A 57,671-nucleotide genomic window follows, 5' to 3' on the forward strand; every position below is an offset into this window, starting at 1 on the left:
GACAGCTACTGGATGCGGTGGGCTCGCTGCGCGTGGGCACCCCCGATGATCTCGAATCCCAAATGGGGCCGGTGATTACGCCACCAACCGGCAAATTGCTGCGCGGTTTGACCACCCTCGGCGAGGGGGAGCGATGGCTGATCGAACCCGCACCGGTGGCCGACGCCGGGCCGCTCTCGCGCAATGAGGACGGCGAAACGAAACTGTGGCGACCGGGTGTGCGTGAGGGCGTGCGTCGCGGTTCGGAATACCACCTCACCGAATATTTCGGTCCCATCCTCGGCATCATGACCGCCGACACGCTCGAAGAAGCGATCGAAATTGTCAACGACATCGACTACGGCCTCACTTCTGGGCTGCATTCGCTCGATGCCGATGAGCTCGCCACCTGGCTCGAGGGCGTGGAAGCCGGCAACCTGTACGTCAACCGCGGTATCACCGGCGCGATCGTGCGGCGGCAGTCGTTCGGTGGCTGGAAAAAATCGGCCATCGGCCCCGGCACTAAGGCGGGCGGGCCGAACTATCTGCACGCTTTCGGCAGCTGGTCGGATGCACCCGTGCGTGACACTGCCGAGGTTACCGAACCCGTGGCGCAGCTGCTGCGTGCCGCCGCCGACGCCGACCTGGATGCGGATGAGCTGCGCTGGTTGCAGGACGCGGCCGGATCGGATGCGCGCGCCTGGGCCGAAGAATTCGGGATCGCCCGGGATGCATCGGGGCTCGGTATCGAACGCAACCTGCTGCGCTACCGGCCGGTGCCGGTGGTGGTGCGTGCCGGTGCGGATGCGGCACTCGCACAGACGCTGCGCGTGATCGCGGGTGCGCTCGCGGCAAAATCGCAGCTCACGATTTCGCTCGCCAACCCACTTCCTGCCGAGATTGCTGAACAGCTGCGGGCCTCGAAGCACACCGTGGTCGTCGAAGACGAAACACTGTGGGCGAATCGCGTGCGCGCACTGGCGGTCGTCGAGGGGCCGCAGGCCGGCGCGCGCATCCGACTGATTGCTGGCGCATCCCGTAAACAGCAGCTGCAGGCAGTTATTGAAGCAAGTGCCGGCAAACCGGATATCGCTGTTTATGACGGTGAAGTGGTTGCGGCCGGACGTGTTGAATTGCTACCGTTCCTGCGCGAACAGGCTGTCTCAATTACCGCCCACCGATTCGGAACTCCGAATGCGCTTTCAGAGGGGCTGGTTTAATAGGTAGCTGTTGCTTGTGCGGTCAGCGTTGCTGGCCGCCCCGGTCCCGCCGTGAATTTGGCCCGGCGCGGGACCGGAACTGATCCACTATTCGGGCCCGCACACCGTCCAGCATCCGCCAACAGCAGAGAAGGAAAACAAAGGTGTCCAATCAAGCGTTTTATTTCATCGCGCTCGGCATTTATTTTGCCGGGATGCTCGCCATCGGCGTTATCGCATTCTTGCGCACTAAAGACCACGAAGATTATGTGCTCGGCGGCAGAAAACTCCCGCCATTTGTTGCGGCGCTGAGCGCGGGCGCATCCGATATGTCGGGCTGGCTCATTATGGGTCTGCCGGGCGCCATTTATGCGACGGGTTTGCTTGAGGGATGGATCGCGATCGGGCTGTTTATTGGCGCCTATCTCAACTGGCTCATTGTCGCGCCGCGGCTGCGTGCCTACAGTGAGGTGTCAAAAAACTCGATCACGGTGCCGAGCTTCTTTGAGAACCGCACGCGTGACCGTTCGCGGCTGCTGCGCATCGTTTCGAGTGTGATCATTCTCGTGTTTTTCACGCTCTATGTATCGAGCGGCATGGTCGCCGGCGGTAAGTTCTTTGTTTCGTCGTTCGGTGGCGAATATCTGCTGGGTATGTCGCTGATTGCCCTGGTGACGCTCGCCTACACGCTGTTCGGCGGCTTCCTGGGTGTTTCGCTGACGGATGCGGTGCAGGGCATCATGATGTTCGTCGCGCTGATTGCGATTCCGGTCGTGGCGCTGTTCACCATCGGTAGCTTCGACGAGACCGCCACCCGGATCAACGAGATCAACCCGGCGGCGCTCTCGCTGGTGGGTGACGGCTCGCTCAGCACCTTCGCCGTGAGCATGTTCATCATCTCGGGTCTGGCATGGGGGCTCGGCTACTTCGGTCAGCCGCACATTATCGTGCGATTCATGGCGCTGCGCAGCGCCCAGGAGGCGAAGACCGCTCGCCGTATTGGCGCTGGCTGGCAGCTGCTGTCGCTGGCAGGTGCCGTGATGGCCGGTCTGATCGGTGTCGCCTACTTCTCGAAATTCGGTGGTGCTCCCGACGACCCCGAAACCGTTGTGCTGCTGATGTCGCAGGTGCTTTTCCACCCGCTGGTTGCCGGTCTCGTGCTTGCGGCGGTGGTTGCGGCGATTATGAGTACGCTGTCGAGCCAGCTGCTGGTGACCTCGTCGGCACTGGTTGAAGACATCTACCGCGTGGTGCGCAAAGACCCGCCCTCGCAGGTGTCGCTGATGTGGCTTGGCCGCGGTGCGGTGCTCCTTGTCGCAGTCATTGCCGGGCTGCTGGCTGTGAACCCGAACGACACCGTGCTTGGCCTGGTGGGCTTCGCGTGGGCTGGTTTTGGTGCTGCATTCGGCCCGATTGTGCTGCTGAGCCTCTACTGGCGCAAGCTGAGCAACTGGGGCGCGCTGGCGGGCATGATCACCGGTGCGGTGACCGTGTTTGTGTACAAGGAAATCGACAAGATGTTCGAGATCGGTCTGTACGAGCTGGTGCCGGCGTTCTTGCTGGCGCTGCTGGCGGCGGTTGTGGTGAGCCTGCTCACCCCGAGCATCGACCCCGAAATTGAGGACGAGTTCGACCAGACCGGTGCTATTGTGCTCGGTGAAACCACCGCCGGCGCGGCGGCTGCAGACACTGATGGCAAGTCTGCCGGTGGTGCGGCAACGGCCTAGCTGTCGGTAAGTGTAAGAGGGCGGCGTCAATTGCGACGCTGCCCTCTTTTTGCGTGGTGGCGCGGGTACTGCGCCGGCTGGTGAGTCGGGGGTTAGCGCTGGGGTTGCTCGGGCGGCAGAGTGCCGCCGGTTGCGAGCTTCATGAGGTCGGATTCAAAATCGACTGCGAACTCGTTGCCGCCATCGCTGCCGAACTGGTGCTGGTAGCTGTGCCAGGTGTCTTCGCGCACGCTGCGGGCAAAACCGCTGCGCATGAGCAGCCACAGTTCGTAGGCGGCTCGTTCAATGCGGTCGGCGAGTTCGGGCGAGCTCCAGTCTTCGGTGGTCGCAAAAACACCCGTGGGGGCAACCAGCGCGCGCAGATAGGCGAAGGATGCCCGCATCCCGTTATCGACCACCAGTGAGTGGCGTGGCGTGCCGGCCGTGGCTGCCAGTAGCACCGGCTTACCGATGAGGAGGTCTTGGTCGAGCACTTGGAATAGCGCGGTGAACGAGGCTGATGGTGCCGCCTTGTAAACGGGTGAGACCGCCACTAAGCCGTCGGCTTCGCGCAGCACTTCAACCGCGTGCTCGAGTTTGGGGCCGAGAAATTGGCTGGTCATCGCGTCGGCAAGTTCGGAGTTGAGTTCGCGTGTTTCGATCACGTCGACGCGCAGCGTTATGCCGGTGGCCTGAGCAAGTTTGTTGGTTGCCGCAACCAGGCGGTCGGCCAGCATCCGGGTGGTGGAGGGGTCGCTCGTGCCAGCGCTCACCACTGCGAGTCTCAGTTCGTTCGACATTAAATAACCTCTTTCATTCCTGACCACGTTAGTGCCCTCCCCTGGACTCGTCAGTTTTGCTCCTCGACGAGGTCGATGTAGGGCGAGCCGCCGGTGACGTTATCGCCGCGGTTTGCGGCCGGGCGAGGCTGGCGAGGTTCACCGTCACCGTATTTGGCGCGCACGAGGTCGGCGTGAGTTGGTGGGTCTGCGGGCACTTCGGGGTCGCGGCGGGATGCAAATTCGCGGCGCAGCACCGGAAGCACTTCGGCGCCGAACAGTTCGAGCTGGTCGAGCACGGTGCCCAGTGGGATACCGGCGTGGTCGACGAGGAACAGTTGCCGTTGATAGTCGCCGATGTAGTCGTGGTAGCCGAGGATTTTGTCGATGACCTCTTGTACGCTGCCCACCGCGAGCGGGGTTGATTCCGAGAACTGTTCGAGTGAGGGGCCGCCGCCGTATACCGGGGCCGCATCGAAATAGGGGCGGAACGCATCCTTTGCGCTCTGGCTGGTGCGGTCGACGAAGAACTGCCCACCGAGGCCGACGATCGCGGTTTTGGCGGGGCCGTGACCGTGGTGTTCGTAGCGCTCGCGGTAGAAGTTGACCATGCGTTTGGTGTGTGAGGGTGGCCAGAAGATGTGGTTGGCGAAGAATCCGTTGCCGTAGTAGGCGGCCTGTTCGGCAATTTCGGGGGTGCGGATTGAGCCGTGCCACACGAATGGGGGTACGTCGTCGAGCGGCCTCGGGGTGGAGGTGAAGCCGTGCAGTGCGGTGCGGAATCGGCCCTCCCAGTCGACGACGTCTTCGCGCCAGAGTCGGTGGAGGAGGTTGTAGTTTTCGAGCGCGAGGTGCAGGCCGGTGCGGATTTCGTGGCCGAACCAGGGGTAGACGGGGGCGGTGTTGCCGCGGCCGAGCATGAGGTCGGTGCGGCCGTTTGCGAGGTGTTGCAGCATCGCGTATTCCTCGGCGATGCGCACGGGGTCGTTGGTGGTGATGAGCGTGGTTGAGGTGGTGAGAATGATGCGCTCGGTTTGCGAGGCGATGGCTGCGAGCAGGGTGGTGGGGCTGGATGAGAAGAACGGCGGGTTGTGGTGTTCTCCCACTGCGACGACGTCGAGGCCGACCTGTTCGGCTTTTTTAGCGATGGTGACGAAGTCGCGGATGCGTTCTGCTTCGCTGGGGGTTCGGCCGGTGGTGGGGTCGCGGGTGACGTCGCTTACCGACATGATTCCGAACTGCATTGGGTGGCTCCTCGGCTGGTGGCTCAACTACTGCACTCAATTCTATGCGTCTGCATGGAAGTGCTGTTGGGGTTAACGCCTGCGGTTGCCAGTTATTCCAGGCTGCCGGATGGAGTTTGCGGTTCGGGATGCGGTTAGGGGTTTGGAGTAAGGACGGTGCTGAATCGGTAGATGGCGATGGGCGCGGTGGTTGCGGTTTGTTGGATGGTGCCGCTGACGTTGATGCTGGTGCCGTTGACGTGAACGACGGCGCGGTAATGGATGGTGGCGTGGATGGTGTAGGTGCCGCCGGTGGTGTAGGCGTGGCTGGTTTCGGTGGCGGTGTGGGGCTGTTGGTTGAGGCTCGACCAGGATGCGCCGAGTGTTTCGGTGGTCGTGTTGGTGCCGTCGCCATAGTTCCAGTGCACCCGGGTGGGGATGAATTCGACGGTGACCGGGGTGTTGAAAAGCGTGGTCTGTACCCGGGGTGCGCCAGTTTCGATCCAGAAGTTTGTGGGCGAGTTGAGCAGCGCCCAGCCGTCTGGCTCCATGTGGATGCTGGCCGAGTTTGGTTGGGCGCGCGTGAGATCGGTGACGGTGACGGTTGTGGGGAATGACGGGGTGTCGGATGCGGTGCCGGTTGCGAGACCGACGCTCAGGTTGCTGCCGAGGGGATTGCCGGAGGACGCGTCGGCTGAGTCGGTGTCGTCGGTCGGGGCGGAGGGACCGCCGTAGTCTGGGTCGCCGTAGCCGGAGTCGCCGCTGTCGAAAGATCCGCCGTAGTCGGGTTCGGGGGAGTCGGTGGGGACTTCCTCTTGCCAGTTCCCCGAGATGTTGACGGAATCTAAATCTGCACCTGTACAGACGAACTTGCCGCCCACCATCTGACCAGGACAGTCCTGGGCAATGGGAAAAGAGTTGGGCGGGAGAGCTGGTAGCAGTGTTAGAGCAGCTAGGGCTAAGAATCGCACGGGTTAACCTCGCCGAGTTGCTCTTGGCGCTCCACTTTGAGCGCATCGATCGGGCCCTTCACGATAACGACGATCGGCCAACGGTCACCCTCAGAGCGATCTCGAATGTGTTCGTGCTCGGCATTTGAAATGGTGACCTCGCCGTCGATCTGGCAAGCAATGAACTGCAACCGCACCGAGTCGGGGCTGATTGCTGAGTTTGTCAGCTCAATGTTCTCGAGCTTGTACTCACCTTCAACCTTCCAGGGCCCTTCTTCGGCTGCTGTCTTGGCGAACCACTCGACGGCATCGTCCATTGAGGGTTGCACGTAGTCGTGCAGGGCGCTTGCATCAAGCTCGTGAGCGAGCACCTGCAGCGCCGCCTCCTGGTAGTTCTGATACGCCTCGACCGCCAGGTCGAGGTACTGGTCCTCGTATTCTGGCGGCACGGTGCCCTCGGGAAACGAGGGCAGGGGCGGCTCTACAGCCGCGGTTTCGGTCGCCGTCATCAGCGTGGGGCGAGCGGTTTCACTCGCGCCAGAAGCCGCGCATCCCGCCAACATCACGACCATGAGGGCCGTCACCACCAGCCCGCTGAACTGCCTGCGCATCCCGTCTCCTCGCAATTAGAGCCGTCAATCAGGCGCTCAGCCTAAACAAAACCGGTAATCCCCGCTCGAGTTATCCACAGCACTCAGCAGCTCAGCGAATCAACCGCGGCCGATCATCCCGGCTGCCCGACGGCATCACATCCGGATACCCCGACTCGCGCAGCGCCCGCAACATGAACCCGCTCGGATTTGGCGACGGCCGCCGCACCGCATCCGTCAAAATGTCAAAATCGCGCGCCGAAATTTCCACCCAACCCGGCCGCAACCGCTCACCCCAAAACCGATCATCGCGCGTCAACTCGAGCATGTCGCGCAGCGGGCGAATCGAACTCACCCTCGCATCCGGCAACCAATCAACATCATGACGCCAAGGCGACCGCGCCGCGTTACCCCACTGGCGCGGCGCCTCGCTCACAACCCGACCCGACGCCACCGCCGCCCGCAGCGGCTCACCATCGGGGTTCGTGACCCTGGGGCTATACAGAATCACACCGTCCGAGACGCGCATCTGATCGAGCGGCGACCGCGCACCCCACGGCACCTGCACGCATCCCGCCGCCACCAGCTCACGGGCACGATCAAGTGGCTGCACCACGAGCCAATAGCGAATGGCCAATGACTATCGACGCCCCTGCGGCACGCGCCGATACACCTCACCAGCCACCGCCAAGTCTTGCCACGACATGCCAACCGACTTGTACACGATCGGCTTATCGCGGTGAACCAGCCGCGGATCACGCACAAAATCATGCAGCTCAATCAGTTCGTCATCGCTGATCGCACCCTCGGCCGCAGCCATTGCAACATCGCCCGCCTCGCGCATCGCCGTGGCGCGGTCTTCGACAATCACATACGAGCGGCCCAACAGCTCAGCCTCGAGCTCGCGGCGATCATTGTTGTGCGACCCGATCGCCATCACCAGCGTGCCCGGCTTCACGAGCGACGAATCAAAAAGCGGCTCACCGGCCCCGGTGACGGTGATAATCACATCGGCCTGCGGGATTGTCGACTCGGGCGAACGCGCCGCACCAATACGTGCATCCCAACCATGCTCGGCCGCATTCGCCGCAAACATCTCGGCCTTCACCTGGTTGCGGCCGGTAATAACCACCTCACTTAGCGACGGCCGCACCTCTTGCAGCGCGAGCAGATGCGCGCGAGCCTGAGCCCCATAACCGAACAGCATCACCGTGCGCGCATCCTGCGGCAGCAGCGCATCGGCAACCACCATCGACATCGCCGCCGTGCGCAGCTCGGTGAGCTCGCTGCCGTCAATAATCGCGCGCGGTGTGGTGGTGTCAGAATCCATCAGCAGGTACACGCCCTGCACGCGGTCGATGCTGCGGCGGTAGTTCAGCGGGTTCACCGAAATAAGCTTCGTTCCCACCCAGTCGCGCGATTGCGACGGCATGAACAGCAACTGCTTCCGGTCGGCCAGCTCGAGAATCTGGCGCGGAAAATCGGTAGCCGGATCAACATCCTCAAGCAGTGCATTACGCAGCGCAGTCATCGCGTGGCGGTACGTAACGTGTTTGCGGATATCGCTGTCGGTGATGTGCGGGATGTGAATGGTCATGCGTGCCCCTCGCAGACAGATTCGGTGAGCCGCGGCTCAGCGGCTGGTTACTCCATTGGTGTGCGTCACACTGCGCTTACTCTCACAATACCGCCGGTCATGTGGTAAATCGCGGCGGATGCAAGTGTCGAGCTGGTTGCGGTCGGATGCGTTTCGTGAACGCTAGCATCCGCCCCCGACAATCTCAGCAATATCCGCGACAAAGTCATCCACTGCCGCGTCGGTGGTGTCCCACGCCGTCATCAGCCGCACCGTTCCGGGTGCGTCCTCGGCCGGCCAATCATAGAATCGCCAGCCGCGCTCGCGCACCGCATCCGCAACCCCGGCAGGGAGCGTCGCGAACACCGCATTCGCTTCGGTTGTGGCATACAGGCTCACCCCGGGTACCTCGCGCAGCGCCGCGGCAAGCCGCGCCGCCTGGGCGTTGGCGTTCCCCGCCAGTTCGCGCCACAGTTCACCGCCATACAGGGCCAGCAGCTGCGCCGACAAAAACCGCTGCTTCGACGCCAATTGCAAATCAATCTTCCGCAGTCGGTCAATACCGCGCACCGCGTCGGGATTACGCACCACAATCATTTCCGCCCCGAGCGCCCCGAGCTTCGTAGCACCGAGCGAAATCACATCCACGCCCGCGGTGATCGTGGCCAGATCGGTGCCGAGTGCCACCGCCGCGTTTGCCAGTCGCGAACCATCACAGTGCACGAACAGCCCGTGCCGGTGCGCAGTGCTCGTGATCTCGGCCACCTGCTCGAGCGAGTGCACGGTGCCAAACTCGGTCGAGTTGGAAAACGACACCGCGAGCGGCTCGGCCGAGTGCGGCACCATCACATCCGCCAGCGCCGGTGCAATCTGTGCGGGGTCAAACCGGCCATCGCCCGAACGCTGCGGCAGCAGCTTGATGCCCGCAACCCGCTCGGGCGCCGCGTTCTCATCGGTATTTACGTGCGCGGATGCGGTGATCAGCGCCGCACCCCAGCGCGGCAGCATCGCCTGCAGCGACACCACATTGGCGCCAGTGCCATTAAACACCGGATAAATCTCGGTTTCGGGTCCGAATATTTCCCGCATCCGCGCCTCAAGTTCGGCAGTGATCGGGTCGTCGCCATAGCCGGGAACATGGCCAGAATTGGCGCGCACGATCGCATCAATTACCGCTGGATGCGCGCCAGCATAGTTATCGGAACCAAAATGGATGGACTTCGTTGGCATGGCATCAACGATAGGGCTGCCCGACCGCGAAACGATCAGGATGCGGGCCGGTCGGCCGCCCGCTCAGCTTCGGTGCGCTCACGCCAGCGGACAAGATTGCGGCGATCAAAACGGCGCGAACACTTCCCGCACGACACCGGTTTGGATGGTCGACGGAACCGCACAATTTCGTGCCCGGCGGGGCAGACGCCCACCCACCGCGCATACTCGCGAGCCACCTCGCCGTCGTGGGTGCGGCCGCCGGTGTAGCCGAGCTGGCGGGCGATGCGCAGCCACGCATCCCCGTGTCCGGCTGCGGGGCCGGCCAGCGCGTGCGCGATTTCGTGCAACAGAGTTTGCTCGTTTTCGGCATCCGAGTGACGCGCGGCCAGATAGCGCGATAGCGAGATTTCGCGACGCGTGTAATCACACTTACCGGCCCGCAATTTGGCAGTGTCGTAGCCGAACGACCAGCTGGGGTCGAGATGCTGCGCGAGCAGCCGTTCGGCCCGTTCGCGTAGCTCGTGAAGATCGCTCAATTGGCGGCTACGAGTCGACCGAGTGAACCGGCAGTGTCTCATCGGGGGCCGAGTCGCCCTCGATCTTGGCGCGGGTCACACGGATCGCGAACTTGGTCGAATTGAGTTGATCGGCCGGGGCGCTGTGTGCCTCGCGGTATTTGAGCGCCGACTCAAAATCGGCCAGCGCTTCGTCGTAGCGTTCGAGATCGAACAGCACCTTGCCTCGATGCTGCAGCGCGAACCCGGCCAGCGCTGCCCACTCGTGCGCGATTGCTTCTTCGGCACAGTTGGTCAGCTCGTGCAGTGCCGGGTCGAGATTGCCGCGGAACTGTTCGACCTGCGCGCGGCGGATGCGTGCGGCAAGCGAGTCTTCACGTGAGCCGGTGAAACGAGACAACCGGCAGGCGGTCTGTGCTTTCTCGAAGGCCTCGTCGTAGCGGCCCAACATGCGCAGCAACGCAATCTGCTCGTTGACTGCCGAGAGCGAGCGGAATTGCTCGATCTCTTCGAGGCGCGCGGCCACCGCATCCGGGTCGATGCGTTCGCGGAGCGTCTCGGGGTCGTAACCAAGAATCATTGGAGCTGGAGCGTCAGACACGCCATGAGAGTACCGACACTTCCTGAGGCCGGTGGGTTGCGGCGTCGGCGTGCCCGGGATGCGCACCAAGATTGGGCGCTTTTGGCTGCGGCAGATCTTGCCACGGCGGTCGAGCGCGGCGCGCTCAGCGGATAAAAACCGAGGCGTCTGGCGAGGGCGAGCCAACCGCATCCGAATCGCTGAACGGTGTGGCCGCGCGCATCCAGGCCACCGCTTCGGTGTCGGTGACCACCGCGCCCGGCGGGAAACCATTGCCCACTCGCCGCGCCAGGCCATCCCACTCGCGGGCCTCGCGGCCTGCCGCCACAACGATATTGCCGAAGCGGCGCCCCTTGAGCACCGTGGGTTCGGCAATCAGGGTGACCGGTCCCACTGCTTCGCGAATCGTGGCCACCTCGCGGCGAGCGAACTTGAGCCCGGCCCCGTCGGCGACATTGGCGAGCACAATTCCTGCGGGCGAGAGGCGGCTTGCGGCCTCGTCAAAAAATTCGGTGCTCGTGAGGTGCGGGGGAGTGTGATCGCCGGCGAAGACGTCGACGATGAGCGCGTCGACGGTGCCGCGCAGCCCCCCGGGGAGCCGGACGAGCTGTTCGCGGGCATCGCCGTAGCGGATGCGGATGGATGCGTGCGCGGGCAGCGGCACGACGCGGCGCACAAAATCGATGAGTTCGCGGTCGATTTCGATGACCTGCTGGCGCGAGCCGGGGCGGGTTGCCTCGACATAGCGGGGGAGGGTCATGGCTCCGGCGCCGAGATGCACCGCGGTGATGGCGCGCTTGGCGGCGAATGCGAGGTCGAGGGCGTGTCCCATGTGGCGGATGTACCCGAACTCGAGCCGGGTGGGGTCGAACAGGTCGATCTCGGATTGCGGGGTGCCGTCGATGTGCAGCTGCCAGCGATCACCCTCGCGTTCGAACCAGGCTCGCCGGCCCGAGGCGAGCGTTGTGGTGAGGTCGGAGCTGGGGTGGGTTTTTCGGCGAGACACTCGTGCATTCTCGCAGTTTGGCGTCGGAGGCGTGAGGTTCTGGCCGATTTTCGCGGGTTCGAGGCGCTGTGAAGCATCCTGGAGGCGAAATGTTCCGCTGAACTCACGGGGTGAGCTGCGAAGCTGGGCATCACCTGGGCGGTCTTTTGAATGGTTCAAAATAGCGCGGTAAAATGGAGCGATGCAGCAAACAGCAATGCACGTCCCTTATCCCGACCGCCTCCGCGCGGCCGGGCTGCGCGTGACGTCGCGGCGCGTGGCGATGCTGCACGACCTCGACGCGCACTCGCACAGCTCGGCTGAAGAGCTGTACCAGCGGGTGGCGGCGCAGGTGCCCCACCTCACTCGGCAGGCGGTTTACGTCAGTCTCAACGATTTTGTGTCGCACGGTCTGGTTCGCAGTATTGAGCTACCCGGTTCGCCGGCGCGCTACGAGACCCGCACCGGCGATAACCACCACCACCTCGTGTGCAAACACTGCGGTGCCATCGTTGATGTCGACTGTGCGGCGGGAGAAGCCCCCTGTCTCACACCGAGCGACAATGCCGGCTTTGAGGTTCACACCGCTGATGTCACCTACTTTGGGATCTGCCCGCAGTGTCGCGGTACTACCTCCGACGCTACGGACGCGCCCGAATCTCCGAAAGACCGAACGTAGCGGTTCACCGGTGGCCCGGCATCTCCATCCGCCCAAATTTCCAATCCAGTATTCGTCCGCAAGTACAAAGGAGCACAATCGTGACGCTTGACAGCAACATCGACCCCACGCTGCCCTCGACCCGCCAGAACGGCGCCCCGGCCGAGAGCGACCGCAACTCGCTGACCGTGGGCCCCAACGGCCCCATCACCCTGCACGATGTGCAGCTGGTTGAAACCCTCGCCGCGTTCAACCGCGAGCGTGTGCCCGAGCGTAACCCGCACGCCAAGGGCTCGGGTGCCTTCGGTACCTGGGAGGTGCTCGAGGACGTTTCGCAGTACACCCGCGCAAAGGTGTTCCAGCCCGGCGCCAAGGCTCGTATGCTGGCCCGCTTCTCGACCGTTGCCGGTGAGCAGGGTTCGCCCGACACCTGGCGTGACGTGCGCGGTTTCTCGCTGCGGTTCTACACCGAAGAGGGCAACCTCGACATCGTCGGTAACAACACCCCGGTGTTCTTCCTGCGCGACCCGATGAAGTTCCCGCACTTCATCCGCTCGCAGAAGCGTCTGCCCGACTCGGGTCTGCGTGACAACACCATGCAGTTCGACTTCTGGACGCAGAACCCCGAAACCGCACACCAGGTGACCTACCTGATGGGTGACCGCGGCCTGCCCCGCACCTGGCGCCACATGCACGGCTTTTCGTCGCACACCTACTCGTGGATCAACGCCGAGGGTGAGCGCTTCTGGGTGAAGTACCACTTCCGCACCGATCAGGGCGAACAGAACATGACCAACGAGGAAGCCGAGAAGCTGGCAGGTTCGGATGCCGACTTCCACCGCCGCGACCTCTTCGACGCGATCGAGCGCGGCGAGTTCCCCTCGTGGACGCTCTACATGCAGGTGATGCCCTACGACGAAGCGAAAAACTACCGCTTCAACCCGTTCGACCTCACCAAGACCTGGTCGCACAAGGACTACCCGCTCATCAAGGTCGGCCGCTTCACGCTCAACGAAAACCCGGCCAACTTCTTCGCCGAGATCGAGCAGGCAGCCTTCTCTCCCGGTAACTACGTGCCCGGCACCGGCATCTCGCCCGACAAGATGCTGATGGGTCGCATGTTCGCCTACCCCGACGCACACCGTGCCCGCATCGGCACCAACTTCAACCAGCTGCCGGTGAACCGCCCCATGGTGAAGACCAATAGCTACACCTTCGACGGCAATATGCGCTTCGACCACTCGGGTAACGCCCCGGTTTACGCGCCCAACTCGTTCGGTCGCCCGCACTCTGACGAGACCGGCCCGGTTGAAAACTCGTGGGAGGCCGACGGCGAGCTCGTGCGCAGCGCCTATGAACTGCACGCCGAAGACGACGACTTCGGTCAGGCCGGCGACCTGGTGCGTCGCGTGTTTGACGACGCGCAGCGCGAACGCTTCGTTGACACCGTGGCCGGTGCGCTGATGAGCGTGCAGGAACCGGTGCTGTCGAACGCCTTCCAATACTGGAAGAACGTCGACGCCGAAACCGGTGCCAAGATCGAGGCCAAGGTGCGCGAGGAGCGCGGCCTCTAAATCAGTCAGTTATTCGCCCGCGGGGCTCGGCAACTTCGTGCCGGGCCCCGTTCGGCGTTTTGGGGATGCATCCGGTCGCGCTCTTCAGTCGCAAGGAATACGATGAGGTCCCGTTTTATTCATCTTGAAAGGACCGCTGGTGAACCAAACCGCGTCAGCACCCACTCGAATCCGCGTCGCAATTGCAGGTTATGGCAATCTCGGCAAAAGCGCCGAGCAGCTGGTGAAGCGCCAGACCGACATGGACCTGGTCGGGATCTTTTCGCGACGCGACAAATTGGACACCGACACTCGTGTGCTGCCGGCCGCCGACGCGGCTCGCTACGCCGGTGAGGTTGACGTGCTGTTGCTGTGCCTCGGCAGCGCAACCGATATTCCCGAGCAGGCTGCCGAATTTGCCGCGCACTTCAACACCGTCGACACCTACGACAATCACGCGCTCATCCCCGAACACCGCGCCAAAATGGATGCGGCCGCACGCGAGACAGCGCACCTCTCGCTGATCTCCACCGGCTGGGATCCGGGCCTGTTTTCGCTCAACCGAGTGATTGGCGCATCCCTTTTCCCCGAACCGCAGCAGGCCACCTTCTGGGGACCGGGTGTTTCGCAGGGGCACTCGGATGCGATTCGCCGCATCCCCGGCGTGATTCGCGGCGTGCAATACACCGTGCCGAACGAAGACGCGGTTGCCGCCGCAAAGACTGCCGGCGCCGAAGTGGCCACGGGTAAGCAGGCGCACGCTCGCCACTGTGTTGTGGTGGCGGATGAAGCCGACCACGACCGCATCCGCGAAACGATCGTGACCATGCCCGACTATTTTGTGGGTTACGAGACCACGGTCGAATTTGTCAGCGAAGAAGAATTCGAGCGCGAGCACACCGGGATGCCGCACGGCGGCCGCGTGATCACCAGCGGCGACCTGGCCGGCTCGCACTCGTCGGTTGAATTTGGGCTCGAGCTCGGACGCAACCCCGATTTCACCGCCGCAATGCTCGTGGCGTCGGCCCGTGCGGCGGCGCGGATGCATGCCGCCGGTCGCGTGGGTGCGGTGACGGTGTTCGAGGTGCCGCCATACCTCTATTCACCGCAGCCGCTTGACCAGCTGGTTGCAGGCTCGCTCTAGTTGCCGGTTGGTTGTGTTTCGCGCTGCTGCAGTAGCTTTTCGGCGCCCAGCAGCGCGAGCACAATCACGGCTCCGAGTACAGCCAGCAGCACCGGCCAGAGAATCGGCTCGGTCGGAGCGAGCAATGCGCCGGCGCCATCACCATCGGCCGCGCCGATGGTCTGCCACGGCCAAAGCGCGCGCAGCGAGCCGAGCATGAGCCCGGCCATCGCCAGCAGCGTGGTGCGCCGGTGCTCGTTTAGCAGGTAGTGCAGCAGCTTCACAAACGCGGCTAACCCAACGATGGCACCGAGCATAAACACGCCGAGATAGGCGAAGTTGCGGTCATCCACCGCCTGCAGGGTGGGGGCGTAGAGCCCCACCGCGAGCAGGAAAAACGACCCCGAAACGCCGGGAATTACGAGCGCACAGATCGCAACCGCGGCAGCGATGAACACGATCGGCAGCGCCGGGTTTTCAACCACTTGGCCACCGGCAAAACTGGTCAGCGCAAAAGCCACCACGGCGGCCACCACAACGATGGCCCAATCCCACACCGGTGCACGGCCCTTCGCTCGCGCCGGCGCCATCTGCAGCGGCACGATCAGGCTCGCGGCCACCATCCCAAAAAACAGCCCGCGCGCGTGCTCGGGAGAATTGGCGACGAAATCGTGCATCACACCGGCGACGGTGAACACCACCGTGACCATGCCGATCAGCACCGGCACCACCAACCACCAGTTCACGCTGCGCAGTTCGGCGCCAAACCGCTTGCCGCGTTCGGGCCCGGTGACCAGCGCCCGCACGCCTTGCACCACGTGGTTGGCCGACTTGATGAGTTCGTCATAGATGCCGGTAACCAGCGCCACGGTGCCGCCTGAGACACCGGGCACCAGCTCGGCCATTCCCATGAGCGCGCCGCGAACGAAATCAACGGGGATGAGATAGCGGGGGCGCTGGGAAGATTCTGTTTGGGTCATTGAGCTCTTTCTGCTGCACGAAAATGGTGCGGACGTATTAGCAGGCTAGTGGCAAGTGCCCGGTTGTCGAGCAGATGGGCACCCGGTGGCGGCCACATTCACAGCTTGCGGCCGCCGTTGCCCCGCGAAATTCTGGTGCATCGCCAGGAAGTGCCAACTAGGTTGGGTGACATGACGCATCCATTCATCCCCAAACTGGACGCTTTCGGCGGCATCGAAATTCACTACGCCGAGCTCAACGACTATGAAAACAATTGCTATGTCGTTGTTGATACGGCGTCGGGCAAAACACTGGTGGTGGATGCGGCGGATGCGGCGCCATACGTGCTCGGGCTGGTGGATGCGGCGCGCGAGTCGGCAGCGCAAGCCGGCCGCCCCGAGATCGCGCCGGTTGGTGTGCTCACCACGCACTCGCATCCCGATCACTGGCAGGCGCTCGCAGAGGTGAAGGATGCGCTCGCGGTGCCCTCGCTTGCGGGAGAGGCGGATGCTGGCGAAATTCCGGTGCCCACCGACCGGCTGGTCAACCACGGCGACACGATTGAGCTGGGCGAGACGGTGCTCGAGCTCATCGGTCTGCGCGGTCATACGCCGGGGTCGATTGCGGTGGTGATTCGGCAGCCGGGGGAGGCCACCCGCATCCTGACCGGTGACTCGCTATTTCCCGGCGGGATTGGAAACACGTGGGACGACCCCGAACGGTACCGGCAGCTGCTCACCGACTGTGTCGAGCGAATTTTCCGGCGTTTCCCGGATGAAACCGTGTTCTATCCCGGGCACGGCCTGCCGTCGACGATCGGTCGGGAGCGCGGGTTTCTTAACCGCTGGCGGCTGCTTGGCAACCTGGAGCCCGTGGATCCGAGTACCGACCGCTATCTTGGCGAGGCGTAGCTTGGTGCCCGGTTGGTGCAGATCACGCTAGGATAAGGGCGTACGCCAGATTCGAGCAGATTCTCTCTGGTATTTCTCGGCAATCAGTCTTACAATGGCTACTTGCGCTTCGTCGCTCCATGCCTTCATATTGCGGTGGGCTTGGCAGTGCGGTTCATCGCAGTTCGGCCACCGGTATCCCGCTCTCGCCGTTCAGCATGAGTCATTCGCACAGCCAGGCGATGTAGCCAACCCTCACGAATCGATGCGAGACCGTCCCCTTCATGCCGGGGGACTGCGGAGGTATTTCCATTGGCTGTTGCGAATAACGCACCCGCGCCCAAGTCGGGCCGCTTGGCACAACGACTCTCGTTCGCCAAGATCGCTGACACCCTCGAGGTGCCAGACCTGCTCTCACTGCAGACTGAATCGTTTGACTGGCTCGTCGGTGACGATGACTGGAAGGCACTTGTGGCCTACCAGCTCGAACAGGGCCGTACTGATGTGGCTACCGCATCCGGCCTCGACGAGGTCTTCGAAGAAATTTCGCCGATTGAAGACAACGCCGGCTCGATGCAGCTGACGTTCCGCAACCCCTACCTCGAGCCTGCCAAGTACTCGATTGACGAGTGCAAGGAGCGCAGCAAGACCTACGCGGCGCCGCTGTACGTCGAAGCCGAGTTCATGCGTTACGAAACCGGCGAAATCAAGACCCAGACCGTGTTCATGGGCGACTTCCCGCTCATGACCGACAAGGGCACGTTCATCATTAACGGCACCGAGCGTGTTGTGGTGTCGCAGCTGGTTCGTTCGCCGGGTGTCTACTTTGAGCGCACCCCCGAAAAGAACAGTGACACCGACGTGTTCTCGGCGCGAGTGATCCCCTCGCGCGGTGCCTGGCTCGAGTTTGAGGTCGACAAGAAGGGCTTCGTTTCGGTTCGTGTTGACCGCAAGCGTAAGCAGTCGATCACCATCTTCCTGCGCGCAATCGGTCTCACCGAAGACGAGATCCGCGCCGAGTTCGCCGGCTATCCGACCCTGCTCGAAACGCTGAGCAAGGACGACCCGAAGATCCAGACCCAGGAAGACGCGCTGCGCGACATCTACCGCAAGCTGCGCCCCGGTGAGCAGGTGGCTTCGGAAGCAGCACGCGCGCTGCTCGACAACTTCTACTTCAACCCCAAGCGCTACGACCTCGCCAAGGTTGGCCGCTACAAGCTCAACCGCAAGCTCGGCCTCGAAGCTCCCATCACCGACTCGGTGCTCTCGGTGGAAGATGTCGTCGCCACCATCAAGTACCTGGTCGCACTGCAGCAGGGCGACACCAGCATCCCCGGCACCCGCAACGGTGGCGAGATCGTCGACATCCCCCTCGACGTTGACGACATCGACCACTTCGGTAACCGTCGTATTCGCGCCGTTGGTGAGCTCATCCAGAGCCAGGTACGCACCGGTCTAAGCCGTATGGAGCGGGTTGTGCGCGAGCGCATGACCACCCAGGAAGTCGACGCGATCACCCCGCAGTCGCTCATCAATGTGCGCCCCGTCGTGGCAGCCATCAAGGAGTTCTTCGGAACCTCGCAGCTGTCGCAGTTCATGGACCAGAACAACCCGCTTGCAGGTATCACCCACAAGCGTCGTCTCTCGGCGCTCGGCCCGGGTGGTCTGAGCCGTGAGCGTGCCGGTGTTGAGGTGCGTGACGTGCACCCCTCGCACTACGGCCGCATGTGCCCGATCGAAACCCCCGAAGGTCCGAACATTGGTCTGATCGGTTCGCTCGCAACCTTCGCTCGCATCAACGCGTTCGGGTTCATCGAAACCCCGTACCGCCGCGTTAAGGACGGCGTGGTGTCGAACGAGATCGACTACCTCACCGCCGCTGAAGAAGACGAGTTTGTCGTATCGCAGGCAAACGCACCGCTCGACGAGAACGGTCGTTTCGTCGAAGACGACGTGCTCGTGCGCACCAAGGGCGGCGAGGTTGAGCTCGTGCCCGCAAACGAGGTCGACTACATGGACGTCTCGCCGCGCCAGATGGTGTCGGTGGGTACCTCGCTGATCCCGTTCCTCGAGCACGACGACGCCAACCGTGCACTGATGGGCGCCAACATGCAGCGTCAGGCTGTGCCGCTGGTGCGCGCCCAGGCGCCGATTGTGGGTACCGGTATGGAGGGCTACTCGGCCGTTGATGCCGGTGACGTGGTCACCGCAGTGAACGCCGGTGTGGTCACCTCGGTATCGGCCGACCAGGTCACCGTGCAGACCGACGATGGTGGCAGCGAGTCGTACTTCCTGCGCAAATTCCAGCGCTCGAACGCCGGCACCTGCTACAACCACCGCGTGATCGTCAAGGCTGGCGACCGCGTTGAGGTTGGCGAAGTGATTGCCGACGGCCCCTCGACCGACCGCGGTGAACTCGCGCTCGGTGCGAACCTGCTCGTGGCATTCATGCCGTGGGAGGGTCACAACTTCGAGGACGCCATCATCATCAGCCAGAACCTCGTGAAAGACGACGTGCTCTCGTCGATCCACATCGAGGAATACGAGGTGGATGCTCGCGACACCAAGCTCGGTAAGGAAGAAATCACCGCCGACCTGCCCAACGTGTCGCAAGACATGCTCAAAGACCTCGACGAGCGCGGCATTATCCGCATCGGTGCCGAGGTGCGCCCCGGCGACATCCTCGTCGGTAAGGTCACCCCGAAGGGTGAGACCGAGCTCAGTGCTGAAGAGCGCCTGCTGCGCGCCATCTTCAACGAAAAGAGCCGCGAGGTGCGCGACACCTCGCTGAAGGTACCCCACGGTCAGCAGGGCACCGTCATTGGCGTCAAGCTGTTTGACGTTGAGGCCGGCGACGACGAGCTCGGCTCGGGCGTGAACCAGCGCGTGATCGTCTACATCGCCCAGAAGCGCAAGATCACCGAGGGTGACAAGCTCGCGGGCCGCCACGGTAACAAGGGTGTCATCGCCAAGATCCTGCCCGAAGAAGATATGCCGTTCCTCGAGGACGGCACCCCGGTCGACATCATCCTGAACCCGCTGGGTATCCCGAAGCGAATGAACTTCGGTCAGGTCATGGAGTCGCACCTCGGTTGGGCCGCCTCGCAGGGTTGGGATATCGAGGGTAAGCCTGAGTGGGCTGCACAACTGCCCGAGGCTGCCTACCACGTCGAGGCTGGAACCCGCGTGGCCACCCCGGTCTTCGACGGTGCGACCCAGGAAGAGCTCACCGGTCTGCTCGGCTCGACCCGTCCGAACCGTGACGGCGACCGACTGATCGACGAGACGGGTAAGACCCGCCTGTTTGACGGCCGCTCGGGCGAACCGTTCCCCGACCCGGTCTCGGTTGGCTACATGTACATCCTGAAGCTGCACCACCTCGTCGACGACAAGATCCACGCTCGTTCGACCGGTCCTTATTCGATGATTACCCAGCAGCCGTTGGGTGGTAAGGCCCAGTTCGGTGGTCAGCGCTTCGGTGAGATGGAGGTGTGGGCACTCGAAGCCTACGGCGCCGCCTACACGCTGCAGGAGCTGCTCACCATCAAGTCGGACGACATCGTCGGTCGTGTGAAGGCATACGAATCGATCGTGAAGGGCGACAACATCCAGAAGCCCGGTATCCCCGAGTCGTTCCGCGTGCTCGTGCGCGAAATGCGCTCGCTGTGCCTCAACGTCGAAGTTCTCGGAGCTGACGGCCAGACGCTCAGCCTCGAAGAGAACGACGATGACGCTTACCGCGCCGCCGAAGAACTCGGCATCAATATCTCCAGCCGGTTCGAGTCGGCCTCGGTCGAAGAGATCTAGCCCGGTACTGAGAATCGAATCGCGTTCAGATTTAGGAGAAATCAGAATTGATCGACGCAACAAAGTTTGACAGCCTCAGCATCGGGCTGGCGACCAGCGACGACATCCTCGCTTGGTCGAAGGGTGAAGTAAAAAAGCCCGAAACCATCAACTACCGCACCCTCAAGCCCGAGAAGGACGGTCTGTTCGGTGAGCAGATTTTCGGTCCATCGCGCGACTGGGAGTGTGCCTGCGGTAAATACAAGCGCGTGCGCTTCAAGGGCATCATCTGTGAGCGCTGCGGTGTTGAAGTCACCAAGTCATCGGTGCGACGCGAGCGGATGGGACACATCAACCTCGCCGCACCCGTGACCCACATCTGGTACTTCAAGGGTGTGCCGTCGCGTCTGGGTTACCTGCTCGACATGGCGCCCAAGGACCTCGAAAAGGTCATCTACTTCGCCGCCTACATGGTGGTTTCGGTGGATGAAGAGGGTCGCCGCGACGACCTCGACGAGCTCGAACAAGAGCTGCGTCTCGAGCTCGAGTCGATCGGCAAGTCACGCGACTCGCAGATCAACAACAAGCTCGCCGAGCTCGAAAAGACGCTCGCTGAGCTTGAGGCTGACGACGCCACTGCCGACCAGAAGCGCAAGGCCAAGGACGCCAGCGACAAGGAGCTCGCGCGTATCCGCAAGGAATCAGACGCACTCATCCAGCAGCTCGAGCGTGTGTTTGAAGCGTTCAAGGAGCTCAAGGTTGGTGAATTGCGCGCCGACGACGCCGACTACGCCGAGCTCGTCGACCGCTACGGCGACTACTTCGAGGCCTACATGGGCGCCGAAGCCATCCAGCGCCGCCTGCGCGATTTCGACCTCGAGAGCGAAGCTGAGAGCCTGCGCGAGCAGATCCAGACCGGTAAGGGTCAGAAGAAGATCCGCGCCATCAAGCGTCTCAAGGTGGTGACCGCGTTCCTCAGCACCAACAACAAGCCCGAGGCTATGGTGCTCGACGTGATCCCGGTCATCCCACCGGAGCTGCGCCCGATGGTTCAGCTTGACGGTGGCCGTTTTGCGACCAGTGACCTCAACGACCTCTACCGTCGTGTCATCAACCGCAACAACCGTCTGCGCCGCCTGCTCGACCTCGCTGCTCCCGAGATCATCGTGAACAACGAGAAACGCATGCTGCAGGAGGCCGTCGACGCGCTGTTCGACAACGGCCGCCGTGGTCGTCCGGTGACCGGCACCGGTAACCGCGCACTGAAGTCGCTCAGCGACATGCTCAAGGGTAAGCAGGGTCGTTTCCGTCAAAACCTGCTCGGTAAGCGCGTTGACTACTCGGGCCGCTCGGTGATCATCGTTGGTCCGACCCTGAAGATGCACCAGTGCGGTCTGCCCAAGCAGATGGCACTTGAGCTGTTCAAGCCGTACGTCATCAAGCGCCTGATCGACCTCGGTCACGCATCCAACATCAAGGCAGCCAAGCGCGCCGTTGAGCGTGCCAAGCCCGAGGTGTGGGACGTGCTCGAAGAAGTCATTCGTGAGCGCCCGGTGCTGCTCAACCGTGCACCCACCCTGCACCGTCTCGGTATCCAGGCTTTCGAGCCGCAGCTCGTTGAGGGTAAGGCCATCCAGCTGCACCCGCTCGCCTGTGCGGCGTTCAACGCTGACTTCGACGGCGACCAGATGGCTGTGCACCTGCCGCTGTCGGTTGAGGCGCAGGCCGAGGCCCGCATCCTCATGCTCGCCTCGAACAACATCCTCAAGCCCTCGGACGGTCGACCCGTGACCCTGCCCTCGCAGGACATGGTTGCCGGTCTCTACCACCTCACCTTCCAGCGTGATGACGTTGTGGGTGTGGGTCGTTCGTTCTCGTCGGTTGCCGAAGCGATCCTGGCAATGGATGAGGGCACTCTGCACCTCAACGCCAAGGTCAGCATCCGTATCACCGATGGCGCTGGCGGGTCGACTGTGCGTGAGACCACGCTCGGCCGGGCACTGTTCAACGAACTGCTGCCGGACGACTACCCGTACCTCGACAAGGTCATGACCAAGGGTCAGCTCTCGAGCGTCGTGAACTACCTCGCCGAGCGCTACGACAAGGACGTGGTTGCCAGCACCCTCGACAAGATCAAGGACGCTGGTTTCCACTGGGCAACCCGCTCGGGTATTTCGCTCGCAATTAGTGACGTGGTGGTGCCCGACACCAAGGAAGCCATCGTTGCCGAGACCGAGGCCAAGGTTGCCGAGCTGCGCGACGACTACACCATGGGTCTTATTTCGCAGGCCGAGTACCGCGAAAAGACCATCGCGATGTGGGAAGACGCCACCGAGCGCGTGGCCGAAGACACCCGCGAACAGTTCCCCGACACCAACTCAATTCACCGCATGGTGACCGCGGGTGCTAACGGTAACTGGCTGCAGGTGCGTCAGGTTGCCGGTATGCGAGGCATCGTGGCGAACCCGAAGGGTGAGAAGATTGCTCGTCCGATCATTCACTCGTACCGCGAGGGTCTGACCGTGCTCGAGTACTTCTCGTCGACCCACGGTGCTCGTAAGGGTCTGGCCGACACCGCCCTCAAGACCGCCGACTCGGGTTACCTCACCCGTCGTCTGGTGGACGTTTCGCAGGATGTGATCATCCGCGAACTCGACTGTGGCACGCGCAAGGGCCTCACCCTGCCGATCGTCCAGACCGACGCGACTGGTGAAGTGCAGCTGGCCGACAACGTTGAAAACTCGGTGTACGCCCGTACCCTGGCGGTTGACGTCAAGGATGCCGAGGGTAACGTGCTGGCTCAGGCTGGCGACCCTGTCGGTGACGTGCTCATCGAGCAGTTTGTTGCCGCCGGTGTGCGCGAGGTTGCCGTACGTTCGGTGCTCACCTGTGAATCGCAGATCGGTGTTTGTGCCAAGTGCTACGGCCGTTCGATGTCGGCGTCGCAGCTTGCCGATCTCGGTGAGGCCGTCGGTATTATCGCGGCCCAGTCGATTGGTGAGCCCGGTACCCAGCTGACGATGCGTACCTTCCACACCGGTGGTATTGCCGGTGCTGCCGACATCACCCAGGGTCTGCCCCGTGTGCAGGAGCTTTTCGAGGCACGCACTCCGAAGGGGGCAGCGCCGCTGGCGAAGGTGGCCGGTATCATCACCATTCAGGACACCGAGAAACAGCGCAAGCTGGTGCTCACGCCCGACAACAAGGATGAAGAGCCCATTACCTACCCGGTGACCAAGCGTGCCGAACTGCTGGTTGAAGAGGGTGCTCGTGTTGAGCCCGGTCAGCAGCTGGTTGAGGGTCCGCTCGACCCGAAGGATGTGCTTGAGGTGCGTGGCCCGGCGGCCGTGCAGAAGTACCTCGTGCAGGGTGTGCAGGAGGTGTACAACAGCCAGGGTGTGCCGATTCACGACAAGCACATCGAGGTGATTGTGCGCCAGATGCTGCGCAAGGTCACGATTAACGAGTCGGGCGACACCAACATGCTGCCCGGTGAGCTGATCGACCGTCAGAGCTTCCAGGCCGCTAACCGCCAGGCGGTAACCGAGGGCCGTCGCCCGGCTTCGGGTCGACCCGAGGTGATGGGTATCACCAAGGCGTCGCTGGCTACCGAGTCGTGGCTGTCGGCCGCATCGTTCCAGGAGACCACCCGCGTGCTCACGCAGGCGGCTATGGAACAGAAGACCGACCCGCTGCTCGGCCTCAAAGAGAACGTCATCATCGGTCGCCTCATCACCGCTGGTACCGGTCTCAACGAGTACTCCGACCAGGTGGTGGAGGCTACCGAAGAGGCAATTGCCGAGCGGTACCCCTACCAGCAGGAGAACATCGACTACGAAGCCGATCTGTCGTTTGCCGACTTCGACTCGTTCGGAGCTGACAGCGACTTCGGTATCACGTTCGAATAGAAAAACGCTCTCGCTAGTTGTAGCGGAGATGCAGCGGGGCTCGCGCCGGGTGCGCGGGCCCCGCTCGCTTTTTCTTTCGCGATGCTGATCCGTCGCCGGATGCGCGGCACATTCGGCGCGGCAAGCGGGTAAGGCCCGGCATGCGCAATAGTGTGGCCTGCATGACCGATGAATACCGCGCTCCTCAGCCCTATGACGATGGGCCGCGCTACGACGACGACCGCGCCCCTGCAACCACTGCCGATCAGGCAGCCGGTGGCGACGAGCAGCAGCGCGTGTTTGCGATGCCCGCAGCCGAGCAGGCCGCTCGCGCGGAAAGAGCAGCCGAGCCGGAAGCTCGTGGGGAAGGTGTCGGCGAGCAGGCAGCTGCTGAGCCGGATAGCGAACCGGAAGCTGCGGATGCGGCCAGCGTCGACGCCGCGCCGGCACCGGCCAACCAGGATGCTGCGACGCAAGCTGCCGCAGCGGCTGCTGAACAATCACATTTTGAAAGTGCTCCGACGCAGCAGGATGAGCGCCTCATGGAGGCGGTGCAGCGATCGCGTCATCTGCCGCTTGACGGTGAATATGAAGTCGCGCCGGTCAGCTCGCAGGTAGCTGACAACACATCGGCGCCGGCAGCCGAAGGGGAAGTGCAGCCCGCACCGGCGGCGCACCCTGACGCAGCCACCGAAACTGCGGCGCACTCTTTCGCGGCCACCGAAACTGCGGCGCAAACACAGCGCATCGAGACAACACCAACCCCCGCCGCAGAACCCTCGCAACCGGATGCATCCAGTGTGACCGCAGCGCCGGACGCGGTTGCTTCCGCGACCGTGGACGATGACGAGACCTTCGCGCCGCTCGGGATTTCGGTGACCGAGGGCCTGCTGGTTAAGCCCGAAAAACCCAGTAACCGCGGGTTTGCCGTACTGATGTCGGTGTTTGCGACCGTACTATTTGCGGCTGGCTATGCGGTTGCGTTCACCTTTGCGCGCAAGCTGTTCAGCCCTGATCTCGAAATTGTTGACGGGCTCATGCAGCTCGTGGGCTCGATGCAGTTCTACCTGCCGGTGGCTGTGTTTTTCGTGGTTTTCCTGTTCTGGTCGCTACTGGCGAATCGCGCGCGGTGGTGGGGCTACATTGTCGCCTCGCAGGTGCTGGCCGTGCTGGTGGCCGCGGCCTGCTATGCCGCAGTGGGGCTGAACGCGGTGCTCGCGGGGGAGCCGTTCACCGCGGATGTGTTCCTGCAGGCGCTGCGCGACTATGTGCACCTGCCCGGTGCGCTACTGGCCGCACTCGTCGCGATTCCGGTGGTCACCTGGTTTGGCGGTATCAGCGCCATGCGCGGACGCAAGCTCGCTCGCGAATATGAGCACGAACTCGCCGAGTATGAGCGGCGGGTCGAGATTGAGCGTGAGCAGATGCGCGAGCAGCGCGATACCAGCGCTGCCGAATAAACTCATCGGCAGTTTAGGGCCCGATTGCCTCCTAGGCTTGACCGCTTTCTGACGCCCCGGTAACATGTTCAGGTGCGCCGGACTCGGCGTGCCTGAAATGCACCGTGGGAATCACCTTCTCGTGATGCCCCGGCAGGTAGCCGCCGGACGTCCGTGCAGGACGTGTTACTTACCAGCGATATCGCATGTTGTCGTATTGCCGGTGAGCCGGGCGAACGCCCGAAGCTGCAGTCCGCAGCCAATCACACAGAGCAATACACCATCAAGGAGAATTACCAAGTGCCAACCATTCAGCAGTTGGTTCGCAAGGGCCGCAAGCCCAAGGTGAGCCGTTCAAACTCGCCCGCACTCAAGGGCAACCCCATGCAGCGCGGTGTGTGCACCCGTGTCTACACCACCACCCCGAAGAAGCCGAACTCGGCACTGCGCAAGGTAGCCCGTGTGAAGCTTTCGAACGGTACTGAGGTCACCGCCTACATCCCCGGCGAGGGTCACAACCTGCAGGAGCACTCGATGGTGCTCGTGCGCGGTGGTCGTGTGAAGGACCTTCCCGGTGTGCGCTACCACATCGTTCGCGGTGCGCTTGACACCCAGGCAGTCAAGGGCCGCAAGCAGGCTCGTAGCCACTACGGCGCCAAGAAGGAGAAGTAATGCCACGTAAGGGACCCGCGCAGAAGCGCCCCGTCGTTATCGACCCCGTCTACGGTTCGCCGGTAGTCAGCCAGCTGGTCAACAAGGTGCTCGTTGACGGCAAGAAGTCGCAGGCTGAGCGCATTGTTTACGGCGCGCTCGAAAACGTCGCCAACAAGACCGGCGAAGACGCTGTCGGCATGCTCAAGAAGGCGCTCGACAACATTCGCCCGACCCTCGAGGTTCGTAGCCGCCGTGTAGGTGGTTCGACCTACCAGGTGCCGGTTGAGGTGAAGCCGCACCGCGCCAACACGCTCGCACTGCGTTGGCTCGCCGGCTACGCCAAGGTGCGTCGCGAAAAGACCATGACCGACCGTCTCACCAACGAGATCCTCGACGCCTCGAACGGCCTCGGTGCCGCGGTGAAGCGCCGCGAAGACATGCACAAGATGGCCGAATCGAACAAGGCCTTCGCACACTACCGCTGGTAGTTTCCAAACCGGTCAACAAGACATGCTAAGCAGTCTTGTCGGCCGGTTTGCGGTTGGAGTAACCAACTCGAGCCGCGAATTAGAGCAGTAACCCACACATCAACAAACGGGAGACACCGTGGCACAGGAAGTGCAGACAGACCTTAAGAAGGTCCGCAATATCGGCATCATGGCGCACATTGACGCCGGTAAGACCACGACTACCGAGCGCATCCTGTTCTACACGGGTGTTAACCACAAGATCGGTGAGTCGCACGACGGTGCGGCCACCATGGACTGGATGGCTCAGGAGCAGGAGCGCGGTATCACCATTACCTCGGCTGCTACCACCTGCTACTGGAACAACACGCAGATCAACATCATCGACACCCCGGGTCACGTCGACTTCACCGTCGAGGTGGAGCGCTCGCTGCGCGTGCTCGACGGTGCCGTCGCTGTGTTCGATGGTAAGGAAGGTGTTGAGCCGCAGTCGGAGACCGTGTGGCGTCAGGCCGACAAGTACAATGTGCCGCGCATCTGCTTCATCAACAAGATGGACAAGCTCGGTGCCGACTTCTACCACTCGGTTGAAACCATCAAGTCGCGCCTGGGCGTGAAGCCGCTCGTGCTGCAGCTGCCGATCGGCGCTGAGAACGACTTCATCGGTGTCGTTGACCTCGTCAAGATGCAGGCGCTCACCTGGCGCGGTGACGACAAGGGCGCTGTGGCTCCCGGTACTCCCGCCGAGATCGAAGAGATCCCTGCCGACCTCGTCGATAAGGCTGAGGAATACCGTGCTGAGCTGCTCGAGACCGTGGCCGAGAACAGCGAAGAGCTGCTCGAAAAGTACCTCGGTGGCGAAGAGCTCACCGTCGAAGAAATCCAGGCCGGCATCCGCGAGCTCACCATTGCTGGTGACGCATTCCCTGTGATCTGTGGTACCGCCTTCAAGAACCGCGGTGTGCAGCCCATGCTCGACGCCGTGGTGGCATACCTTCCCTCGCCGCTCGACGTGCCTCCGATGAAGGCCACCCTGCCGAACGACCCCGAGGCTATCGTTGAGCGCCCCTCGAGCAAGGATGCCCCCTTCTCGGCACTCGCGTTCAAGGTGGCGGTGCACCCGTTCTACGGCCGCCTCACCTACGTGCGCGTCTACTCGGGTCAGGTTTCGACTGGTACCCAGGTGCTCAACTCGACCAAGGGTAAGAAGGAGCGCATCGGTAAGCTCTTCCAGATGCACTCCAACAAGGAGAACCCGGTTGACGAGGTAATCGCGGGTCACATCTACGCCGTTATCGGCCTCAAGGACACCACCACCGGTGACACCCTGTGTGACATCAACGAACCCGTCGTGCTCGAGTCGATGACCTTCCCCGAGCCGGTTATTTCGGTGGCAATCGAGCCGAACTCGAAGGCCGACCAGGAGAAGCTCGGTACTGCTATTCAGAAGCTGGCCGAAGAAGACCCGACCTTCCGCGTTGAGCTAAACCCCGAAACTGGCCAGACCACCATCTCGGGTATGGGTGAGCTGCACCTCGACATTCTCGTCGACCGCATGAAGCGCGAGTTCAAGGTTGAGGCAAACATCGGTAAGCCGCAGGTGGCCTACCGTGAAACTATCCGTCGCACCGTCGAGCGCTACGACTACACCCACAAGAAGCAGACCGGTGGTTCGGGTCAGTTCGCTAAGGTGCAGATCAAGCTCGAGCCGCTCGAGGTTGAGGGCGACAAGATTTACGAGTTCGAGAACGCCGTTACCGGTGGTCGCGTGCCGAGGGAATACATCCCCTCGGTTGACGCCGGTATTCAGGATGCAATGCAGGTGGGTATTCTCGCCGGCTTCCCGGTGGTGGGCGTCAAGGCCACCCTGGTTGACGGTGCCTACCACGACGTTGACTCTTCGGAGATGGCGTTCAAGATCGCGGGTTCGATGGCGTTCAAGGAGGCCGCAGCCAAGGCCTCGCCGGCGCTGCTCGAACCGCTCATGAAGGTCGAGGTGCGCACCCCTGAGGAATACATGGGTGACGTCATCGGCGACCTCAACTCTCGCCGCGGTCAAATCCAGTCGATGGAGGATGCCTCGGGTGTGAAGGTGGTGCGTGCACTCGTACCGCTTTCGGAGATGTTCGGCTACATCGGTGACCTGCGCTCGAAGACTTCGGGTCGCGCCGTGTACTCGATGGAGTTCGACTCGTATGCGGAGGTCCCGAAGGCCGTCGCAGACGAGATCATCGAAAAGGGTAAGGGCGCCTAGTTGACGCACTGCGTCGCAACGCGCTAAACCCCTACACTCGATCGTCCAGGTGACGACCGGGTATACTAAGCAACTGTCAAATTTTTCAAAGTTACGATTCTCGCGATAGCGTAGAGCGTTACCAAGAAACCGTCCTGAGGAGGACCCACAGTGGCCAAGGCCAAGTTTGAGCGGACTAAGCCGCACGTCAACATCGGAACGATCGGTCACGTTGACCACGGTAAGACGACCCTGTCGGCTGCCATCTCGAAGGTGCTGGCTGACAAGTACCCGTCGGAGGTCAACGTCAAGCGTGACTTCGACACCATCGACTCGGCTCCTGAAGAGCGCCAGCGTGGTATCACCATCAACGTCTCGCACATCGAGTACGAGACTCCGAAGCGTCACTACGCACACGTTGACGCTCCCGGCCACGCCGACTACGTGAAGAACATGATCACCGGTGCGGCCCAGATGGACGGCGCAATCCTCGTGGTTGCTGCTACCGACGGTCCGATGGCGCAGACCCGTGAGCACGTGCTGCTCGCTAAGCAGGTTGGCGTTCCCTACCTGCTCGCTGCACTGAACAAGTCGGACATGGTCGACGACGAGGAAATCCTCGAGCTCGTCGAGATGGAAATCTCGGAGCTGTTCGACTCGCAGGGCTTCGACGCCGACGCACCGATCGTGCGTGTTTCGGCGCTCAAGGCTCTCGAGGGCGAAGAGAAGTGGGTCAACTCGATCCTCGAGCTCATGGACGCCGTTGACGAGAACATTCCCGACCCGGTGCGTGACAAGGACAAGCCGTTCCTCATGCCCATCGAGGACGTCTTCACCATCACCGGTCGCGGTACCGTTGTGACCGGCCGTGCCGAGCGCGGTACCCTCGCGATCAACTCGGAAGTTGAGATCGTCGGTCTCCGCCCGACCCAGAAGACCACCGTTACCGGTATCGAGATGTTCCACAAGCAGCTCGACGAGGCTTGGGCCGGTGAGAACTGTGGTCTGCTGCTCCGTGGTCTCAAGCGTGAAGACGTTGAGCGTGGCCAGGTTGTTGCAGCCCCCGGTTCGGTGACCCCGCACACCAACTTCGAGGGCACCGCGTACATCCTCTCGAAGGAAGAGGGTGGCCGCCACAACCCCTTCTACACCAACTACCGTCCGCAGTTCTACTTCCGTACCACTGACGTGACCGGTGTGATCACCCTGCCCGAGGGCAAGGAAATGGTTATGCCCGGTGACACCGTGGAGATGACCGTTGAGCTCATCCAGCCCATCGCTATGGAAGAGGGCCTCGGCTTCGCTATCCGTGAAGGTGGCCGCACCGTCGGCGCCGGCACCGTGAGCAAGATCATCAAGTAGTCACTGACTGCTCGCTAAGGCGGGTGGCAACCTTCGGGTTGTCACCCGCCTTTTGTTGGTCACTGTGCCAAGGGCCATTCAATCGCCGGTTGTATCTCCGATTAATTCTCGTGAATAGGCGCGGCAGTATCGGCGAAAGCAGCTAGCCTTTACCAGTGCCCATACAACGAGGGGATGGAATGAACAACCAGTCGATGGGGAACGCACCGGGCTACCAAGGTCAGGTCCCGCAGCAGCGGTGGCCGGCTCAGTCACAGCCCGCGATGGATGGGATGCCGCCGCTTCCCGAGCTTCACCCGCAGCATCAGCACACGGCCAAGCGGCGCCGGCGCACTGGTTGGATCGTGGGACTCTCGGCCGCAGTTGTGATTCTCCTCGCCCTCGGAGCCTGGAGCGTACTCGCGCTGACATCGCGCTCCGGTGCTGACACACCAGAAAATGCTGCGGTGAAGCTGCTGCGCTCGGCCGCCGGTTTTGACATTGTCACTCTCAGCCAGGTGGTTTCAGCCAGTGAACTCGGTGTGGTGGCCGGGCCGATCCAAGAAGTGATGAAAAGCGGCGGTGGTGGGAACCCCGGCGCTGATATCCCCGGCGTGCAATCGGCAGTGCAAGAGCTCAACGCGGCTGCCAATGTGAGCCTCGAAAACTTTCAGTCCGACACCACCGAAATTACCGATGGGGTAGTGGCGGTCCGCATCCAGTCGGGCCAGCTCATTATTGAGGGTGACACCGCGCGATACCAGCAAGCTCTCACCGACATGCAGCGTGCGGTGGCATACGAGTCGGCTCTGATGGACGGCGCTACCGAAGAAGAGGCTGCGGAGCGAGCCAAGAACGACGTTGAACCGGTAACCGACGTCACGCTGCCGAAAACGATCGATCTCGAACACCTCGACGAACTCGACCCGAGCGCACCGGATGTGAAGCTCAGCCTGGTCGCGGTGCAAGAAGACGGCCGCTGGTACATCAGCCCGGTAATGTCGCTATTTGAAACTCTTTCAACTGTGACCGGCGGCAGCGCAATGCGTGGCGATGAAGTGCTGCCGGCGCATCCCGCCAAAACTCCGGAAGCTGCGGGTCTGCAATTTGTCGACAGCCTGCTCACCGACACGATGACCGTCACACAGGGGCTCAGCACTTTTGAAAACACAATCGGTTCGCTCGCGGTTCCCGAACGGCGGGTGCTCTCGCTCTATTTGCTGCCGCTGATCGAGCAGGCCCTGGGTAGTGCGGGGCCAAGCGGGCCCGGCGCGCCGCGACTCAAGCTGAGGGGTGATTTTGAACGGGTCAAGAGCACCGGAGACATCATGGTGCTACCCGAGAAGATTACGGTCAGCGTTGACGGACAACCCCAGCTCACGCTGTCGGGAACCTGCGCACTAGTAGCGAGTAGTGGCCAGGAAAGCTGTCTAGAAGACGCCTGGCCCGGCTTCGAGGCGCTCGGACTTGACGAACTCGGACTCGTCATCGTGAAAGAAGACGGCGGCTATGTGGTGAGCATCTACGACACCGTGAGGGTGTGGCTGCAGACCGCTAGCGAAAACTATCTCAAGCTGCGGGATGCGGGCGAACTCGACCGGCTGCGCGGCTGAGAACCGATGGTAGGGCAGGGATGCTCGGCCACAATTCAGAAAAGAGGAAAAATTATGATTGTCACCACCACTAATTCGGTCGAAGGTCACCAGATTGCACAGTATCTGCGTGTGGTTTCGGGCGAGACCATCGTGGGTATCAATATGTTCAAAGACCTCGGCGCGGGCTTCCGCAATATCGTCGGTGGCCGCAGCGCTGCCTACGAGGGCGAGGTGCAGCAGGCTCGCGAAACAGCGCTTGGTGAGATGGTGCAGCGCGCCATTGAACTCGGGGCACAGGGTATTGTCGGCGTCGACATCGACTACGAATCGCTCGGCCAGGGCGGCATGATGATGGTGTGCGCCAGCGGCACCGCGGTACGTTTTCAGTAGCTGCTATTTACCGGGCTGATGCGGGCGACAATTGTTAAGCAAGCTTGAAGATTTGTTCGCATAGGCTCAACTCGACTCGACCCGATCACAGCGGCGAGTTGCCCGTTAATTATTGAAAAAGGAGCCCAACATGGCAGATCTCAACGGCGACGGCAAAGAAAGCTTCGGCGAAAAAGTACAGAGCCTCGGCAAGACCATCGGCGAGAAGGCCGCCGACCTGCGTGATAGCGAGGGTGTGCAGAACGCCATCCACGGCGCTGGTGACGCAGCCAAGAAGGTGACCGGGGGCAAGTTCGACGACAAGATCGACGAGGCTGTCGACAAGCTTGACGGGCCCAACAACTAGCCACCAGCGTTGAAATAGCCAAGCGCACGGCGCGATCAATCTCAATACGGGCGAGCGCCCCGGAAGATCGGATGCACCCGACCTGCCGGGGCGCTCGCCCGTTTTAGTGCGCTACATGGTGTCGAGCAGCTGCTGGGCGAGTTCGACAGTCGTGCGCGGGTTCACGATCGCAAACCGCATGATCGGTTCGCCACGGTGTGAAGACGGCGTGGCGAAGGCGATTTGTTCGTCCAGCATGCGGTCGCTCCAGCTCTGGTAATCGGCAAGCTCCCAACCGATGCGGCGGAAGGCCACCACGGATAGATCTGGGTCGCGCACGAGCTCGAGATTCGGGTGCTCGCGCACGCGCTCGGCAATTGTGTGGGCGGTGGTGATGCAGTGCTCGATCGCGGTGCGGTAGGCACCAGCACCATAGGTTGCGAGTGAAAACCACAGCGGCAGCCCGCGCGCCCGGCGCGATAGCTGGATGCCATAGTCCGACGGGTTCCAATCTTCACCCTCGAGCGTGTCGAGATAGCCCGCTTTCTGAGTGTGGGCCATGCGCGCCAGTTGGGGTTCGCGGTAGAGCAGCGCGCACGCATCAAAGGGAGCGAAAAGCCATTTGTGCGGATCGACGATGAGCGAGTCGGCGGCCTCGAGGCCATTGAACCGATTCCGCATCGACGGGGTGAGTGCGGCCGCGAGGCCGTAGGCGCCGTCAACGTGCAGCCAGAAGTTGTGGCGCTGCTTGAGCTTGGCGATCGAGGCGAGATCGTCGACGATGCCGAGGTTGGTTGACCCGGCGGTCGCGACCACCGCAACCACCGCATCCCCATACTCTTCAAGCGCCGCTTCGACAGCCTCGCCCGAGAGGCGACCTTGTTCGTCGACTGGCACGGTCACCGCATCCACATCCATGACCTCGGCAGCCGACACCACCGACGAGTGGGTCTCAGCGCTGCAGATCACGACCCAGCGCGAAGGAAGGTCCTTGCCCTCCTCGGTCAGCCGCCGACGGTGCGCATGCCGAGCGGTGACCAGTGCCGAAAGGTTGCCGATAGTGCCGCCCTGCACGAACGAGCCGCCGGCAGCTTCGGGCAGACTGAATTCACGGGCGAGGAAGGCGAGCACCTCGTTTTCCGCGTACACCGCCCCGGCGCCGTCGAGCCACGACCCGCCAAACAGCGAGGATGCCGACACCACCATGTCGAACGACACGGCAGCTTTTGTGGGCGCCGAGGGGATAAACGCGAGGTAGCCGGGGCTATCGGTCGATACGCAGGCCGGAGCAAGCACTCCCTCGAACATCGACAGTGCGCGTTCAGAGCCGATGCCCTCTTCGCAGATCGAGCCCGGAGCCAGCCGTCGGAATTCCTTGAGGGGGAGTGGCTTATCGAGCGGCACATCAAAGATGAGACGTCGACGCGAGTAGTCGATCACGCGGTCGATCATCGTGAGCATCTCGGGCGAGACCTCGTGCATTCGAGTTGCACCGGTGGGTTCAGGCAGAGCGTGAGCTTCGCTCATCGTTGAGCGTTCCTTTCGTCACAGGATGCGGTGCCGTAAGGGGTGGTGCAGCACCGCACGCGACCGCGGCCGGTCGCCGGCATACAAGCATAGGGCCGGGTGCCCAAAAAAAGCACCGGGATGCGGAAAACGCGACGAATTTCGACTCTCAGGAAAATCCGACACGCCCGGGTTGCATGAACACTTCAAGCCGGGCTAAGATTCTTGAGTTCAATACTTCGGACGGGCCCAGCGCTCTTCGCTGCGAATCCATCCGAATCACTGCCGAGTCAGTGCATCGCCGTACCGAGTACAGGCGCTGCCGCCGGTAGCAGAGCACGGCTCGCGCGAGCCTAGGCATAAGTGTCTGACTCGCCTCGCCGTCACATCTGCCCGAGTGTAAACGCGCTCCGGGTCGGTGAACTTGACAGATACATAGTGGTGCACGCCGACTGCAGCGCAGTCCAAATGCAAGTGAGGCCGACCACGGCCGATTCGATCAAGGCCGCAGGCCAGAGAAACAGGAGTGGACATGGCGGGACAGAAGATCCGCATTCGACTGAAGTCGTATGACCACGAAGTCATCGACAACTCCGCGCGCAAGATCGTCGACACGGTCACCCGCGCAGGCGCATCCGTCATCGGGCCCGTCCCGCTGCCGACCGAGAAGCAGGTCATTACGGTGATCCGCTCACCTCACAAGTACAAGGACAGCCGCGAGCAGTTTGAAAAGCGCACCCACAAGCGGCTGATCGACATCGTCGACCCGACCCCGAAGGCTGTCGATTCGCTCATGCGTCTCGACCTTCCGGCCGACGTCAACATCGAGATCAAGCTCTAGAGGAATCCATGGCTACCGCAACGAAGACATATAAGGGGCTGCTCGGCACCAAGCTGGGCATGACCCAGATTTGGGACGAAGAGAACCGTATGGTTCCCGTCACCGTCATCCAGGTGAGCCCGAACGTCGTGACCCAGATCCGCACCCTCGAGAAGGACGGTTACGAGGCTGTTCAGATCGCCGCCGGTGCGATTGACCCGCGCAAGGTGAACCAGCCCAGCGCTGGCCACTTCAAGGCAGCTGGTGTCACCCCGCGCCGTCACCTCACCGAGATCCGCACCCCGGATGCATCCGAGTACGAACTCGGTCAGGAACTTAACGTCGACATCTTCGAAGTTGGCCAGGTCGTAGACGTGGTCGGCACCTCGAAGGGTAAGGGCTTTGCCGGCACCATGAAGCGCCACAACTTTGCAGGTGTGGGCGCATCGCACGGTCAGCACAAGAACCACCGCAAGCCCGGTTCGATCGGTGCTTCGGCTACCCCCAGCCGCGTTTTCAAGGGCACCCGCATGGCTGGTCGCATGGGTAACGACCGCGTTACCGTGCAGAACCTCACCATCCAGGGCGTCGACGTCGAGCGCGGTCTGCTGCTCGTCAAGGGCGCTGTCCCCGGCGCTAAGGGCCGACTCGTATTCGTTCGTAACGCAGTGAAGGGAGCCTAGCCAGATGGCTACCAACACCATTGACGTTCTCGACTCGACCGGTAAGAAGGCCGGCACCGTCGAACTCCCCGCTGAGATTTTCGACGTCGAGATCAGCATCCCGCTCGTGCACCAGGTGGTTGTCGCCCAGCAGGCCGCAGCTCGCCAGGGTACGCACAAGACCAAGAACCGCGGTGAGCGTAAGGGCTCGGGCCGCAAGCCGTTCAAGCAGAAGGGCACCGGTAACGCCCGCCAGGGTTCGGTGCGCATGCCGCAGCACCGCGGCGGCGGTATCGTCCACGGTCCCGTGCCGCGCAACTACTCGCAGCGCACCCCCAAGAAGATGATCGCTGCAGCACTGCTGCAGTCGCTCTCGGACCGCGCTCGTGGCGGCCGCATCCACGTGTTCACCGAACTGGTGACCGGCGAGGTGCCGTCGACCCGCAGCGCCAAGGCTGCCGTTCGCACCGCCGCTCAGGGCCGCAATGTTCTCGTGGTCGCTGGCCGCGAAGACTCGCTCACCCGCAAGTCGGTGCGCAACCTGCAGGAAGCCCACATCATCGCTGCCGACCAGCTCAACGCCTACGACGTGCTGGTTGCCGACGATGTCGTGTTCCTGAAGGAAGCATTCGACGCGTTCGTCGCGAGCAAGACCAACCCCACCGTTGAGGAGCAGTAGACATGAGCGCAATCAACAAAGACCCGCGCGACGTCATCATCGCACCGGTGATCTCTGAGAAGAGCTACGGCCTCATCGACCAGGGCCAGTACACCTTCGAGGTAGACCCCCGCGCAAACAAGACCGAAATCAAGATCGCCATCGAGCGCATCTTTGACGTCGAGGTCGCAAGCGTTAACACCATCAACCGCAAGGGCAAGACGCGCCGGACTCGCTTCGGCATCGGCAAGCGCAAGGACACCAAGCGCGCCATCGTCACCCTGAAGTCCGGCTCGATCGACATCTTCTCGAACGTCGGCTAACCGGAGGACTAGAGGAAGAACCATGGCGATTCGCAATTACAAGCCCACGACCCCGGGTCGTCGCGGCGGTTCGGTCTCGGAGTTCACCGAGATCACCCGTACGACTCCCGAGAAGTCGCTGCTGAAGCCGCTGCCGAAGACCGGTGGCCGCAACAACCAGGGACGCATCACCACCCGCCACATCGGTGGTGGCCACAAGCGTCAGTACCGCGTCATCGACTTCAAGCGCAACGACAAGGACGGTATCAACGCGAAGGTCGCTCACATCGAGTACGACCCGAACCGCACCGCCCGCATCGCGCTGCTGCACTTCGTTGACGGCACCAAGCGCTACATCATCGCGCCGAACAAGCTCAAGCAGGGCGACATCGTTGAGTCGGGCCCCAACGCCGACATCAAGCCCGGCAACAACCTGCCGCTGCGCAACATCCCCACCGGTACCGTTGTGCACGCAGTTGAGCTCCGCCCCGGCGGCGGTGCCAAGCTCGGCCGCTCGGCTGGCGCCTCGATCCGTCTTGTTGCTAAGGATGGCCCCTACGCGCAGCTGCGTCTGCCCTCGGGTGAAGTTCGCAACGTTGACGCTCGTTGCCGCGCCACCGTCGGTGAAGTTGGCAACGCCGAACAGGCGAACATCGACCTCGGTAAGGCCGGCCGTAAGCGCTGGCTCGGCGTACGACCCACCGTTCGTGGTGTCGTGATGAACCCGGTCGACCACCCGCACGGTGGTGGTGAAGGCCGCACCTCAGGTGGTCGCCACCCGGTGAGCCCCTGGGGTCAGAAGGAAGGCCGCACCCGCAAGCCGAACCTCGAGTCAGACAAGTACATCGTTCGTCGCCGTCCGACCGGCAAGAAGCGCAAGTAGTAGGAGTTCAAGAAGATGCCTCGCAGTCTGAAAAAGGGCCCCTTCGTCGACGAGCACCTGCTGCAAAAGGTGCTGAAGCAGAACGACGCTGGGTCGAAGAACGTGATCAAGACGTGGTCGCGCCGCTCGATGATTGTGCCCGACATGATCGGCCACACCATCGCCGTGCACGACGGCCGCAAGCACATCCCGGTGTTCGTCACCGAGTCGATGATTGGCCACAAGCTCGGCGAATTCGCGCCGACCCGCACCTTCCGCGGCCACGAGAAGGACGACAAGAAGGGTCGCCGTCGCTAACGCGAGGGCACAAAGGAGGAAATCATGGTGGAAGCGATCGCGCGTGCGCGTCACATCCGCGTCACCCCTCAGAAGGCTCGCCGCGTCGTCGACCTCGTCCGCGGCAAGCAGGCGCTCGAAGCGCTCGCCATTCTGAAGTTCGCGCCGCAGGGCGCATCCGAACCGGTCTACAAGGCAGTCGCCTCGGCAGTCGCGAACGCTCGCGTCATTGCCGACAACTCGAACGAGTACCTCGACGAGCGCGACCTGTACGTGTCGACCATCTACGTCGATGAGGGCGTCACCCTCAAGCGCTTCCGTCCGCGCGCCCAGGGCCGTGCCGGACGTATCAACAAGCGCACCAGCCACATCACCGTCGTCGTCTCGACCCCCGAGACCGGCGCCGACGAGCAGAAGGCGGAGAAGTAATGGGACAGAAGATCAATCCGTACGGCTTCCGTCTCGGTATCACCACCGACCACCGGTCGCGCTGGTACGCCGACTCGACCAAGCCGGGCCAGCGCTACGCCGACTACGTGGCTGAGGATGTGCGCATCCGTCAGCACCTCAACGAGTCGCTCGACCGCGCTGGTGTATCGCACATCGAAATCGAGCGCACCCGTGACCGTGTCCGCGTGGACATTCACACCGCCCGCCCGGGCATCGTGATCGGTCGCCGTGGTGCCGAAGCTGAGCGCATCCGCGGCGAGCTCGAAAAGCTCACCGGCAAGCAGATTCAGCTCAACATTCTTGAGGTCAAGAATCCCGACCAGGATGCACAGCTGGTTGCTCAGGGCATCGCCGAGCAGCTCGCTGCCCGTGTGGCCTTCCGTCGCGCAATGCGCAAGGGCCTGCAGGGTGCACAGCGTGCCGGTGCCAAGGGCATCCGAATCCAGGTGTCGGGTCGACTCGGCGGCGCCGAAATGAGCCGCTCGGAGTTCTACCGTGAGGGCCGTGTGCCCCTGCACACCCTGCGCGCCAACATCGACTACGGCTTCTACGAGGCAAAGACCACGTACGGCCGCATCGGTGTGAAGGTGTGGATCTACAAGGGTGACCTCACCAACAAGGAGCTTGCTCGCGAGCAGGCCAACATGAAGTCGCCGCGTGACCGCGGTGACCGTTCGCGCCGCAACCGTCGCAACGACCAGGTTGCTGCTGGATCGGAGGCGTAACCCATGCTGATTCCCCGTCGAGTCAAGCACCGCAAGCAGCACCGTCCCACCCGTAAGGGCCAGGCAACCGGTGGTACCCGCGTGATGTTTGGTGACTACGGCATCCAGGCACTTTCGCCTGCCTATGTCACCAACCGCCAGATTGAGGCAGCGCGTATTGCGATGACCCGTCACATCAAGCGTGGCGGTAAGGTCTGGATCAACATCTTCCCGGACCGCCCGCTGACCAAGAAGCCCGCCGAAACCCGTATGGGTTCGGGTAAGGGCTCGCCCGAGTGGTGGGTCGCAAACGTGAAGCCCGGCCGCGTGCTGTTCGAGGTGGGCGGCGTTGACGAGCAGCTCGCTCGCGAAGCGCTCACCCGTGCGATTCACAAGCTGCCCCTGAAGGCGCGCATCATCACCCGTGAGGAAAGCGAGTAAGCAATGGCGATTGGATCGAAGGAGCTCGCCATCAACGAGCTCGACACCATGGAAGACGCCCGTCTCGCCGAAGAGCTGAAGAAGGCCAAGGAGGAGCTGTTCAACCTCCGCTTCCAGTCGGCTACCGGCCAGGGCGAAGAGCGCGGCCGCCTCAAGGCAGTCAAGCGCGACATCGCGCGCATCTACACCGTGCTGCGCGAACGTGAGCTGGGCATCCGCACCGCTCCCGCACCCGCCGAGCCCAAGGCCCGCAAGCGCGGTAAGAAGGCAGAGGCAGAAGCCGAGGCCAAGGAGGAGACCAAATAATGGCTGAAAACACCGTATCGGCAGCCGACAAGGTCGCCGCCGACAAAGACGCTGCGCAGCACCGCAACTACCGCAAGACCCGCCGCGGTTACGTCGTGAGCGACAAGATGGACAAGACCATCGTCGTGCTCGTTGAAGACCGCGTGAAGCACCCTCTCTACGGCAAGGTGCTCCGCCGTTCCACCAAGATCAAGGCACATGACGAGCAGAACACCGCCGGTATCGGCGACCGCGTGCTCGTTGCCGAGACCCGTCCCCTCAGCGCCGACAAGCGCTGGCGGCTGGTCGAGATCCTCGAGAAGGCGAAGTAGGCCCCGCCTACCCGCTGTAACAGCCAAGGAGACTGAGACATGATTCAGCAGGAATCGCGACTCCGTGTCGCCGACAACACCGGTGCCAAGGAGCTGCTCGCCATCCGCGTGCTCGGGGGTTCGGGAAAGCGCTACGCCGGCCTCGGTGACGTTATCGTCGCCACGGTCAAGGACGCCATCCCTGGCGGCAACGTCAAGAAGGGCGACATCGTCAAGGCAGTAGTCGTTCGCACCAAGAAGCCCACCCGTCGCGTTGATGGCTCGTACATCAAGTTCGACGAGAACGCCGCCGTAATCCTGAAATCGGACGGCGAACCGCGCGGTACGCGTATCTTCGGCCCCGTGGGCCGTGAGCTGCGCGACAAGCGCTTCATGAAGATCATTTCGCTCGCCCCGGAGGTGCTCTAACAATGGCGAAGATTCGCAAGGGTGACCTCGTCGAGGTCATTACGGGCGCAAAGCAGGAACGCGGTGGCGACCGCGGTAAGCAGGGCAAGGTGCTCGAGGTGCTCACGCAGCAGAACCGCGTGATCGTCGAGGGCGTCAACCTGGTTACCAAGCACAAGCGCCCCCAGCAGACCGCAGCTGGCGCCACTGCCGGTGGCATCGAGGTTGTCGAAGCACCCATTCACGTTTCGAATGTGATGCTCGTTGACCCCGAAACCGGCAAGCCCGCTCGCGTCGGCTTCAAAGAGGAGCAGGTCACCAAGGACGGCGTTACCAAGACCGTCCGCACCCGCTACTTCAAGCCCTCGCGTCGTGCAGCAGCCGAGCCCAAGAAGAAGGCTGCCGCGAAAAAAACCACCAAGTCGACTGCAAAGAAGACTGAGAAGAAGGACAACGAGTAGCGCATGACTGAAACCGCTGTGGAGGCTGGCAAAATCCAGCCCCGACTCAAAGTCAAGTACCGCGACGAGCTGCGCGCCAAGCTCCAAGAAGAGCTCGGCCTGAAGAACGTTATGCAGGTGCCCGGCCTCACCAAGATCGTGGTGAACATGGGTGTCGGCGACGCCGCTCGCGACAGCAAGGTGATCGAGGGCGCGATCAACGATCTCACCCTCATCACCGGCCAGAAGCCCAAGGTGAACCGCGCTCGCAAGTCGATCGCACAGTTCAAACTGCGTGAGGGGCAGGCCATCGGTGCCAACGTGACCCTTCGCGGTGACCGTATGTGGGAGTTCCTCGACCGACTGCTGTCGCTGGCGCTTCCGCGTATCCGTGACTTCCGCGGTCTGTCAGACAAGAACTTCGACGGCCACGGCAACTACACCTTCGGTCTCACCGAGCAGGTTATGTTCCACGAGATCGATCCGGATAAGATTGACCGTCAGCGCGGTATGGACATCACTATCGTGACCACCGCCGAAGACGACGACCAGGGCCGTGCGCTGCTGCGCGCACTCGGCTTCCCGTTCCACTCGCGCACCGGTCGCGAGTAGAACAACCCGAAATAAACCCGACCCGGCAACCGCCGGGTCGGGTTCCACCACAGGTCGGCGTCCCCTGGCCGGGGCGTCGAAACCAGGCGAAAGGAAAAACGCGTCATGTCAATGACCGACCCCGTAGCAGATATGCTCACGCGTCTGCGTAACGCGAGCAACGCGCACCACCTTTCGGTGTCGATGCCGGGCTCGAAGCTCAAGAAGAACATCGCCGAGATCCTCAAGCGTGAGGGTTACATCGCCGACTGGAGCGCCGAAAGCGCTCGCGTTGGTGAGAACCTCAACATTGAGCTGAAGTTCGGCGACGACCGTCGCCCCGCCATCACCGGCATCAAGCGCGTGTCGAAGCCCGGTCTGCGCGTCTACGCACGCTCGACCGAGCTGCCCACCGTTTACGGTGGTCTCGGCATCGCCATCATGTCCACTTCCTCGGGTCTGCTTACCGACCGCGAGGCTCAGCAGAAGGGCGTGGGTGGGGAAGTCCTCGCCTACGTATGGTGATCGAATATGTCGCGAATTGGTCGTCTCCCAATTGAAATTCCAGCCGGCGTCGAGGTAAAGGTCGACGGTCAGCTGGTGAGTGTTAAGGGCCCCAAGGGTCAGCTCGAACTGACCGTGGCAGCCCCCATCGAAGCGAAGGTTGAAGACGGTAACGTCGTCGTTTCGCGTCCGGATGATGAACGTGACTCGCGTGCGCTTCACGGTCTCACCCGCACCCTGATTTTTAACAACATCATTGGTGTCACCCAGGGCTACTCGAAGGCCCTCGAGGTGGTCGGCACCGGTTACCGTGTGCAGCAGAAGGGCACCGACCTCGAGTTCGCCCTCGGTTTTTCGCACCCGGTGAAGTTTGCCGCTCCGGATGGTATTCAGCTCAAGGTTGAAGGCCAGAAGGTCACCGTTGAAGGTATCGACAAGCAGCTGGTCGGTGAAGTAGCCGCCAAGATTCGTAAGATCCGTCCGCCGGAGCCCTACAAGGGCAAGGGCATCCGTTACGAAGGCGAGCAGATTCGTCGCAAGGCCGGAAAGGCTGGTAAGTAAGCATGGCTCAGAAGAGCAAGCAGGCAGCCCGTGCCCAGCGGCACGCCCGGCTGCGCAAGAAGATCGTCGGCACCGCAGAGCGTCCCCGCCTGTGTGTCAGCCGTTCAACCCGTCACGTATTCGTTCAGGTCATCGACGACGCCAAGGGCCACACGCTGGCTTCGGCTTCGACCCTCGAGGCCGAACTGCGCGACTTCGATGGCGACAAGACCGCCAAGGCCCGCCGCGTTGGCGAGCTGATTGGCGAGCGCGCCAAAGCCGCCGGTATCGAATCGGTCGTTTTTGACCGCGGCGGTAACAAGTACGCGGGTCGCGTTGCGGCCATCGCCGATGGAGCACGAGAGGCAGGGCTGAACCTGTGAGCGAAATCATCGAAAACAGCGAAAACATGTCGGAAGCCCCCGTCGAAACCGCTGCGTCGAGCGAATCGAACCAGCGCGAAGAGCGTGGCGGACGCCGTTCGGGTAACCGTGACCGTGCTCAGCAGGAGCGTGGCGGCCGCGGTCGTGGCCGTGGTCGTGGCCGCGATGAGCAGTCGAACGAGTTCCTCGAGCGTGTTGTCACCATCAACCGCGTTTCGAAGGTTGTAAAGGGTGGTCGTCGCTTTAGCTTCACCGCTCTGGTTGTCGTCGGTGACGGCAACGGCTTGGTGGGTGTCGGCTACGGCAAGGCACGGGAAGTGCCGCTGGCTATCTCGAAGGGTGTCGAGGAAGCGAAGAAGAACTTCTTCCGCGTGCCGCGCGTCCTGAAGACCATCCCGCACCCCGTTCTCGGCCGTGCAGGTGCCGGTGACGTGCTCCTGCGCCCGGCCGCTCCCGGTACCGGTGTTATCGCCGGTGGCCCGGTGCGTGCCGTGCTCGAGTGCGCCGGTGTGCACGACGTGCTGAGCAAGTCGCTCGGTTCGTCGAACACCATCAACATCGTCCACGCGACGGTCGACGCCCTGCGCCAGCTCGAAGAGCCGCGCGCGGTAGCTGCCCGTCGTGGTCTCGACGTCGAGCGCGTCGTGCCCGAGCGCATCCTGCGCGACCAGGCACGCGAGGCCGACGAGGCCGCCAAGGCTGCAAAGGCTGGTGCGTAATGGCAACTTCGTTCAAGGTGACCCAGATCAAGTCGGTCATCAGTGAAAAGCAGAACCAGCGCGACACGCTGCGCTCGCTCGGATTGAAGCGAATCGGCGACAGCGTTGTTCGTGAAGACTCGCAGCAGCTGCGCGGATACCTCCGCGCTGTTGCGCACCTGGTCAAGGTGGAGGAGGTCAACGAATAATGGCGAACAACGAGAACGTGCAGGAATTTGAGGACGGCGGCCTGAAGCCGCACCACCTGCGTCCCGCCGCCGGTGCCAAAAAGGCCAAGACCCGTGTGGGTCGCGGTGAAGCATCGAAGGGTAAGACCGCTGGTCGTGGTACCAAGGGAACCCGCGCACGCACCACCGTGCGTCTCGGCTTCGAAGGTGGTCAGATGCCGCAGCACATGCGTACTCCGAAGCTGCGCGGGTTTAAGAACCCGTTCCGCGTCGAGTACCAGGTTGTGAACCTGTACCAGCTCGCCGAGCTGTATCCAGAGGGTGGCGACGTGACCGTGGCCGACCTCGTAAAGAAGGGCGCTGTTCGCAAGAACGAGCCCGTCAAGGTACTCGGCACCGGTGAGATCACCGTGAAGCTGAACATCGAGGTCGACAAGGTCTCGGCTTCGGCTAAGGAAAAGATTGAGGCTGCCGGCGGTAGCGTCAAGTAGAACTCATTCTGCAATTGTGGGGTCGGTGCGTAACGCACCGACCCCACAGTTGTTTTTCGCATCCGGTGACCGCACACGATAGTTATTGGATGCATCCGCTCACCCGCGAGAGATTGTGTCGCTGAAGGAGATATCGGTACGCTGACAGTGCCAAATAAGCGGAACCGTACAAAACGGATCCCAAAATCAGTGGGCCATTTTTCCCCGCTGTTGGTGAGATTACCGTTAAGCTGGAGGTTGCGGTGCCCAAAAACCGGGCCCGTAGTCGTGTAACGACAAAACTTCCTGCCGCCAACCGGCGGCCCCGAATGACCAGAAATCGAAAGCAGGATCCGCAGCGTGTTCAACGCCATCGCCCGGGTGTTTAAGACACCTGATCTCCGCAACAAGATTCTGTTCACGCTCGGCATCATCGTGATTTACCGTCTCGGTACCACGATTCCCGCACCGTTCGTGAACTTTGTGAACGTGCAGGAGTGTATTGCTGGTGTCGGTCTCGACGGCAGCGCCAACCTGCTGAACATGCTGAACATGTTCTCGGGTGGTGCGCTGCTGCAGCTGTCGATCTTCGCGCTGGGCATCATGCCCTACATCACCGCGTCGATCATCATTCAGCTGCTGCGCGTGGTTATCCCGCGATTCGAAACGCTGCACAAAGAGGGGCAGAGCGGTCAGCAGACGCTGACGCAGTACACCCGCTACCTGACGATCGCGCTGGCGCTGCTGCAGTCGACCACGCTGCTTACGATGGCGCGCACTGGCGCTCTTTTCGGCGGTAACCAGTCGGCGGCCTGCCGTGGCGTTGTGAGCCTCGTGCCCGAGGCCGGCGCCGGCGATGTAGCGACCAACGTTGTGCGGATGCTGCTCATTGTCGGCACGCTCACCGCGGGTACCGCTGTCATCATGTGGTTCGGTGAGCTGATCACCGAGCGCGGTATCGGTAATGGTATGTCGCTGCTTATCTTCACCTCGATCTGTGCGAGCTTCCCGCAAGCCATGTGGTCGCTCATGAGCGGTGCCGGTGGCGCGTTCACCTTCAGCATCATCACCGTGCTGGCATTCGGCATCCTGGTCGCAGTGGTGTTCGTTGAACAATCGCAGCGGCGCATCCCCGTGCAGTACGCGAAGCGGATGGTGGGCCGCCGCACCTACGGTGGACAATCAACCTACATCCCGATCAAGGTCAACCAGGCCGGTGTGATCCCGGTCATCTTCTCGTCGTCCATCCTGATGCTGCCGGCAATTGTTGCGCAGTTCGCGCAGCCCGCGCCCGGTCAGCAGCCGGCCGAGTGGGTTGTCTGGGTGCAGAACAACCTCATCTCGGGTAACTCGCCGTTCTACATGGTCGCCTACTTCCTGCTGACGATCGCGTTTGCGTACTTCTATGTGTTCATCGCGTTTAACCCCGACGATGTCGCCGAGAACATGCGCCAGCAGGGTGGGTTTATTCCCGGTGTGCGTGCCGGTCAGCCGACCGCCGACTACCTCACCTACGTACTTAACCGCATCACCTTCCCCGGTTCGATCTACCTCGGCATCATTGCGATGCTGCCACTGATCGCACTGGCCACCGTGGGTGCCAACCAGAACTTCCCGTTCGGTGGCGCATCCATCCTGATCCTCGTGGGCGTGGGTCTTGAAACGATGCGGCAGATCGACGCCCAATTGCAGCAGCGCGAATACGAAGGACTTCTCCGATGAGCAACGCAGTACGTCTTCTGATTGTGGGCGCCCCTGGCGCCGGCAAAGGCACCCAGGCAACCGGTCTGGCCGAAGCATTCGGCGTGCCCGCGATTTCGACCGGCGATATTTTTCGGGCGAATATCAAAAACGGCACCGAGCTGGGCAAGAAGGTGCAGGAGATCACTGCCCAGGGCCAGCTCGTGCCCGACTCGCTGACCAACGAACTCATTCGCGACCGTCTCTCGCAGGCGGATGTGGCACCGGGCTTTTTGCTCGACGGCTACCCCCGCACTGTGGGTCAGGTTGAGTTTCTCACCGAGCTGCTCGCAGCCGATGGTGCCGCTATCGACGCGGTGGTGCAGCTGGTCACCGACACGGATGCCGTGGTTGCGCGGCTGCTGAAGCGTGCCGAGGAGCAGGGTCGGGTGGACGATACTGAAGAAGTGATCCGTCACCGCCAGGAGGTTTACGCCAGCGAGACCGCGCCGGTTGTCGACCTGTATCGTGAGCGCGGCGTCGTTGTTGACGTTGACGGCATGGGCACCGTCGAGGAAGTTGCCGCGGGCATCCTCACCGCGCTGCGTGAGCGCGGCCTCGAACCAAGCGCCTAGTCGCTAGCTTTGCAGCGGGGGCATCGCCGGGTTGTCGGCGGTGCCCCCGCTTTGTTGTGTGCAGCGGATGCATTCGTGCGTCACGTGTGCGTGGTGCGCTGCATGCGCGAGTTATCGGGCTGCGTTGTTGCGGCGGGGCCGGCCGCACACTGTATTCCCGCCACAAACGAAAGGTGCCCCTCTCATCGCATCCCTCGAAAGGCGAGAGCCGTTGTGCGATGAAAGGGGCACCTGTGAGGCGAGGCGCCAGGGCTATTAGGCCTTGAGTACTACCTTGATGGCCTCGTTCTTTGCGGCGTTCGCGAACACATCCCATGCCTCTTCGATGTCGTTGAGCGCGAAGGTGTGCGTACCCATCTTCTCGCTCGGAAGTTTGCCGGAGGCGACCATCTTGAGCAGCGTTGCGGTGCTGGTTGCATCCACAAGGCCCATGGTGAGGGTGTAGTTACCGATCCACATGGTGTCGAGGGGCAGCTCGACGGGCTTGCCGTGCACACCGAGGTTGGCGATGTGACCGCGGGGGCGAGCCAGCGAGGCGGTGAGCTGGAGGGTTTCGGGATAGCCGACGCACTCCATGGCGACATCGACACCGAGACCGTCGGTGAGCGCGAGCACCTCTTCGCGGGTGTTGGGGCCCGAAACGACGGTGTCGGTGGCGCCGAACTCGAGCGCCTTCTGCAGGCGGAACTCGTTGGTGTCGATAGCGATCACCTTCGATGCACCCCACAGCGAGGTGGTCATGATCGCGGCGAGACCTACCGCACCGGTACCCACCACGGCGACCGTGTCACCGGGGCGAACCTGACCGGCGAGCACGCCGACCTCATAACCGGTGGGCAGCGAGTCGCTCAGGAACACAGCCTGCTCATCGGTGACGTGTTCGGGCAGGTGGTGCAGCGAACCGTCGGCGAACGGCACGCGAACCTGCTCGGCGAGGGTACCGTCGATCATGTGGCCGAGAATCCAGCCCACACCGGCTTCGTTTGCCTGGCAGTGGTCGGGGAAGCCCTTCTGGCAGTACTCACACACACCACACTTCGAAACGCAGCTGACGATGACGCGGTCGCCGACCTTGAAGTTGGTGACGCTGTCGCCAACGGCGATGACGTGACCGACACCCTCGTGACCGAGGATGCGACCATCCGTTACCGCGGGCACGTCGCCACCGAGGATGTGGAGGTCGGTGCCGCAAATGGTGGTGGTGTCGATCTTGACGATGGCGTCGGTGGGGGCCAGAATCTGCGGGTCTGGCACCTCCTCCCACGCCTTCTTGCCGGGGCCGTGATACACGAGTGCCTTCATGATGAACTCCTTAGTTCGGTAGAGGGAGGGGGTATTCGTGATTGTAATTAGACGAGTAGACGGGGTAGGTGAACGGCGCCTGCCTATGCGAATGCGTTCTGGCCGGTGAGGTGCTGGCCGAGGATGAGCGTGTGCACCTCATCGGTCCCTTCGTAGGTACGCACCGACTCGAGATTGTTTGCGTGCCGCATGATCGACTGGTCGAGCAGGATGCCGTTGCCGCCGAGGATGGTGCGGGCTTCGCGGCAGATGTCGATGGCGATACGGCAGTTGTTGAGTTTGCCAACCGAGATCATGTGGCGCTCGAGTTTGCCCGCATCCTTAAGCCGGCCGATCTGCAGTGCCAGTAGCTGTGCCTTGTTGAGTTCCAGCGCCATACCCACGAGCTTCTGTTGGGTGAGCTGGAATGCTGAAAGTGGCTTGTTGAACTGTTTGCGTTCGTCGGCATAGCTGGCGGCGGTGTTGAATGCATCCCGAGCGGCACCGATGGCGCCCCAGGTGATGCCGTAACGCGCCTCGTTGAGGCATTCGAACGGTGCGCGCAGGCTCTTGGCCTCTGGCAGGCGGTGTTCCTCACTCAGGCGCACATTGTCGAGGTGCAGTTCGGTCTGGATTGATGCGCGCATCGACGCCTTCGGTTCGAGAACCTCGGCCGAAAAACCGGGGGTGTCGGTGGGGACGATGAAGCCGCGCACACCCTCATCGCTGCGTGCCCAGACGATGGCGATATCGGCGATGGTGCCGAGGCCGATCCAGCGTTTGGTGCCGTTAAGCACCCATTCATCGCCGTCACGCACCGCGGTGGTCTGCATATTGCCGGGGTCGGAGCCGGCTTCCGGCTCGGTGAGAGCAAAACAGCCGATAACGCGGCCGGCGGCCATTTCGGGCAGCCACTGCTGCTTCTGGGCCTCTGAACCGTGCTTGGCGATGGCACTCATGGCGAGTGAACCCTGCACTGAGATGAAGGTGCGCAGCCCTGAGTCGCCGGCTTCGAGTTCTTGCATTGCGATGCCGTATTCGACGGCGCTGCGACCGGCGCAGCCGTAGCCCTTGATGTGCATCCCCAGTAGCCCGAGTTCAGCCATTTCGGGAATGATTTCGGTGGGGAACACCGCCCGCTCGTACCAGTCGGCAATATTTGGTCGGATGCGGCGGTCGACGAATTCGCGCACACGGTCGCGCAGCGCGATCTCTTCGGCGCTGAATTGTGATTCGAGATCGAGCAGGTCATAGCGGTCGGCCATTGGGGTTCCTTTCTTGGGTGGGCTGTGGGGCGCGGCTACCTTCGAGATGCGGGGGAGCGGCGCTATTGGGAGGCGTTGGTTGGACGGTTCTGGGTGCTTGATGGTTGCGCTCGAAGATAGGCGCGCAGGGCGTCGCCATCAGCGTCGAGATCGGGTGCACCGACGGCGGGGATCGGGAACTCGGGTGTGTAACGCACGGGGTGGCGGATGCCACGGCTGGTGTGCCCGTCGCGTTCGAGTTCAACGACGGGGTCGATTCCCACTTCGCGGGCGAGCTCGATGCCTTCTGAGATGGTAGCGACCCGGCCTACTGCCAGGCCGAGGTCAACGAGCCGGTGTTCCCACTCGTCTGCGGGTGCGGCTTGTAACGCATCCTCAAGGATCGGTCGCAGTGCTGCGCGGTGTTTTACACGGGCTGGGTTGGTGGCGAACCGGGTATCGGATGCAATGTGTGGGATACCGAGCTCGGTCACGAATTTCGTGAACTGTGGATCGTTGCCGATTGCCACGGCGAGCTGCCCTTCGCGGCACGAGAGTGTTTCGTAGGGGCAGATCGACGGGTGGGTGTTGCCGAGGCGTCCGGGTTCGACACCGGCGCCGATGACAGCCTGCGCCTGGTTGGCGAGCGCGGCTTGCAGACTCGACAGCAGGTTCACTTCGACGAGTGTGCCGACACCGGTGAGGTCGCGTTGGCGCAGGGCGGCGAGCACGCCGATGGTGAGGTCGTGGGCAGTGAGCAGGTCGACGAGGGCGACGCCGACTTTCATCGGGTCGCCGTCGCGTTCGCCGGTGATGTGCATGAGGCCGCCGAGCGCCTGGATGACGAAATCGTAGCCGGGGCGGCCGTGGCCGGCGCCGCTCGACCCGAATCCGCTGACGCGAGCGATGATGGCTCGCGGGTTGAGTTCGTGGATCTCGGCATTCGAGAGCTGTGCGCGGTCGAGCGTGCCGGGGAGAAAGTTGTCGACCACAATGTCGGCTTCTCGCACGAGGCGGCGAGCGAGTTCAATATCGTCACGGTCTTTGAGGTTGAGGGCGATTGACTGCTTGTTTCGGTTGACCGATTGGAAGTAGGTTGCCATGCCCTCGTTGTCGTAGGGCGGGCCCCAGGCTCGGGTGTCGTCGCCGTGTTCGGGGCGCTCAATTTTGATGATTTTTGCACCGAGGTCGCCGAGCGTCATGGTGGCCCAGGGGCCAGCGAGTACGCGCGAGAAGTCGGCGACGGTGATCCCGTGTAGGGGTGCGTGGGGAGGTGGCGTTGTGGTCACTGGTTCTCCGTTGAAGCAGGTCGCAAATGCGGGCGGCAGCTTTGGCGCGCGGGTCGAGTAGTTCTTCTGTAGTTGGCAGTCTAGGCCGGGATCGCGAATGGTGCACGCTGTGGTATCTCCGGCATCTATCACATTCTTCTCTCTGTGGAATATTTTCCAGCAAATTCACAGCTTGAGGTGGTTGGGATGCGCGGTTTCCTGAAGGGTCTGTGAACTCTTTTGTTGTTCTAGGTCTGGTTGCTGTTGAAAAATGCCTGATCAGTGCACAATAGCCTGGTGTCTGGTGAACACTGCGCGTTGAACAGGCGCGTTAGTATCGCCCGCGGATTCACTCATTGCATTGCAGATCAATACGAGAGGGGGCGCAGTGGGCGAGTTGTTTACACCAGCACCGGGCACTGGGGTCGCACAACTTCTCGGTGTTGATGCCGCAAAAGCCTCATTCGAACGCGCGTTTGCGCGTGCGACCGGGGCAGAGGGCGCCTCGACCAGCGTGCTGGTTACCGGCACGGTCGGGTCGGGGAAGACTTCGCTGCTTCGGTGGGCGGCTGGCCGTGCGGATGAGCTGGGGTGGGCGACACTGTTCATCTCGGTGCATTCGGGAATCCGTGAGCGAATGCTCGATGACGAACTGCCGCGTCTGCTTATTGATTGCGCGGGTCCGATGCGGATGTCACGCCTGAGCGCGCGAGCGGCTGAGGTGTTGAACTTCAGCGGTCACGTTGGTGAGGGTGAGACGGCTTCGATCTATGAGCAGATTCGTGTGCTGTCGGATGTGCTTGTAGAACAGCAGCGGGGGCTATTCCTCGCACTGGATGAAGCGCATCGTGATGCGGGCGAGGGGTATGACGAACTTCTCGCCGAGATCGACCGGGCAGTTGCCGAAGTGCCGAACTTCGTGGTGGGTATTGGTGCCATGCCCGAGTTCACTGAGCGCATCTTCCGTGATCGAGTGCTTCGACCGCGCACCAGTGAAGACTTCGTCAAACTGGGGTGTCTGGCGCATGTTGACGCGGTGCAGCTGCTGGAACGCGGCTTTGCTGCGGCTGGCTTGAAAGTCAGCGCGTCGAGCGTTGACCTGCTGGCGCGTTTTTCGGCCGGCTATGCGCCGATGCTGCAGGCGATGGGGTCGGTGCTAGCTGAAAGTGTCAGCGGTGAAGTACCGACGCCGTCGGAGCTGAATCAGGCGGTGGCATTCGGCTACCGCATCGTGCACCGCCTGTATTACGTGCGCCTAATGCGCGAACTTCCTGCAGCTGATCTGCGCTTGCTGCGTGAACTGGCGGATGCCGGGGTGCGGGTGAGCGGTGATGGCGCTGCGGTGTTGTCGGCGGCGCCACTGTCGTTGATTGCGCTCGCGGATGGGATGCGTGAATCGGCCGATGTGGTGCGGGCGCAGTTGACGCGGTTGGTGACACACGGGGTTTTGGTGCTTAACGAAGCTGACCAGGCGGAGGTTGCGCTACCGATGCTGCGTGAATCGTTCGTCAGTGAATCGTTGCAGGATGCCGCGCCTGTGCGACAGATCAATGAGGGGAGGCGCTCATGACCTCGTTATTTACTCCGGCCGCGAGCGATAGCCCCGCGGCATTGCGCGAGGCCGATGCGTTCGGCGGGACGATCCTCACGGCGGCGTCCGCGCTGCAAATCAACCCTTCAGAATCGAGAAATCAACAAACTCCGGGAGAAAAAATGGATATTGAAAAAGCACTTCGCGAGGGGTTCGAAACGGTGGTTAAGTCGAACCCGGTTGTTAACACCTACGAAACGGTACGAGGTGTTGCTACCGCTGAGAATAATGAGCAGCGCGTGGATGCCCTGAAAGAGGGGGCTGTCCGTTCGACCCCTGTGGGAAACGTCTACCAGGGTGTGAAGGAGTACCAAGACGAGGTAAACGAGGGTGAGCGGCCCGCGCACGAGAAGCTTCGTCCTCACGAAGCGGAGATGCTAAAGGAGCGGGGAATCGACGTCGACCCTAGTGAAGTCGACCACTCGCAAGGCACAGTTCATCGCGAACCGGGCGAAGAGAAACCCGAGCTCGAGGGCACTGGAATTTATGCTCACCAGGCTGAAGACGCCGCGGCTGCTTCTGAGGTGGCCAAGGAACTGCGTGACAATCCGGAGCCTGGTAACGGTGTCCTTTACGTCGACTGCGACGGTGCAGACGGTGGCTGGGACGAGTTTAACAAGCAATACGGTGTTACACCGACACCCGCTATGCAGGAGAAATTTGACGATCTTTCAAGGAGCGGGGCTCGCCAAACCGACGTTTCCGGCGGGCTCGGTGTCAGCGGCTCAGCGGGTGCCGGTAAAGGAGCAAGCCTTGGCGTTGACGCCAGCGGTGAAGTGGGCGAACGTAATCGCCCAGACGCCGGTGATTCTGCACGTGCCGATGAAATTCGAGACTCGGCGCTCGGCAACGCTGATTTTCCTTACTCGATTGACCACATCAGAACTTCGGCGGTTGCGAATGCTGAGAGTGGTGAGTCAACGACTCTGATTCTTGACAATGGCGACTCGCTGACTCCCGAGCAGCTTAAGGAGATCGACAAACTCTCGGCGGAACTTCGCGAAGAACAGGGCGTTGACTTCAACGTCGTGGTCACTGGCGTCGAACATCGGGACGAAGACGGGAACCCCCAGGAACTCGGGGAATACCTTCGTGCCAACAGGCTGAATGTCGACCAGGAGAACCCGATCCCTCCGCATCTGGACCCTGACAAGGACAAACCTGGCCCTGAACAGCCGGATCAGGATGACCGGGATGAGGACCGGGACCAGGATGACCGGGATCAGGATGACCGGGATCAGGACAGGGACCAGGACAGGGACCAGGACCGGCCGGATCAGGGTGACCGGGATGAGGACCGGGATGAGGACCGGGACCAGGACCGGGATCAGGACCGGCCGGATCAGGGTGACCGGGATGAGGACCGGGATCAGGATGATCGGGATCAGGATGATCGGGATCAGGACCGGGATGAGGACCGGGACCAGGACCGGGATCAGGACCGGCCGGATCAGGGTGACCGGGATGAGGACCGGGATCAGGGTGACCGGGATCAGGATGAGCCGGATCAGGACCGGGATGAGCGTCCTGAGGATTCGCGTCCTGAGGGGGATGAGCGTCCTGAGGATTCGCGTCCTGAGGGGGATGAGCGTCCTGAGGATTCGCGTCCTGAGGGGGATGAGCGTCCTGAGGATTCGCGTCCTGAGGGGGATGAGCGCCCCGAGGATCCGCAGCCAGAAGACGGCGTTCAGCAGCCCCCGCATGAATCAAACCCCGAACAAGCACCACACAGTGAGCTGCCGCATACCGAGCGCCCGACCGTCGAGATCGGCGACGAAAACTACACGCCCGCTTACGAAGCACGTGTAGAGGGGTACATGGAACAGATGCAAGAGCTCTCTCCTGAAGAGCTCAAGACACTGATGGCGGTTGACCGAGGCGAAACCGTAACTGAACAACAGCTGGCCGAGCGCACCGAAATCAATGAAACTCAGATGGATGTGTCGATCTGCCCGAAGCTGGAGAACGAAGGCTACGTGGTCCGCGACGACCAAGACAACACGCAGCTCGCAGACGACGCAGTGTCTACCGCAGCGCTGCGTAGCGGTCTCGACAGTGATAACCCTGAGCTTCAGGCCCACGCCGAAAAGATGATTGACCTGCACAATCAAAATCGTCTTGAACTGGGTGGTCAGGCTCAGGCTCAGCCTGAACCGGCCAGCCAAGCAGCCCCTGCGTCGCAGATGCCCGATCTGCCGCCGGTGTCACAGCCCCTCTACCGCCCGGACGAGAACCCTGGCCAGGTCTCGGCAGAGCCCTACCAGGGTGGCGCATCCTTCCAGAACGCAGCCGCACCGGCGCCGCAGCCAGGTGCTCCGGCCCCTGCCGGCGAAATGCCCAACCCGAACGGCTTCGGGTTTAGCACCAGCACGGAATTTGTGAACGGCACGCTCACGTCGCAGACATCGTTCAACACGCCCCTGGGCGGTGCGCAGGCATCCGGCTATATCGGCCAGCAGGGAATTGGATTCGACGCACACGGGATCCCTGCCGGCCAGCCGATCGGTGACATCCCGGCTGCCGCTCCGGCACAACCCCTCGACGCAGATCAGCCTGTCGAACCCGCTCAGCCGATCGAGGCAGGTCAACCAGACGAGATTGCAGCGCCCGCCGAACAGTCGGCCGCGACTCCCGATCAACCGCCGGTGACGACCAGCTATGACCTGGACGTCGAGCTCGAGGCCGAGGTGAACGTCACGTACGAACAGACCACGTACGAGCAGCCGCAACCTGAGCTCGACCAGTCGACTCCGGACCAGTCGGCTCCCGACCAGTCGACTCCCGACCAGTCGGCGCCCAGCCAGACCACTGATCAGCAGGGCGCTGCAGATCAGCAGGGCGCAGGTCAAGGCGACGGCGGCCAGGGCGAAGCCACTGCCGATGCCCAAAACCAGGGACAGGTCGGCGCCGCCGATCTCGCCGCCGATCTCGCGGCCGAAGTCGATGGCGAAACCCAGGCGATCGAGAACCCGGCCGCGACTCAGGACCAGCAGATTCAGCAGAAGACGCTGTCGGTCTAACCTCTACCGCAAACCAGTACCCGGGCTCGGAACCGTTCACGAACTCGGTTTCGAGCCCGGGTACCATGCGCACCACAACCCCTCAGCACTCATCGGATAAGCGAAACGAACTATGGGTCTTACAGACGAACTCAGCCGCGGTAACATGCAGCTCCTGCAGGGAGCGGGCCGTATGGGGCAGCAGGTGCTGCTGCGCTACGCCATGCAAAACGATGGCAAGCAGACGATGCAAGACATCATGCAGGGCGGCAAAGAAATATCGCAGCAGGCCGAGCAAATCTTCGACCGTGGGCAAGCAATGGTTGACCGCGCACCAGGCGGAGCTCCAGGGATGCCTGGCGGCGCCGCCCCCGCAGCGGCAACCGCTGAGAGTGGCATGCCGCCCTCGCCAGCAGCGTTCGGCGGCGAAGCATCCTCCGGTACGCCCGCGATGCCGCCACTGCCACCCGCGACCGCCGGTGCCGAGCACCAGGCCCCCGCGCAAGACATGCCACCTCTGCCACCCGAACCGGCAGGGCAACAGCGCGCTGCCGATGAGCAGCCGGTCGACCAACAACCGGCGCCACAAGACCCCGCGCCCGAAAACGCATCCCCAGCACCCGAAACCCCAGCACACAGCACCCCAGCACACGAAACCCCGGCCGATGCCGAACCGCAAAAGGTTGTGGTCGATGACATCCCCAACAATGACGTCGGCGGTGTGCCCGCAACCCAGCTGACCAGCGCCGAACTCGACGCCTACCGCACCGAGTTCGCACAGTACAACGTGCAATTCGACTACGAACAGGGCGCCGATGGCAGCCTTGAGATGACATTCGCGAGCAGTTCCACGGCCGAACTCGCTTACGGGCTCGATCAAACCTCGATGACGCTGGGGCACGAGCCGCAACTCAGTGGCGAACAGCTCACCAACGAGGCAGCCGCTTTGGCACAGCAGGTGTCACAAAACGACCCCGCCTTCAACAACCCCGACCTCTACCTCGATATGGGGATGAACCGCTAGCCCCACATGCCCACGCACGAGTCAAACCCATATCCCATCAATCCGCGCTGGCGAGCACGGAAACTCGACCCTGCTCGAATGACCCCGTTGACCCGGCAGCAGCTGCGCAACGAGGCAGAGACGAACACCACCCGCGCAGCCGAGACCCAAAACGAAACCGGCGACCGGTCACTCGAAACACTTTCGGTCACCGGCGACGAGCTCATAGACCAAGCAGACGACTACGGTGAAGTGGTAGCGGCCCAGCATCTTGCCCAACACCAACAGCGGCTGGCGCGCGAGCAGCATGTCTTGGATGAAGAACGGCTCGAGCATGAACGCCTGCAGAGCGAACATCATCGCCGACCCGAACGCACGATGCACAGGAGGGGTGACGAACAGTGAAGCCACGCACATTCATTCTGGGAGTGGTCTTGGCCGCGGTCGGATTTTGGGCCGGAGACAAGATCAGCTATCAGGTGCGCGCCGATATCGCCGCTGGTGAAAAACCCACTGATGTCGCCCAGCAATTTTGGTTCGACCTTCGCAACCCGCTGCACCTGTCATTCGACCAGTTTGATCTCATCATCGGTGCCTCGACGGCGTTCATCCTGCTGCTCATCCTGGCCTATCAAGCAACCAAGAACCGCAGCACCCGCGCCGGCGCCGAGCACGGTTCATCCCGCTGGGGAAACGCACGCGATATTAAACCGTTCGTCGACGCCGACTACCGCCAAAACCTGCTGTTTAGTCGCAGCGAACGGCTCAGCCTCGACTCGCGCAAAACGCAGCGCAACCAGCACGTCATGGTCATCGGTTCGAGTGGTTCGGGTAAAACCCGCTACTACGTGCAGCCCAATATTGCGCAACTCAACCAGTCGTATGTAGTTACCGACCCCAACGGCGAAATCATGCAGGCCACCGGCGCCCAACTCGAAGCCGCCGGCTACAAGGTGCGTTCGCTCAATCTCGTCGACTGGTCAAAAACCGAAACCTTCAACCCGCTCGCCTATTTCAGCCCGGAACAGGCCGAAGTCGACTGCATGATCCTGGTGCAGAACATCATCTCGAACACCACCGGTAAAGCGGGCGACAACACCGGCGGCTTCTGGGAGAAGGCCGAGCGCGCACTGCTCACCGCGCTGGTCGCCTACGTGTACGGACGCAAGGGTGCCGACGGCACCCTCAACGATGTCACCGAACTCCTCGCCAAAATGCAGACCTCTGAAGCACAAGAGGGATTCATTTCGGAGGGTGACAAGGTGTTCCTCGGGATGAAAAAAGTGCTCGACAAGCACGACCCCAACAACCCCAAGAACGCCAATCGTGAATACGACGACTCAGCCCGCACCACGCTACGCATGTGGCAGTTTTCGTGGAGCCAGTACAACATTTACACCCAGGGTGCCGGCGAGACCCGAAAGAGCGTGCTGATCAGCCTCGGTGTGCGGCTCGGCCCCCTGCACATGCCGGCACTATCGCGGATGCTGTCGGGTAACTCGATCGAAGCAGCCAAAATTGGTGAAGAACGCACCGCAGTGTTCCTGATCATCCCCGACAGCCACGAGACGTTCAGCTTCCTGGTATCGGTGTTCTACGACATGTTTTTCCAAAAAAACATCGCCCTCGCCGACACCCTTCCCGGCAAACGCCTGCCGGTGCCCATCCACTGCTACATGGATGAGTTCGCGAACATCGGCAAACTGCCAAGCTTCCACACCAAAATCGCGGTGATGCGTAAACGTGGCATCGCGGTGAGCGTGATCATGCAGAACTACGCGCAGGGGAAGTCAATCTACGGCGACGACTGGGAGACCATCGTCGGTAACTGCGACTCGAAACTCTTCCTCGGTGG

The 57,671-nt window shown here is 62.3% G+C and carries 57 protein-coding genes and 1 pseudogene (2 of these 58 cut by a window edge); 43 read left to right on the forward strand and 15 right to left on the reverse strand.

The genetic code is table 11. The features are described from left to right. Positions 1 to 1,199: the final stretch of a bifunctional proline dehydrogenase/L-glutamate gamma-semialdehyde dehydrogenase gene (locus PV375_RS01455; protein WP_332105845.1), read on the forward strand. 2,365 nt of this gene lie to the left of the window's left edge; only the last 1,199 of its 3,564 coding nucleotides appear in the window; its start codon lies beyond the left edge, outside the window; it ends in the stop codon at positions 1,197 to 1,199. 143 nt (positions 1,200 to 1,342) lie between these two features. Beyond that, positions 1,343 to 2,905 (forward strand): sodium/proline symporter PutP, encoded by a 1,563-nt coding sequence (putP, locus tag PV375_RS01460; protein WP_332105846.1) that lies wholly within the window; start codon positions 1,343 to 1,345, stop codon positions 2,903 to 2,905. A 92-nt stretch (positions 2,906 to 2,997) separates the two neighbouring features. Here the strand turns inward: putP and PV375_RS01465 are convergent, their stop codons facing one another. The 10 genes from PV375_RS01465 to PV375_RS01510 all read right to left on the reverse strand — a co-directional run bounded on the left by PV375_RS01465 (position 2,998) and on the right by PV375_RS01510 (position 11,315). Further along, positions 2,998 to 3,684, reverse strand: a complete 687-nt coding sequence (locus PV375_RS01465; protein WP_332105847.1) for a CE1759 family FMN reductase — start codon at positions 3,682 to 3,684, stop codon at positions 2,998 to 3,000. 50 nt (positions 3,685 to 3,734) lie between these two features. Then, entirely contained in the window at positions 3,735 to 4,907 is a 1,173-nt protein-coding gene (locus PV375_RS01470) for a CE1758 family FMN-dependent luciferase-like monooxygenase (protein WP_332105848.1), read from the reverse strand. Positions 4,908 to 5,041: 134 nt separating this feature from the next. Next, entirely contained in the window at positions 5,042 to 5,770 is a 729-nt protein-coding gene (locus PV375_RS01475) for a hypothetical protein (RefSeq protein WP_332105849.1), read from the reverse strand. Between the two features lie 74 nt (positions 5,771 to 5,844). Next, positions 5,845 to 6,447 carry a hypothetical protein gene (locus PV375_RS01480; RefSeq protein ID WP_332105850.1) on the reverse strand — a complete coding sequence of 201 codons (603 nt, stop codon included), beginning with the start codon at positions 6,445 to 6,447 and terminating at the stop codon, positions 5,845 to 5,847. Between the two features lie 91 nt (positions 6,448 to 6,538). Continuing rightward, a complete protein-coding gene (locus PV375_RS01485; protein WP_332105851.1) occupies positions 6,539 to 7,063 on the reverse strand; it encodes an EVE domain-containing protein in 525 nt (174 codons plus the stop codon). A gap of 3 nt (positions 7,064 to 7,066) precedes the next feature. Next, positions 7,067 to 8,023: an ornithine cyclodeaminase family protein gene (locus PV375_RS01490; RefSeq protein WP_332105852.1), complete on the reverse strand. Its 957-nt coding sequence runs from the start codon at positions 8,021 to 8,023 to the stop codon at positions 7,067 to 7,069. Positions 8,024 to 8,185: 162 nt separating this feature from the next. Continuing rightward, positions 8,186 to 9,232 (reverse strand): threonine aldolase family protein, encoded by a 1,047-nt coding sequence (locus PV375_RS01495; RefSeq protein WP_332105853.1) that lies wholly within the window; start codon positions 9,230 to 9,232, stop codon positions 8,186 to 8,188. Between the two features lie 35 nt (positions 9,233 to 9,267). Then, a complete protein-coding gene (locus PV375_RS01500) occupies positions 9,268 to 9,750 on the reverse strand; it encodes a SprT-like domain-containing protein (RefSeq protein ID WP_332105854.1) in 483 nt (160 codons plus the stop codon). A 7-nt stretch (positions 9,751 to 9,757) separates the two neighbouring features. Next, positions 9,758 to 10,330, reverse strand: coding sequence for a tetratricopeptide repeat protein (locus PV375_RS01505; RefSeq protein ID WP_332105855.1), 573 nt, complete (start codon positions 10,328 to 10,330; stop codon positions 9,758 to 9,760). A gap of 124 nt (positions 10,331 to 10,454) precedes the next feature. Beyond that, entirely contained in the window at positions 10,455 to 11,315 is an 861-nt protein-coding gene (locus PV375_RS01510) for a spermidine synthase (protein ID WP_332105856.1), read from the reverse strand. A 181-nt stretch (positions 11,316 to 11,496) separates the two neighbouring features. On the opposite strand from PV375_RS01510, the gene PV375_RS01515 reads away from it, so the two are divergent. From PV375_RS01515 to PV375_RS01525, 3 genes are all read left to right on the forward strand, one after another. Further along, entirely contained in the window at positions 11,497 to 11,973 is a 477-nt protein-coding gene (locus tag PV375_RS01515) for a Fur family transcriptional regulator (RefSeq protein WP_332105857.1), read from the forward strand. An 80-nt stretch (positions 11,974 to 12,053) separates the two neighbouring features. Continuing rightward, the gene (locus tag PV375_RS01520) at positions 12,054 to 13,526 is read left to right on the forward strand and encodes a catalase (RefSeq protein WP_332105858.1); all 1,473 of its coding nucleotides are present in this window, start codon (positions 12,054 to 12,056) and stop codon (positions 13,524 to 13,526) included. A gap of 139 nt (positions 13,527 to 13,665) precedes the next feature. Then, complete coding sequence (locus PV375_RS01525) at positions 13,666 to 14,649, forward strand: diaminopimelate dehydrogenase (protein ID WP_332105859.1); 984 nt, start codon at positions 13,666 to 13,668, stop codon at positions 14,647 to 14,649. Here PV375_RS01525 and PV375_RS01530 read toward each other — a convergent pair. After that, positions 14,646 to 15,608, reverse strand: a complete 963-nt coding sequence (locus PV375_RS01530) for a DUF368 domain-containing protein (RefSeq protein ID WP_332105860.1) — start codon at positions 15,606 to 15,608, stop codon at positions 14,646 to 14,648. The genes PV375_RS01525 and PV375_RS01530 overlap by 4 nt on opposite strands. A 171-nt stretch (positions 15,609 to 15,779) precedes the next feature. Here PV375_RS01530 and PV375_RS01535 point away from each other — a divergent pair, with 171 nt between their 5' ends. The 11 genes from PV375_RS01535 to PV375_RS01585 all read left to right on the forward strand — a co-directional run bounded on the left by PV375_RS01535 (position 15,780) and on the right by PV375_RS01585 (position 32,616). Further along, positions 15,780 to 16,499 carry an MBL fold metallo-hydrolase gene (locus tag PV375_RS01535; protein WP_332105861.1) on the forward strand — a complete coding sequence of 240 codons (720 nt, stop codon included), beginning with the start codon at positions 15,780 to 15,782 and terminating at the stop codon, positions 16,497 to 16,499. 291 nt (positions 16,500 to 16,790) lie between these two features. Beyond that, the gene (gene rpoB, locus PV375_RS01540) at positions 16,791 to 20,285 is read left to right on the forward strand and encodes a DNA-directed RNA polymerase subunit beta (protein WP_332105862.1); all 3,495 of its coding nucleotides are present in this window, start codon (positions 16,791 to 16,793) and stop codon (positions 20,283 to 20,285) included. Between the two features lie 47 nt (positions 20,286 to 20,332). Continuing rightward, positions 20,333 to 24,172, forward strand: coding sequence for a DNA-directed RNA polymerase subunit beta' (rpoC, locus tag PV375_RS01545; RefSeq protein WP_332105863.1), 3,840 nt, complete (start codon positions 20,333 to 20,335; stop codon positions 24,170 to 24,172). Positions 24,173 to 24,333: 161 nt separating this feature from the next. Further along, positions 24,334 to 25,611 carry a hypothetical protein gene (locus tag PV375_RS01550; RefSeq protein ID WP_332105864.1) on the forward strand — a complete coding sequence of 426 codons (1,278 nt, stop codon included), beginning with the start codon at positions 24,334 to 24,336 and terminating at the stop codon, positions 25,609 to 25,611. A 279-nt stretch (positions 25,612 to 25,890) separates the two neighbouring features. After that, positions 25,891 to 26,262, forward strand: a complete 372-nt coding sequence (rpsL, locus tag PV375_RS01555; RefSeq protein WP_201517567.1) for a 30S ribosomal protein S12 — start codon at positions 25,891 to 25,893, stop codon at positions 26,260 to 26,262. Beyond that, positions 26,262 to 26,732: a 30S ribosomal protein S7 gene (gene rpsG, locus PV375_RS01560; RefSeq protein WP_332105865.1), complete on the forward strand. Its 471-nt coding sequence runs from the start codon at positions 26,262 to 26,264 to the stop codon at positions 26,730 to 26,732. Before rpsL ends, rpsG begins: the two co-directional genes overlap by 1 nt. A 118-nt stretch (positions 26,733 to 26,850) precedes the next feature. Then, a complete protein-coding gene (fusA, locus tag PV375_RS01565; RefSeq protein ID WP_332105866.1) occupies positions 26,851 to 28,965 on the forward strand; it encodes an elongation factor G in 2,115 nt (704 codons plus the stop codon). A gap of 150 nt (positions 28,966 to 29,115) precedes the next feature. Continuing rightward, on the forward strand, positions 29,116 to 30,306 hold the full coding sequence (gene tuf, locus PV375_RS01570) for an elongation factor Tu (protein WP_332105867.1): 1,191 nt from the start codon (positions 29,116 to 29,118) through the stop codon (positions 30,304 to 30,306). Between the two features lie 179 nt (positions 30,307 to 30,485). Then, positions 30,486 to 31,898, forward strand: a complete 1,413-nt coding sequence (locus tag PV375_RS01575) for a hypothetical protein (protein WP_332105868.1) — start codon at positions 30,486 to 30,488, stop codon at positions 31,896 to 31,898. 54 nt (positions 31,899 to 31,952) lie between these two features. Further along, positions 31,953 to 32,270 (forward strand): YbjQ family protein, encoded by a 318-nt coding sequence (locus PV375_RS01580; RefSeq protein ID WP_332105869.1) that lies wholly within the window; start codon positions 31,953 to 31,955, stop codon positions 32,268 to 32,270. A 130-nt stretch (positions 32,271 to 32,400) separates the two neighbouring features. After that, the gene (locus PV375_RS01585; RefSeq protein WP_332105870.1) at positions 32,401 to 32,616 is read left to right on the forward strand and encodes a hypothetical protein; all 216 of its coding nucleotides are present in this window, start codon (positions 32,401 to 32,403) and stop codon (positions 32,614 to 32,616) included. 111 nt (positions 32,617 to 32,727) lie between these two features. Here the strand turns inward: PV375_RS01585 and PV375_RS01590 are convergent, their stop codons facing one another. After that, positions 32,728 to 34,122, reverse strand: a complete 1,395-nt coding sequence (locus tag PV375_RS01590; RefSeq protein WP_332105871.1) for a pyridoxal phosphate-dependent decarboxylase family protein — start codon at positions 34,120 to 34,122, stop codon at positions 32,728 to 32,730. Positions 34,123 to 34,633: 511 nt separating this feature from the next. Between PV375_RS01590 and rpsJ the strand changes: the two genes are divergently transcribed. The 22 genes and pseudogenes from rpsJ to PV375_RS01700 all read left to right on the forward strand — a co-directional run bounded on the left by rpsJ (position 34,634) and on the right by PV375_RS01700 (position 46,430). Beyond that, positions 34,634 to 34,942 carry a 30S ribosomal protein S10 gene (gene rpsJ / locus PV375_RS01595; protein ID WP_201517574.1) on the forward strand — a complete coding sequence of 103 codons (309 nt, stop codon included), beginning with the start codon at positions 34,634 to 34,636 and terminating at the stop codon, positions 34,940 to 34,942. A gap of 8 nt (positions 34,943 to 34,950) precedes the next feature. Then, complete coding sequence (gene rplC, locus PV375_RS01600) at positions 34,951 to 35,604, forward strand: 50S ribosomal protein L3 (RefSeq protein ID WP_201517575.1); 654 nt, start codon at positions 34,951 to 34,953, stop codon at positions 35,602 to 35,604. A 4-nt stretch (positions 35,605 to 35,608) separates the two neighbouring features. After that, a complete protein-coding gene (gene rplD, locus PV375_RS01605) occupies positions 35,609 to 36,262 on the forward strand; it encodes a 50S ribosomal protein L4 (RefSeq protein ID WP_332105872.1) in 654 nt (217 codons plus the stop codon). 2 nt (positions 36,263 to 36,264) lie between these two features. After that, positions 36,265 to 36,564, forward strand: coding sequence for a 50S ribosomal protein L23 (gene rplW / locus PV375_RS01610; RefSeq protein WP_201517577.1), 300 nt, complete (start codon positions 36,265 to 36,267; stop codon positions 36,562 to 36,564). A gap of 22 nt (positions 36,565 to 36,586) precedes the next feature. Continuing rightward, complete coding sequence (rplB, locus tag PV375_RS01615; protein ID WP_201521639.1) at positions 36,587 to 37,426, forward strand: 50S ribosomal protein L2; 840 nt, start codon at positions 36,587 to 36,589, stop codon at positions 37,424 to 37,426. Positions 37,427 to 37,441: 15 nt separating this feature from the next. Further along, positions 37,442 to 37,723 carry a 30S ribosomal protein S19 gene (rpsS, locus tag PV375_RS01620; protein WP_201517579.1) on the forward strand — a complete coding sequence of 94 codons (282 nt, stop codon included), beginning with the start codon at positions 37,442 to 37,444 and terminating at the stop codon, positions 37,721 to 37,723. Positions 37,724 to 37,747: 24 nt separating this feature from the next. Beyond that, entirely contained in the window at positions 37,748 to 38,131 is a 384-nt protein-coding gene (gene rplV / locus PV375_RS01625; protein ID WP_201517581.1) for a 50S ribosomal protein L22, read from the forward strand. Then, on the forward strand, positions 38,131 to 38,877 hold the full coding sequence (rpsC, locus tag PV375_RS01630) for a 30S ribosomal protein S3 (protein ID WP_201517582.1): 747 nt from the start codon (positions 38,131 to 38,133) through the stop codon (positions 38,875 to 38,877). Before rplV ends, rpsC begins: the two co-directional genes overlap by 1 nt. A gap of 3 nt (positions 38,878 to 38,880) precedes the next feature. After that, a complete protein-coding gene (gene rplP, locus PV375_RS01635) occupies positions 38,881 to 39,297 on the forward strand; it encodes a 50S ribosomal protein L16 (protein WP_201517584.1) in 417 nt (138 codons plus the stop codon). A 3-nt stretch (positions 39,298 to 39,300) separates the two neighbouring features. Beyond that, positions 39,301 to 39,603 carry a 50S ribosomal protein L29 gene (gene rpmC / locus PV375_RS01640; RefSeq protein ID WP_201517586.1) on the forward strand — a complete coding sequence of 101 codons (303 nt, stop codon included), beginning with the start codon at positions 39,301 to 39,303 and terminating at the stop codon, positions 39,601 to 39,603. Continuing rightward, complete coding sequence (gene rpsQ / locus PV375_RS01645; protein WP_201517593.1) at positions 39,603 to 39,914, forward strand: 30S ribosomal protein S17; 312 nt, start codon at positions 39,603 to 39,605, stop codon at positions 39,912 to 39,914. The genes rpmC and rpsQ overlap by 1 nt, the downstream gene beginning before the upstream one ends. 39 nt (positions 39,915 to 39,953) lie before the next feature. Further along, the gene (gene rplN / locus PV375_RS01650) at positions 39,954 to 40,322 is read left to right on the forward strand and encodes a 50S ribosomal protein L14 (protein WP_201517595.1); all 369 of its coding nucleotides are present in this window, start codon (positions 39,954 to 39,956) and stop codon (positions 40,320 to 40,322) included. A gap of 2 nt (positions 40,323 to 40,324) precedes the next feature. Beyond that, positions 40,325 to 40,669 (forward strand): annotated as a pseudogene (gene rplX / locus PV375_RS01655) (50S ribosomal protein L24); the annotation flags it as partial. 96 nt (positions 40,670 to 40,765) lie between these two features. Further along, a complete protein-coding gene (gene rplE, locus PV375_RS01660; RefSeq protein WP_201517600.1) occupies positions 40,766 to 41,353 on the forward strand; it encodes a 50S ribosomal protein L5 in 588 nt (195 codons plus the stop codon). A gap of 105 nt (positions 41,354 to 41,458) precedes the next feature. Next, complete coding sequence (gene rpsH, locus PV375_RS01665; protein ID WP_201517602.1) at positions 41,459 to 41,857, forward strand: 30S ribosomal protein S8; 399 nt, start codon at positions 41,459 to 41,461, stop codon at positions 41,855 to 41,857. A gap of 6 nt (positions 41,858 to 41,863) precedes the next feature. After that, positions 41,864 to 42,397, forward strand: coding sequence for a 50S ribosomal protein L6 (gene rplF / locus PV375_RS01670; protein WP_201517605.1), 534 nt, complete (start codon positions 41,864 to 41,866; stop codon positions 42,395 to 42,397). A 2-nt stretch (positions 42,398 to 42,399) separates the two neighbouring features. After that, complete coding sequence (rplR, locus tag PV375_RS01675; protein ID WP_201517608.1) at positions 42,400 to 42,759, forward strand: 50S ribosomal protein L18; 360 nt, start codon at positions 42,400 to 42,402, stop codon at positions 42,757 to 42,759. A gap of 26 nt (positions 42,760 to 42,785) precedes the next feature. Beyond that, a complete protein-coding gene (gene rpsE, locus PV375_RS01680) occupies positions 42,786 to 43,478 on the forward strand; it encodes a 30S ribosomal protein S5 (protein WP_201517663.1) in 693 nt (230 codons plus the stop codon). Beyond that, a complete protein-coding gene (rpmD, locus tag PV375_RS01685) occupies positions 43,478 to 43,666 on the forward strand; it encodes a 50S ribosomal protein L30 (protein ID WP_201517610.1) in 189 nt (62 codons plus the stop codon). The genes rpsE and rpmD overlap by 1 nt, the downstream gene beginning before the upstream one ends. Further along, complete coding sequence (gene rplO, locus PV375_RS01690) at positions 43,666 to 44,136, forward strand: 50S ribosomal protein L15 (RefSeq protein WP_230972665.1); 471 nt, start codon at positions 43,666 to 43,668, stop codon at positions 44,134 to 44,136. Before rpmD ends, rplO begins: the two co-directional genes overlap by 1 nt. A 339-nt stretch (positions 44,137 to 44,475) precedes the next feature. Continuing rightward, positions 44,476 to 45,837, forward strand: a complete 1,362-nt coding sequence (secY, locus tag PV375_RS01695; protein WP_201517634.1) for a preprotein translocase subunit SecY — start codon at positions 44,476 to 44,478, stop codon at positions 45,835 to 45,837. Then, complete coding sequence (locus PV375_RS01700; RefSeq protein WP_332105873.1) at positions 45,834 to 46,430, forward strand: adenylate kinase; 597 nt, start codon at positions 45,834 to 45,836, stop codon at positions 46,428 to 46,430. Before secY ends, PV375_RS01700 begins: the two co-directional genes overlap by 4 nt. A 255-nt stretch (positions 46,431 to 46,685) precedes the next feature. Here PV375_RS01700 and PV375_RS01705 read toward each other — a convergent pair whose 3' ends face one another. The 3 genes from PV375_RS01705 to PV375_RS01715 form a co-directional block, all read right to left on the reverse strand. Then, complete coding sequence (locus PV375_RS01705; RefSeq protein ID WP_332105874.1) at positions 46,686 to 47,732, reverse strand: zinc-dependent alcohol dehydrogenase family protein; 1,047 nt, start codon at positions 47,730 to 47,732, stop codon at positions 46,686 to 46,688. A gap of 83 nt (positions 47,733 to 47,815) precedes the next feature. Continuing rightward, entirely contained in the window at positions 47,816 to 48,976 is a 1,161-nt protein-coding gene (locus PV375_RS01710; protein WP_332105875.1) for an acyl-CoA dehydrogenase family protein, read from the reverse strand. A gap of 62 nt (positions 48,977 to 49,038) precedes the next feature. Further along, positions 49,039 to 50,244, reverse strand: a complete 1,206-nt coding sequence (locus PV375_RS01715; RefSeq protein ID WP_332105876.1) for a CaiB/BaiF CoA transferase family protein — start codon at positions 50,242 to 50,244, stop codon at positions 49,039 to 49,041. Positions 50,245 to 50,611: 367 nt separating this feature from the next. Between PV375_RS01715 and PV375_RS01720 the strand changes: the two genes are divergently transcribed. From PV375_RS01720 to PV375_RS01740, 5 genes are all read left to right on the forward strand, one after another. Beyond that, positions 50,612 to 51,793 carry an ATP-binding protein gene (locus tag PV375_RS01720; RefSeq protein ID WP_332105877.1) on the forward strand — a complete coding sequence of 394 codons (1,182 nt, stop codon included), beginning with the start codon at positions 50,612 to 50,614 and terminating at the stop codon, positions 51,791 to 51,793. Then, positions 51,790 to 54,834, forward strand: a complete 3,045-nt coding sequence (locus PV375_RS01725) for a hypothetical protein (protein WP_332105878.1) — start codon at positions 51,790 to 51,792, stop codon at positions 54,832 to 54,834. The genes PV375_RS01720 and PV375_RS01725 overlap by 4 nt, the downstream gene beginning before the upstream one ends. A gap of 112 nt (positions 54,835 to 54,946) precedes the next feature. Further along, positions 54,947 to 55,837: a hypothetical protein gene (locus tag PV375_RS01730; protein ID WP_332105879.1), complete on the forward strand. Its 891-nt coding sequence runs from the start codon at positions 54,947 to 54,949 to the stop codon at positions 55,835 to 55,837. 78 nt (positions 55,838 to 55,915) lie between these two features. Then, entirely contained in the window at positions 55,916 to 56,221 is a 306-nt protein-coding gene (locus tag PV375_RS01735; RefSeq protein ID WP_332105880.1) for a hypothetical protein, read from the forward strand. After that, positions 56,218 to 57,671: the 5' portion of a VirD4-like conjugal transfer protein, CD1115 family gene (locus PV375_RS01740; protein ID WP_332105881.1), read on the forward strand. The gene runs 601 nt beyond the window's last position; 1,454 of the gene's 2,055 nt are visible here — the first part of the coding sequence; the start codon lies at positions 56,218 to 56,220; its stop codon lies beyond the right edge, outside the window. The genes PV375_RS01735 and PV375_RS01740 overlap by 4 nt, the downstream gene beginning before the upstream one ends.

Source organism: Gulosibacter sp. GYB002, assembly GCF_036577665.1.
GTDB classification, from domain to species: domain Bacteria; phylum Actinomycetota; class Actinomycetes; order Actinomycetales; family Microbacteriaceae; genus Gulosibacter; species Gulosibacter hominis.

Coding starts and splice junctions, on each gene's coding strand:
- rplD (WP_332105872.1), top strand. CDS start 35,609: ATGGCTACCAACACCATTGACGTTCTCGACTCGACCGGTAAGAAGGCC.
- PV375_RS01580 (WP_332105869.1), top strand. CDS start 31,953: ATGATTGTCACCACCACTAATTCGGTCGAAGGTCACCAGATTGCACAG.
- PV375_RS01730 (WP_332105879.1), top strand. CDS start 54,947: ATGGGTCTTACAGACGAACTCAGCCGCGGTAACATGCAGCTCCTGCAG.
- rpsE (WP_201517663.1), top strand. CDS start 42,786: ATGTCGGAAGCCCCCGTCGAAACCGCTGCGTCGAGCGAATCGAACCAG.
- rplB (WP_201521639.1), top strand. CDS start 36,587: ATGGCGATTCGCAATTACAAGCCCACGACCCCGGGTCGTCGCGGCGGT.
- rplV (WP_201517581.1), top strand. CDS start 37,748: ATGGTGGAAGCGATCGCGCGTGCGCGTCACATCCGCGTCACCCCTCAG.
- PV375_RS01470 (WP_332105848.1), bottom strand. CDS start 4,907: ATGCAGTTCGGAATCATGTCGGTAAGCGACGTCACCCGCGACCCCACC.
- PV375_RS01465 (WP_332105847.1), bottom strand. CDS start 3,684: ATGTCGAACGAACTGAGACTCGCAGTGGTGAGCGCTGGCACGAGCGAC.
- rplO (WP_230972665.1), top strand. CDS start 43,666: ATGGCGAACAACGAGAACGTGCAGGAATTTGAGGACGGCGGCCTGAAG.
- rplN (WP_201517595.1), top strand. CDS start 39,954: ATGATTCAGCAGGAATCGCGACTCCGTGTCGCCGACAACACCGGTGCC.
- PV375_RS01550 (WP_332105864.1), top strand. CDS start 24,334: ATGACCGATGAATACCGCGCTCCTCAGCCCTATGACGATGGGCCGCGC.
- PV375_RS01585 (WP_332105870.1), top strand. CDS start 32,401: ATGGCAGATCTCAACGGCGACGGCAAAGAAAGCTTCGGCGAAAAAGTA.
- rpsH (WP_201517602.1), top strand. CDS start 41,459: ATGTCAATGACCGACCCCGTAGCAGATATGCTCACGCGTCTGCGTAAC.
- PV375_RS01710 (WP_332105875.1), bottom strand. CDS start 48,976: ATGGCCGACCGCTATGACCTGCTCGATCTCGAATCACAATTCAGCGCC.
- rpsQ (WP_201517593.1), top strand. CDS start 39,603: ATGGCTGAAAACACCGTATCGGCAGCCGACAAGGTCGCCGCCGACAAA.
- PV375_RS01490 (WP_332105852.1), bottom strand. CDS start 8,023: ATGACCATTCACATCCCGCACATCACCGACAGCGATATCCGCAAACAC.
- PV375_RS01590 (WP_332105871.1), bottom strand. CDS start 34,122: ATGAGCGAAGCTCACGCTCTGCCTGAACCCACCGGTGCAACTCGAATG.
- PV375_RS01515 (WP_332105857.1), top strand. CDS start 11,497: ATGCAGCAAACAGCAATGCACGTCCCTTATCCCGACCGCCTCCGCGCG.
- PV375_RS01495 (WP_332105853.1), bottom strand. CDS start 9,232: ATGCCAACGAAGTCCATCCATTTTGGTTCCGATAACTATGCTGGCGCG.
- PV375_RS01735 (WP_332105880.1), top strand. CDS start 55,916: ATGACCCCGTTGACCCGGCAGCAGCTGCGCAACGAGGCAGAGACGAAC.
- rplF (WP_201517605.1), top strand. CDS start 41,864: ATGTCGCGAATTGGTCGTCTCCCAATTGAAATTCCAGCCGGCGTCGAG.
- PV375_RS01475 (WP_332105849.1), bottom strand. CDS start 5,770: ATGGTGGGCGGCAAGTTCGTCTGTACAGGTGCAGATTTAGATTCCGTC.
- rpsS (WP_201517579.1), top strand. CDS start 37,442: ATGCCTCGCAGTCTGAAAAAGGGCCCCTTCGTCGACGAGCACCTGCTG.
- rpsJ (WP_201517574.1), top strand. CDS start 34,634: ATGGCGGGACAGAAGATCCGCATTCGACTGAAGTCGTATGACCACGAA.
- rplP (WP_201517584.1), top strand. CDS start 38,881: ATGCTGATTCCCCGTCGAGTCAAGCACCGCAAGCAGCACCGTCCCACC.
- rplR (WP_201517608.1), top strand. CDS start 42,400: ATGGCTCAGAAGAGCAAGCAGGCAGCCCGTGCCCAGCGGCACGCCCGG.
- rpmC (WP_201517586.1), top strand. CDS start 39,301: ATGGCGATTGGATCGAAGGAGCTCGCCATCAACGAGCTCGACACCATG.
- PV375_RS01535 (WP_332105861.1), top strand. CDS start 15,780: ATGACGCATCCATTCATCCCCAAACTGGACGCTTTCGGCGGCATCGAA.
- PV375_RS01725 (WP_332105878.1), top strand. CDS start 51,790: ATGACCTCGTTATTTACTCCGGCCGCGAGCGATAGCCCCGCGGCATTG.
- rplC (WP_201517575.1), top strand. CDS start 34,951: ATGGCTACCGCAACGAAGACATATAAGGGGCTGCTCGGCACCAAGCTG.
- PV375_RS01700 (WP_332105873.1), top strand. CDS start 45,834: ATGAGCAACGCAGTACGTCTTCTGATTGTGGGCGCCCCTGGCGCCGGC.
- rpsC (WP_201517582.1), top strand. CDS start 38,131: ATGGGACAGAAGATCAATCCGTACGGCTTCCGTCTCGGTATCACCACC.
- rplW (WP_201517577.1), top strand. CDS start 36,265: ATGAGCGCAATCAACAAAGACCCGCGCGACGTCATCATCGCACCGGTG.
- PV375_RS01705 (WP_332105874.1), bottom strand. CDS start 47,732: ATGAAGGCACTCGTGTATCACGGCCCCGGCAAGAAGGCGTGGGAGGAG.
- PV375_RS01530 (WP_332105860.1), bottom strand. CDS start 15,608: ATGACCCAAACAGAATCTTCCCAGCGCCCCCGCTATCTCATCCCCGTT.
- rpsG (WP_332105865.1), top strand. CDS start 26,262: ATGCCACGTAAGGGACCCGCGCAGAAGCGCCCCGTCGTTATCGACCCC.
- rpmD (WP_201517610.1), top strand. CDS start 43,478: ATGGCAACTTCGTTCAAGGTGACCCAGATCAAGTCGGTCATCAGTGAA.
- PV375_RS01575 (WP_332105868.1), top strand. CDS start 30,486: ATGAACAACCAGTCGATGGGGAACGCACCGGGCTACCAAGGTCAGGTC.
- PV375_RS01480 (WP_332105850.1), bottom strand. CDS start 6,447: ATGCGCAGGCAGTTCAGCGGGCTGGTGGTGACGGCCCTCATGGTCGTG.
- rplE (WP_201517600.1), top strand. CDS start 40,766: ATGACTGAAACCGCTGTGGAGGCTGGCAAAATCCAGCCCCGACTCAAA.